At 60.2% G+C, this 56,285-nt stretch carries 57 protein-coding genes and 1 tRNA gene (2 of these 58 only partly in view); 28 read left to right on the top strand and 30 right to left on the bottom strand.

The features are described 5' to 3' along the window. The 10 genes from ACU688_RS20645 to ACU688_RS20690 form a co-directional block, all read right to left on the bottom strand. Positions 1–33, bottom strand: the 5' end (the start) of a protein-coding gene (locus tag ACU688_RS20645; protein WP_448186194.1) for a GlxA family transcriptional regulator. It extends 981 nt beyond the left edge of the window; 33 of the gene's 1,014 nt are visible here — the first part of the coding sequence; its start codon is at positions 31–33; the stop codon falls past the left edge of the window. 1 nt (position 34) lies between these two features. Next, the gene (locus ACU688_RS20650; RefSeq protein ID WP_448186195.1) at positions 35–880 is read right to left on the bottom strand and encodes an ABC transporter permease; all 846 of its coding nucleotides are present in this window, start codon (positions 878–880) and stop codon (positions 35–37) included. After that, positions 877–1,725 carry an ABC transporter permease gene (locus ACU688_RS20655; protein ID WP_448186196.1) on the bottom strand — a complete coding sequence of 283 codons (849 nt, stop codon included), beginning with the start codon at positions 1,723–1,725 and terminating at the stop codon, positions 877–879. The genes ACU688_RS20650 and ACU688_RS20655 overlap by 4 nt, the downstream gene beginning before the upstream one ends. Then, positions 1,722–2,834, bottom strand: a complete 1,113-nt coding sequence (locus tag ACU688_RS20660; protein ID WP_448186197.1) for a quaternary amine ABC transporter ATP-binding protein — start codon at positions 2,832–2,834, stop codon at positions 1,722–1,724. The genes ACU688_RS20655 and ACU688_RS20660 overlap by 4 nt, the downstream gene beginning before the upstream one ends. A gap of 89 nt (positions 2,835–2,923) precedes the next feature. Beyond that, positions 2,924–3,772, bottom strand: coding sequence for a glycine betaine ABC transporter substrate-binding protein (locus ACU688_RS20665; protein ID WP_448186198.1), 849 nt, complete (start codon positions 3,770–3,772; stop codon positions 2,924–2,926). 532 nt (positions 3,773–4,304) lie between these two features. Further along, positions 4,305–4,380: transfer RNA gene (locus ACU688_RS20670), tRNA-Gly, on the bottom strand. A gap of 60 nt (positions 4,381–4,440) precedes the next feature. Then, on the bottom strand, positions 4,441–5,001 hold the full coding sequence (pgsA, locus tag ACU688_RS20675) for a CDP-diacylglycerol--glycerol-3-phosphate 3-phosphatidyltransferase (RefSeq protein WP_003232771.1): 561 nt from the start codon (positions 4,999–5,001) through the stop codon (positions 4,441–4,443). Positions 5,002–5,033: 32 nt separating this feature from the next. Beyond that, a complete protein-coding gene (uvrC, locus tag ACU688_RS20680; protein ID WP_026136870.1) occupies positions 5,034–6,857 on the bottom strand; it encodes an excinuclease ABC subunit UvrC in 1,824 nt (607 codons plus the stop codon). 1 nt (position 6,858) lies between these two features. Next, the gene (gene gacA, locus ACU688_RS20685; protein WP_026136871.1) at positions 6,859–7,500 is read right to left on the bottom strand and encodes a response regulator transcription factor GacA; all 642 of its coding nucleotides are present in this window, start codon (positions 7,498–7,500) and stop codon (positions 6,859–6,861) included. 151 nt (positions 7,501–7,651) lie between these two features. Next, positions 7,652–8,017, bottom strand: coding sequence for a helix-turn-helix domain-containing protein (locus ACU688_RS20690; RefSeq protein ID WP_448186199.1), 366 nt, complete (start codon positions 8,015–8,017; stop codon positions 7,652–7,654). Between the two features lie 82 nt (positions 8,018–8,099). Between ACU688_RS20690 and ACU688_RS20695 the strand changes: the two genes are divergently transcribed. Then, positions 8,100–8,339 (top strand): DNA-binding protein, encoded by a 240-nt coding sequence (locus tag ACU688_RS20695; protein WP_017737468.1) that lies wholly within the window; start codon positions 8,100–8,102, stop codon positions 8,337–8,339. A 34-nt stretch (positions 8,340–8,373) separates the two neighbouring features. Here the strand turns inward: ACU688_RS20695 and ACU688_RS20700 are convergent, their stop codons facing one another. Then, positions 8,374–8,805 (bottom strand): GNAT family N-acetyltransferase, encoded by a 432-nt coding sequence (locus ACU688_RS20700; RefSeq protein WP_448186200.1) that lies wholly within the window; start codon positions 8,803–8,805, stop codon positions 8,374–8,376. Further along, entirely contained in the window at positions 8,806–9,555 is a 750-nt protein-coding gene (locus tag ACU688_RS20705) for a carbon-nitrogen hydrolase family protein (protein ID WP_448186201.1), read from the bottom strand. It lies immediately after the preceding gene. Between the two features lie 610 nt (positions 9,556–10,165). Here ACU688_RS20705 and ACU688_RS20710 point away from each other — a divergent pair. Together ACU688_RS20710 and dkgB are read left to right on the top strand one after the other, a co-directional pair. Next, positions 10,166–11,233, top strand: a complete 1,068-nt coding sequence (locus ACU688_RS20710; RefSeq protein ID WP_448186202.1) for a 3-deoxy-7-phosphoheptulonate synthase — start codon at positions 10,166–10,168, stop codon at positions 11,231–11,233. 168 nt (positions 11,234–11,401) lie between these two features. Next, positions 11,402–12,220: a 2,5-didehydrogluconate reductase DkgB gene (dkgB, locus tag ACU688_RS20715; protein WP_448186203.1), complete on the top strand. Its 819-nt coding sequence runs from the start codon at positions 11,402–11,404 to the stop codon at positions 12,218–12,220. Here the strand turns inward: dkgB and ACU688_RS20720 are convergent. The 6 genes from ACU688_RS20720 to ACU688_RS20745 form a co-directional block, all read right to left on the bottom strand. Beyond that, positions 12,217–12,639 carry an ANTAR domain-containing protein gene (locus ACU688_RS20720; RefSeq protein WP_448186204.1) on the bottom strand — a complete coding sequence of 141 codons (423 nt, stop codon included), beginning with the start codon at positions 12,637–12,639 and terminating at the stop codon, positions 12,217–12,219. The genes dkgB and ACU688_RS20720 overlap by 4 nt on opposite strands. Positions 12,640–12,763: 124 nt before the next feature. Beyond that, positions 12,764–16,381: a transporter substrate-binding domain-containing protein gene (locus ACU688_RS20725; protein ID WP_448186205.1), complete on the bottom strand. Its 3,618-nt coding sequence runs from the start codon at positions 16,379–16,381 to the stop codon at positions 12,764–12,766. Position 16,382: 1 nt separating this feature from the next. Continuing rightward, a complete protein-coding gene (locus ACU688_RS20730) occupies positions 16,383–17,009 on the bottom strand; it encodes a response regulator (protein ID WP_448186206.1) in 627 nt (208 codons plus the stop codon). A 298-nt stretch (positions 17,010–17,307) separates the two neighbouring features. Then, entirely contained in the window at positions 17,308–18,024 is a 717-nt protein-coding gene (locus tag ACU688_RS20735; protein ID WP_124525159.1) for an MgtC/SapB family protein, read from the bottom strand. Between the two features lie 415 nt (positions 18,025–18,439). Then, entirely contained in the window at positions 18,440–19,030 is a 591-nt protein-coding gene (locus ACU688_RS20740; RefSeq protein ID WP_448186207.1) for a GNAT family N-acetyltransferase, read from the bottom strand. A 12-nt stretch (positions 19,031–19,042) separates the two neighbouring features. Next, positions 19,043–19,387, bottom strand: a complete 345-nt coding sequence (locus ACU688_RS20745) for an FKBP-type peptidyl-prolyl cis-trans isomerase (protein ID WP_017737479.1) — start codon at positions 19,385–19,387, stop codon at positions 19,043–19,045. A gap of 257 nt (positions 19,388–19,644) precedes the next feature. On the opposite strand from ACU688_RS20745, the gene ACU688_RS20750 reads away from it, so the two are divergent. From ACU688_RS20750 to ACU688_RS20765, 4 genes are all read left to right on the top strand, one after another. After that, positions 19,645–20,532 carry a nitrilase family protein gene (locus ACU688_RS20750; protein WP_448186208.1) on the top strand — a complete coding sequence of 296 codons (888 nt, stop codon included), beginning with the start codon at positions 19,645–19,647 and terminating at the stop codon, positions 20,530–20,532. A 14-nt stretch (positions 20,533–20,546) separates the two neighbouring features. Further along, positions 20,547–21,719, top strand: a complete 1,173-nt coding sequence (locus ACU688_RS20755; protein ID WP_448186209.1) for a hypothetical protein — start codon at positions 20,547–20,549, stop codon at positions 21,717–21,719. Positions 21,720–21,850: 131 nt separating this feature from the next. Then, positions 21,851–23,341: a PAS domain S-box protein gene (locus ACU688_RS20760; protein WP_448186210.1), complete on the top strand. Its 1,491-nt coding sequence runs from the start codon at positions 21,851–21,853 to the stop codon at positions 23,339–23,341. A 110-nt stretch (positions 23,342–23,451) separates the two neighbouring features. Next, positions 23,452–23,724 carry a DUF1652 domain-containing protein gene (locus ACU688_RS20765; protein WP_448186211.1) on the top strand — a complete coding sequence of 91 codons (273 nt, stop codon included), beginning with the start codon at positions 23,452–23,454 and terminating at the stop codon, positions 23,722–23,724. Here ACU688_RS20765 and ACU688_RS20770 read toward each other — a convergent pair. From ACU688_RS20770 to ACU688_RS20780, 3 genes are all read right to left on the bottom strand, one after another. Then, on the bottom strand, positions 23,687–24,880 hold the full coding sequence (locus tag ACU688_RS20770; RefSeq protein ID WP_448186212.1) for an MFS transporter: 1,194 nt from the start codon (positions 24,878–24,880) through the stop codon (positions 23,687–23,689). The two genes, ACU688_RS20765 and ACU688_RS20770, sit on opposite strands and share 38 nt — an antisense overlap. Positions 24,881–24,956: 76 nt before the next feature. Continuing rightward, complete coding sequence (locus tag ACU688_RS20775) at positions 24,957–25,265, bottom strand: RcnB family protein (protein WP_448186213.1); 309 nt, start codon at positions 25,263–25,265, stop codon at positions 24,957–24,959. Between the two features lie 234 nt (positions 25,266–25,499). Continuing rightward, positions 25,500–25,958, bottom strand: coding sequence for an REP-associated tyrosine transposase (locus ACU688_RS20780; RefSeq protein ID WP_448186214.1), 459 nt, complete (start codon positions 25,956–25,958; stop codon positions 25,500–25,502). A gap of 312 nt (positions 25,959–26,270) precedes the next feature. On the opposite strand from ACU688_RS20780, the gene ACU688_RS20785 reads away from it, so the two are divergent. From ACU688_RS20785 to ACU688_RS20820, 8 genes are all read left to right on the top strand, one after another. Then, positions 26,271–26,828: a helix-turn-helix domain-containing protein gene (locus ACU688_RS20785; RefSeq protein ID WP_010211306.1), complete on the top strand. Its 558-nt coding sequence runs from the start codon at positions 26,271–26,273 to the stop codon at positions 26,826–26,828. Positions 26,829–26,839: 11 nt separating this feature from the next. Next, positions 26,840–28,186, top strand: coding sequence for a glutamine synthetase family protein (locus ACU688_RS20790; RefSeq protein ID WP_448186215.1), 1,347 nt, complete (start codon positions 26,840–26,842; stop codon positions 28,184–28,186). Positions 28,187–28,207: 21 nt separating this feature from the next. After that, complete coding sequence (locus ACU688_RS20795) at positions 28,208–29,305, top strand: DNA alkylation repair protein (protein ID WP_448186216.1); 1,098 nt, start codon at positions 28,208–28,210, stop codon at positions 29,303–29,305. Positions 29,306–29,477: 172 nt separating this feature from the next. Then, positions 29,478–29,777, top strand: a complete 300-nt coding sequence (hxsD, locus tag ACU688_RS20800; protein WP_448186217.1) for a His-Xaa-Ser system protein HxsD — start codon at positions 29,478–29,480, stop codon at positions 29,775–29,777. A gap of 1 nt (position 29,778) precedes the next feature. After that, the gene (gene hxsB / locus ACU688_RS20805) at positions 29,779–31,269 is read left to right on the top strand and encodes a His-Xaa-Ser system radical SAM maturase HxsB (protein ID WP_448186218.1); all 1,491 of its coding nucleotides are present in this window, start codon (positions 29,779–29,781) and stop codon (positions 31,267–31,269) included. Position 31,270: 1 nt separating this feature from the next. Beyond that, positions 31,271–32,497, top strand: coding sequence for a His-Xaa-Ser system radical SAM maturase HxsC (gene hxsC / locus ACU688_RS20810; RefSeq protein WP_448186219.1), 1,227 nt, complete (start codon positions 31,271–31,273; stop codon positions 32,495–32,497). After that, positions 32,494–33,078, top strand: coding sequence for a His-Xaa-Ser repeat protein HxsA (gene hxsA, locus ACU688_RS20815; protein ID WP_448186220.1), 585 nt, complete (start codon positions 32,494–32,496; stop codon positions 33,076–33,078). Before hxsC ends, hxsA begins: the two co-directional genes overlap by 4 nt. A 167-nt stretch (positions 33,079–33,245) precedes the next feature. After that, entirely contained in the window at positions 33,246–35,111 is a 1,866-nt protein-coding gene (locus ACU688_RS20820; protein WP_448186221.1) for a DUF3857 domain-containing transglutaminase family protein, read from the top strand. 56 nt (positions 35,112–35,167) lie between these two features. Here the strand turns inward: ACU688_RS20820 and ACU688_RS20825 are convergent, their stop codons facing one another. Continuing rightward, positions 35,168–36,076 (bottom strand): LysR family transcriptional regulator, encoded by a 909-nt coding sequence (locus tag ACU688_RS20825; RefSeq protein ID WP_448186222.1) that lies wholly within the window; start codon positions 36,074–36,076, stop codon positions 35,168–35,170. Between the two features lie 143 nt (positions 36,077–36,219). Between ACU688_RS20825 and ACU688_RS20830 the strand changes: the two genes are divergently transcribed. From ACU688_RS20830 to ACU688_RS20855, 6 genes are all read left to right on the top strand, one after another. After that, positions 36,220–37,866 carry a GMC family oxidoreductase gene (locus ACU688_RS20830; RefSeq protein WP_448186223.1) on the top strand — a complete coding sequence of 549 codons (1,647 nt, stop codon included), beginning with the start codon at positions 36,220–36,222 and terminating at the stop codon, positions 37,864–37,866. A gap of 65 nt (positions 37,867–37,931) precedes the next feature. Further along, a complete protein-coding gene (locus ACU688_RS20835) occupies positions 37,932–39,554 on the top strand; it encodes an MFS transporter (RefSeq protein ID WP_124525176.1) in 1,623 nt (540 codons plus the stop codon). Between the two features lie 223 nt (positions 39,555–39,777). Next, complete coding sequence (locus tag ACU688_RS20840) at positions 39,778–41,718, top strand: DNA topoisomerase III (RefSeq protein ID WP_448186224.1); 1,941 nt, start codon at positions 39,778–39,780, stop codon at positions 41,716–41,718. A gap of 133 nt (positions 41,719–41,851) precedes the next feature. Beyond that, positions 41,852–42,292, top strand: a complete 441-nt coding sequence (locus tag ACU688_RS20845; protein WP_448186225.1) for a CBS domain-containing protein — start codon at positions 41,852–41,854, stop codon at positions 42,290–42,292. An 8-nt stretch (positions 42,293–42,300) separates the two neighbouring features. Continuing rightward, the gene (locus ACU688_RS20850; protein ID WP_448186226.1) at positions 42,301–43,146 is read left to right on the top strand and encodes an NAD-dependent protein deacetylase; all 846 of its coding nucleotides are present in this window, start codon (positions 42,301–42,303) and stop codon (positions 43,144–43,146) included. Positions 43,147–43,764: 618 nt separating this feature from the next. Then, the gene (locus ACU688_RS20855; protein ID WP_017736562.1) at positions 43,765–44,094 is read left to right on the top strand and encodes a hypothetical protein; all 330 of its coding nucleotides are present in this window, start codon (positions 43,765–43,767) and stop codon (positions 44,092–44,094) included. A 63-nt stretch (positions 44,095–44,157) separates the two neighbouring features. On the opposite strand, the gene ACU688_RS20860 is transcribed toward ACU688_RS20855, so the two are convergent. Beyond that, on the bottom strand, positions 44,158–45,060 hold the full coding sequence (locus ACU688_RS20860; protein ID WP_448186227.1) for a LysR family transcriptional regulator: 903 nt from the start codon (positions 45,058–45,060) through the stop codon (positions 44,158–44,160). Between the two features lie 133 nt (positions 45,061–45,193). Between ACU688_RS20860 and ACU688_RS20865 the strand changes: the two genes are divergently transcribed. Genes ACU688_RS20865 through ACU688_RS20875 form a run of 3 tightly spaced genes read left to right on the top strand, consistent with a single transcriptional unit; the run spans position 45,194 to position 47,779 of the window. Continuing rightward, positions 45,194–45,892, top strand: coding sequence for a CoA transferase subunit A (locus ACU688_RS20865; protein ID WP_003190329.1), 699 nt, complete (start codon positions 45,194–45,196; stop codon positions 45,890–45,892). A gap of 34 nt (positions 45,893–45,926) precedes the next feature. Beyond that, positions 45,927–46,586, top strand: a complete 660-nt coding sequence (locus ACU688_RS20870; protein ID WP_448186228.1) for a CoA transferase subunit B — start codon at positions 45,927–45,929, stop codon at positions 46,584–46,586. Between the two features lie 11 nt (positions 46,587–46,597). Further along, positions 46,598–47,779 carry an acetyl-CoA C-acetyltransferase gene (locus ACU688_RS20875; protein WP_448186229.1) on the top strand — a complete coding sequence of 394 codons (1,182 nt, stop codon included), beginning with the start codon at positions 46,598–46,600 and terminating at the stop codon, positions 47,777–47,779. Between the two features lie 154 nt (positions 47,780–47,933). Here ACU688_RS20875 and ACU688_RS20880 read toward each other — a convergent pair whose 3' ends face one another. Beyond that, positions 47,934–48,350, bottom strand: coding sequence for a PaaI family thioesterase (locus tag ACU688_RS20880; RefSeq protein ID WP_448186230.1), 417 nt, complete (start codon positions 48,348–48,350; stop codon positions 47,934–47,936). Between the two features lie 158 nt (positions 48,351–48,508). Between ACU688_RS20880 and ACU688_RS20885 the strand changes: the two genes are divergently transcribed. Continuing rightward, entirely contained in the window at positions 48,509–49,360 is an 852-nt protein-coding gene (locus tag ACU688_RS20885) for a DUF4349 domain-containing protein (RefSeq protein ID WP_448186231.1), read from the top strand. A gap of 51 nt (positions 49,361–49,411) precedes the next feature. Here the strand turns inward: ACU688_RS20885 and ACU688_RS20890 are convergent, their stop codons facing one another. Next, positions 49,412–50,497, bottom strand: a complete 1,086-nt coding sequence (locus tag ACU688_RS20890; RefSeq protein WP_448186232.1) for a DUF1615 domain-containing protein — start codon at positions 50,495–50,497, stop codon at positions 49,412–49,414. Positions 50,498–50,637: 140 nt separating this feature from the next. Between ACU688_RS20890 and ACU688_RS20895 the strand changes: the two genes are divergently transcribed. Then, positions 50,638–51,252, top strand: coding sequence for a LysE family translocator (locus ACU688_RS20895; RefSeq protein ID WP_448186233.1), 615 nt, complete (start codon positions 50,638–50,640; stop codon positions 51,250–51,252). Between the two features lie 141 nt (positions 51,253–51,393). Here ACU688_RS20895 and hemB read toward each other — a convergent pair whose 3' ends face one another. From hemB to ACU688_RS20910, 3 genes are all read right to left on the bottom strand, one after another. Further along, positions 51,394–52,368: a porphobilinogen synthase gene (hemB, locus tag ACU688_RS20900; protein WP_112194491.1), complete on the bottom strand. Its 975-nt coding sequence runs from the start codon at positions 52,366–52,368 to the stop codon at positions 51,394–51,396. Between the two features lie 116 nt (positions 52,369–52,484). Beyond that, the gene (locus ACU688_RS20905; protein WP_448186234.1) at positions 52,485–53,327 is read right to left on the bottom strand and encodes a PhzF family phenazine biosynthesis protein; all 843 of its coding nucleotides are present in this window, start codon (positions 53,325–53,327) and stop codon (positions 52,485–52,487) included. A gap of 3 nt (positions 53,328–53,330) precedes the next feature. Then, positions 53,331–54,029: a glutathione S-transferase N-terminal domain-containing protein gene (locus ACU688_RS20910; RefSeq protein WP_448186235.1), complete on the bottom strand. Its 699-nt coding sequence runs from the start codon at positions 54,027–54,029 to the stop codon at positions 53,331–53,333. A 251-nt stretch (positions 54,030–54,280) separates the two neighbouring features. On the opposite strand from ACU688_RS20910, the gene ACU688_RS20915 reads away from it, so the two are divergent. After that, the gene (locus tag ACU688_RS20915; protein WP_448186236.1) at positions 54,281–54,982 is read left to right on the top strand and encodes a histidine phosphatase family protein; all 702 of its coding nucleotides are present in this window, start codon (positions 54,281–54,283) and stop codon (positions 54,980–54,982) included. Between the two features lie 105 nt (positions 54,983–55,087). On the opposite strand, the gene ACU688_RS20920 is transcribed toward ACU688_RS20915, so the two are convergent. Together ACU688_RS20920 and ACU688_RS20925 are read right to left on the bottom strand one after the other, a co-directional pair. Continuing rightward, entirely contained in the window at positions 55,088–55,837 is a 750-nt protein-coding gene (locus ACU688_RS20920; protein ID WP_017736550.1) for a TerC family protein, read from the bottom strand. A gap of 28 nt (positions 55,838–55,865) precedes the next feature. Then, a complete protein-coding gene (locus ACU688_RS20925) occupies positions 55,866–56,111 on the bottom strand; it encodes a hypothetical protein (protein ID WP_124525191.1) in 246 nt (81 codons plus the stop codon). A 134-nt stretch (positions 56,112–56,245) separates the two neighbouring features. Here ACU688_RS20925 and nhaR point away from each other — a divergent pair, with 134 nt between their 5' ends. Further along, positions 56,246–56,285, top strand: partial view of a transcriptional activator NhaR gene (gene nhaR, locus ACU688_RS20930; RefSeq protein WP_448186237.1) — the start only. Its footprint extends 863 nt past the window's final position; the window shows 40 of its 903 coding nt (coding positions 1–40); its start codon is at positions 56,246–56,248; its stop codon lies off the right edge, out of view.

Raw genomic sequence — 56,285 nt, forward strand, 5'->3', positions numbered from 1 at the left:
CATCACATCGCTGAATTGGCGTCGCGCTACCACTTCACGTCCGCCGTGCCTGGCGCTGCAAGGCGCCGCGTGACAAGCGATCAAGCAACAGCGCCACCGCGACAATCGCCAGCCCGGCACGCAGGCCCAGGCCCATTTCCATGCGGGTCAGGCCGCGCGTCACTTCCGCGCCCAGGCCGCCCGCGCCGACCAAGCCGGCCAGCACCACCATCGCCAGCGACAGCAGGATGCATTGGTTCAGCCCCACCAGCAGCGTCGGCGCCGCCGTGGGCAGTTCGATCTTGAACAGGATGTGCCGCGGTGAAGCGCCCATGGCCTGGCCCAACTCCAGCAAGTCTTTGGGCAGTTGCTTGAACGCCAGGGTGGTCAGGCGCAGCATCGGCGGAATGCCATAGACGATGGTGGCGATGATCGCCGGTACGCGACCCAGGCTGAACAGCATCACCGCCGGGATCAGGTACACCCACGGCGGCACGGTTTGCATGATGTTGAGGATCGGCAGCAGCGCCGCATCCACACGCTTGACCCGCGCAGCCAGGATGCCCAGCGGGAACGCCACGCTGACTGAAATCAGCACCGCCACCGAGACCAGCGCGATGGTCTGCATCGACGCCACCCACAGGCCGGCAAACAGACAGAACGCCAACATCAAGCCGGCGAACACGGCCACGCGCCAGTTGGCCAGCACCCACGCCAGCAGCACCACGATGGCAATCAGCACATAGGCGTGGGGCGCGAGCAGCGCGGTCTCGATAGCGCCGAGGGTGGCTTCGATGACCTTGCTGATCAGCACAAACACACCGTGCAGGTTGGCATTCAGCCAATCAATCGCCGGCGCCAGGAAAGCACCGGGGGAGAAACGCAAGTCTGTCAGGTTCATTGGCTGGCTCCGGTGCGCGATTCAGCAGCGCTTTGGGCGAGGCGGTCGAGGATCATCGTGAGGATGACAATGGCCAGCGCGGCGTTGATCGACTTGGCGATGTCCAGGGTGCGCACCGCGCCGTAGATGGCTTCACCCAACCCGCCGGAACCGACGATCCCGGCGATGACGACCATGCCGAACGCCATCATCAAGCTTTGGTTCACCCCCGCCATGATGCTCGGCATGGCGAACGGCAAGCGGATCTTGAAGAACATCTGCAGGCCGGTGACGCCGCTGGCGTCGCCCAGTTCGACGAACTCCTTGGGCGTCATGCGGATGCCCAGCGAGGTCAGGCGCAAGGCCGGTGGCACGGCAACAATAAAGGTCGCCAGCAACGCCGTCGCCGGGCCGTAGCCGAGCAAGGCGATCGCTGGCAGCAGGTAGATGTACGGCGGCAGGGTCTGCACCAGGTCCAGGCACGGGTCGACCACGCGGTCGAACGCCGGCGCCAGCCCGGCCAACACGCCCAACGGCACCGCCACCAGCAGGGCCAGCAACGTCGCCGTGAGCACCAGCGCGAGGGTGCTGACGGTCTCGGGCCACAGGCCGATAAAGCTGCACAGCAACAAGGCCAGCGCCGCCAACACGGCAAACCGCAACCCGACCATGCGCCAGCCCAACAGGCCGATCACCAGGGCGATCACATAGAACGGCGGCGCGGCGATGCACCACAGCACGCCCTTGAACACGCCGTTCAGCGCGGTGTTGACGGTTTCAAAGAAGAATTCGCCGTTGTCCTGCAACCACATCAGGCCCGCGTCCACGGCAGCGTCGAACTGGACCGAAAAATCCGGGGTCGTCATGGCGTGGTCTCCAGCACCGGCGCCACGGCGTGGGCCTCATTGGGGATGCCTTGCACGCCGCGCAGCAGATCCTTGGCCGTGATAATGCCGACCACCACGCCGTGCTCGACCACCGCCAGCGGTTCCAGGTCGGCGCCGATGGTCAGGCCGATCAAGGCGTCGATATCGGTGTCGGGCGAGGTCTGCGGCAACCGCGAAAAATCGCACAGCGGGAACGCCTGGCGATACGCCGCGATGGGCGTCATCACCGAGTGGGCCTTGACCAGATGCAAACGCGAGATGCCCGCGACGAATTCGGCGACATAGTCGTCGGCCGGATTCAGCACGATCTCTTCAGCGGTGCCGACCTGGATAATCACCCCGTCCTTCATGATGGCGATGCGATCGCCGATGCGGATCGCTTCTTCCAGGTCGTGGGTGATAAACACGGCGGACTTGCCCAGCTCTTTGGTGAGCTGGCGGAATTCGTCTTGCAACTGGCGACGGATCAACGGGTCGAGCGCGCTGAACGGCTCGTCCATCAGGATAATCTCCGGGTCGGCGGTGAGCGCCCGCGCCAGGCCGACACGCTGTTGCATGCCGCCCGAGAGTTCGCTGGGATAGCGCGCGGCCCAGTCGGTCAGCCCGACCTTGGCCAGCGCACGTTCCGCCACCTTATAACGCTCGGCCTTGCCGACGCCCTGCACTTCCAGGCCGAACGCGGTGTTTTCCAGCACGGTGCGGTTGGGCAGCAGCGCCACGCTCTGGAACACCATGCCGATATTCTTGGCGCGCACGTCGCGCAGTTGCGCGGGCGACAACGCCGACAAGTCCTGGCCCTTGACCAGCACCTTGCCGGCGCTGGGGGTGATCAATTTGTTGAGCAAGCGGATCAGAGTCGATTTGCCACTGCCGGACAACCCCATGATGCAAAAAATCTCACCGCGGCGAACCTGCAGGCTCACATCCGACACCCCGACCACGCAGCTGAAATCCTGCAAGACCTGGGTTTTGCCAAGGCCCTTGTGGACGACCGCGTCCATCGCCGCCTTGGCATTCTGACCAAAGATTTTCCAGACCGACTGGCAATCCACAAGCACTTCGTTGGTGTCTATTTTGACCGTTGTCATTGCTAAGCCTATTGAACCAGTCGGGCTGGTTTTTCTAATGGATCAGAACGCGTTGTCCGTACCTGGCAGTGGCAAAAATGCTTCGAGGGTTATTGTTTGATATTGGCCCAGCGCTTCATCAGGTCGGCGTGGTTGTCGGCCCAGGCGGCGACGGCCTGGTCCATGGTCTGGCCATCCTTGACGGCGCCGTTGATGGCGGTGATATCGGCCAGGGGCACGTAGACGCTGGCGATCACTTCACGGGCGTGTGGGTACTCGCCGGTGAAGCCTTTGTGGCCGATCCAGTAATAGGCTTGCGGCGGGGCGAAGGAGCCTTTTGGATCCTTGAGGAACTTGAGGTCAAACTTCTGCGCCATCCACGACGGTTCCCAGATGGTCACGGCGACCCACTCTTTGCGGTCAACGGCGGACTTGAGTGCGGCGGTCATCGCGGCGGTACTGCCTTCGAGCAGTTGCAGCTTGAAGCCGTAGTCCTTCACCGCTTTGTTGGCATCGCTCATCAAGCCCGAACCTGGCTCGATGCCGATGATCTTGCCGCTGAACTTGTCGGCGTTGTCGTTGAGTTGTTCCAGCGAGTCGATATCGACGTACTTCGGCACGGCGATGGCCTGGTATAGGCCGTAGGATACCGGCGAGAGTTTTTCCAGGCGATTCTTGTTCTTGTTCCAGTAATCCTGAGTGGCGTAGTCGGTCTGCGACGCCAGGACTTGCACGTCGCCCTTGGTCAACGCGGCATACGCGATACCGACCTCGGAGAACTCGACCACCTTGACGGTGTAGCCGGCGTTTTCCAGGACCTTCTTGGTGACGCCGGTAATGGGCGTTAAATCTTCCCAGGACATGGTGCCGACGGTGATGGTTTTTTCTTCGGCCTGCACCGGAAGCGTCACCAGCCCCACTAACGCAACCGCACAAACGGTTTTCCAAAATGTCTTCATGGCATGCCTCGATCTACGTTGTAGTTATAGTTTCAAACCTCCTGGGATGGAGGTTGGTGTGAGGGGACAACGGGTAAATTCGGCACCGCAAACGCGGCTGGGTGAAGCCAGACTGGCATGGGCAAAAGGGTCGGTCAATAGGATGTATTTTCTCTGTATACATATAGAATTCATATAAAACACAATTGATATTATATTTTTTCTTTTTAATTCAAGTGCTTAACCATGGGCGTTAAAAAACCGACAGGTCGCTCTCAGGAAAGTATCGGGTCGCTTTTGGGATGCTGTCAGGCCGGTAAAAGTGGCTGAAGGCGAAGATACTTACCGGCGCGCAATAGCTGTGGTGGTTGCGAGGTTGAGGCGGCAGGCGCAGAAACGCGGGGTACTGGAAGGTGTTCCAGCGTACGGAAGGGAGGCGGCTGGGGTGAATGCTGCGCAGTAGCACTACAGGTTCAAACTCAAGCTATTTGGCGAGAAGCTCAAATCGCAGGCAAAAAAAAGCCACTCTATTGAGTGGCTTTTTCTTTGTGTTTGGAGCGGGAAACGAGACTCGAACTCGCGACCCCGACCTTGGCAAGGTCGTGCTCTACCAACTGAGCTATTCCCGCTTGGTGATGCGCATTCTATACAAATCTCGTAACCGGTCAACCCTTTGATTCAAAAAAGTTTTATTTCTTTTCAACGGTGGTGCGCAGATGAGGCCAGGCAGCGCGCAGGTACTGGAGCATGGACCACAGCGTCAGGCCAGCCGCGATCAGCAGCAAGGCGTAGCCCGTCAGGACCCAGAACGAGAAGTCCGACGGGTTGGCCAGCAGGATCACCAGGGCGAGCATCTGCGCAGCGGTTTTCCATTTGCCCATGTTGGACACGGCGACGTGGGCGCGGGCGCCGATTTCGGCCATCCATTCGCGCAGCGCCGAGACGACGATCTCGCGGCCGATGATCACGGCGGCTGGCAGGGTCAGCCACAGGTTGCCGTGCTCCTGCACCAGCAGGACCAGGGCCACGGCCACCATCAGTTTGTCGGCCACTGGGTCCAGGAACGCGCCAAAGGGCGTGCTCTGTTCCAGGCGGCGGGCCAGGTAGCCATCGAGCCAGTCGGTGGCGGCGGCAAAGGCGAACACCGAGCTGGAAGCGGCATAGCTCCATTCGTACGGCAAATAGAACAACAGAATGAAAATCGGAATAAGCAGGACGCGTAGAACGGTGATCAGATTAGGGATATTCATCGGCACAACTGGCTACGAGGTGGAAAGGCATTCTATTCGCTGTGCAGATTTGCATAAATCAGCTCAGCGAGCTTTTTACTGATACCGGGTGCTTTGGCTATTTCGTCAATGCTGGCACGGGAGAGCTCTTGCAAGCCACCAAAATGTTTAAGCAAGTCGCGACGTCGCGTCGGGCCAACCCCCGCCACCCCTTCCAGGGTTGAGGTTCGCCGGGTTTTGCCGCGACGGGCGCGGTGGCCGGTAATTGCAAAACGGTGGGCTTCGTCGCGGATCTGTTGAATCAGGTGCAGTGCGGGTGAGTCGCCCTTCAAGGTGAACTCATGGGCGGCATCATTCAAGTACAACGTTTCGAAGCCAGCCTTGCGCGTGGCGCCCTTGGCGACGCCGAGGAGGATCAGGTCGGGCACCGCCAGTTCGTTGAGCACGTCACGGGCCATGGACAGCTGCCCTTTGCCGCCGTCCACCAGCAGGATGTCCGGCAACTTGCCCTCGCCGTCCTTCAGCTTGCTGAAACGCCGCGTCAGGGCTTGGTGCATGGCGGCGTAGTCATCGCCGGCGGTGACGCCTTCGATGTTGTAGCGCCGGTAGTCGGACTTGATCGGCCCTTCCGGCCCGAACACCACGCAGGAGGCGACGGTGGCCTCGCCGCTGGAGTGGCTGATGTCGTAGCACTCCAGGCGCTGCGGTGGCTCGTCCAGGTTAAGGACTTCGGCCAGGGCGTCGAAGCGTGCGGCGACGTGCTGTCGATTGGCCAGGCGTGCGCTCAGGGCTTGCTCGGCGTTGGTCACCGCCAATGTTTGCCAGCGGGCACGGGTGCCGCGCACGCGGTGGCTGATGTCCAGCTCGCGGCCACGCAGTTCGTGGATAGCCGCGATGAGCGTGGGGAAGTCTTCGTGCACCACGTTGACGATCAGCTCGGACGGCAGGTCGCGCTCAGGGCTGCTGACGTAGTACTGGCCGAGGAACGCAGCCATGACTTCGGCGACGTCCTCATCGATACCCGTCTGCGGGAAGAAGTTCTTGCTGCCCAGCACCCGACCGCCACGCACGCTGATCAGGTGCACACAGGCGCCGCCCGGGTTGACGAAGGCGGCGATCACATCGACGTCGCCGGTGCCGCCTTCCATGCTCTGCTGGTCCTGCACGCGGCGCAGCAGGGAGATCTGGTCGCGCAGTTCGGCGGCGCGCTCGAAATCCAGGGTGCTGGCGGCCTGTTCCATGGCGGCGGAGAGTTCATCGGTGAGCGCGTTGCTGCGTCCTTCGAGGAACATCACCGAATGGCGCACATCTTCGGCGTACTCGGCGGGCTCAACCAGGCCCACGCAAGGCGCCTTGCACCGCTTGATCTGGTATTGCAGGCACGGCCGGGTGCGGTTCTTGTAGAAGCTGTCTTCGCACTGGCGCACAAAAAAGGTCTTTTGCAGCAGGCTCAGGCTTTCGCGAATCGCGCCGGCACTGGGATACGGGCCGAAGTACTTGCCCTTCTGCTTCTTCGCGCCACGGTGAATGCTCAGGCGTGGGAAGTTGCCATCGGATAAAAACACGTAGGGGTAGGATTTATCGTCACGCAGCAGGATGTTGTAGGGCGGCCGCCACTCCTTGATCAGCGTCTGCTCAAGCAACAGCGCTTCGGTCTCGTTGGCGGTGATGGTGGTTTCGACCTGGGCGATACGCGCGACCAATGCCGCCGTCTTGGGCGCAAGGCCGCTCTTGCGAAAATAGCTCGCCAGGCGGTTCTTCAGGTTCTTGGCTTTACCGACATAAAGCAGGCGAGCCTCGCTGTCGAACATGCGGTACACGCCAGGGCGGCCACTGCAGGTTGAGAGAAAGGCACTCGGATCAAACGGCGTGGTCATGTCAGGCGCTGGCGTCCACCATGCCGTGGCGCACCGCGAGCAGGGTCAGTTCAACATCACTGCTGATAGTGAGTTTTTCGAAGATGCGGTAGCGGTAGGTGTTGACGGTCTTGGGCGACAGGCACAGCTTGTCCGAGATCGTCTGTACCTTCTGGCAGCCGACGATCATCAAGGCAATCTGGATTTCCCGCTCCGACAGCGCATCAAACGGGGAATCACTGACGGGCTGGAAGGACTTGATCGCCAACTGCTGGGCAATCTGCGGGCTGATGTAGCGCTGGCCGGCAAACACCAGGCGAATCGCTTGCACCATCTCGGCCAGGCCTGCGCCTTTGGTCAGGTAACCCGCCGCCCCGGCCTGTAGCAGGCGTGTCGGGAACGGATCTTCCTCGCACACTGTCACCACCACGACCTTGATGTCCGGGTGGCTGCGCAACAACTTGGTCGTTGCGCCAAGACCGCCGATCCCCGGCATCTTGACGTCCATCAACACCACATCGGGTTTCAACTCCCGCGCCTTGATCAGGGACTCTTCCCCGGACTCAGCCTGGCCGACTACTTGCAGGCCATCGATGTCAGCCAGCATTCGTGTAATGCCTGTACGAACGAGATCATGGTCATCGACTACTAGCACCCTAATCAAGCAGACACCTCGCGATATGGTCTTATAGGTTGCTGAACACCTTAGCAAAAAACCAAGGCGCAGACCTAGCTGCAAGCGTCATATATATAGTGTTTGAAGGCACCGCACTCGCCCGCCGAATGGCGGGCAGCCCAGTTTGCGGGGCAAAAGGTCAGGAATCCTGGGGTTGCGGCTTGGCTTTGCCATTCAAATGAAATGAATGCTCGGCCAGGGTTGAAGTCAAGCGGCGGATAGCATCCTGATCTTCCTTGAACATCGCCCGGTAATCGCCCAGTACTTTCTCTTCGACCTGGCTCAAGTGTTCCAATTGAATCGGCGTGGCATTCCCGGTCAACACGTACAGGATATCCACACCTCTTTCGGCGACACGAGACAAGTAGTCCGCTTTAGGCGCACGCCCTCCACTTTCATATTTACCCTGTGCGTTGGCTTCAACCCCTCCTATCTCACCAAAAAGTTTTTGCGACAGGCCAAGTCGCTCTCTTTCTTGCCTCAAACGCGAACCGATTCCACTCATTTGGATGTATGATCCTATTTGGCACACCCCAAGAGGTGACACACTCATCTCTTTGTTAAACGAACTTGAACGGTTTTGAACTATGCCCGGAATCCGTACTGCTGCACAAGCCAAGGCCTGGCTGGAACATCAAGGAAAGTCAGTTCAAGCGTTCGCCCGTGAACATGGCGTTGATCCGGCAACCACCTATCAAGTGCTCGCTGGACGCAAAAAGGGACGGCGTGGTGAGGCCCATAAGGTAGCGGTCCTTCTGGGCATGAAAGAAGGGATCATCCTTTCTGAGGCTGATGGCCAAAACAACGATCAGGAAGTCGTCTCCTGAAGCCAGTATGCGCTTATTAGGATTTGGCGCAGGTTTAGCTTAAGGGGCAAACGCGCTCCATGCGCCAGAAGCAATCTTCCTCCCCGACGATGTTCAGCCCCATGCGCTGATAAAGGCGTTTCGCCGGATTGGTCTTGAATACGGTCAAGCGCAACAAACCCTGAGCGCATGCCTTGAGCGCCATCTGCTCCAGCACCCAACTGCCTGCGCCCTGTTTGCGACAGCTTTCGAGCAGATGCAGTTCGCGGATATACAACGCGTGCCTATCACGACTCAGGCTGATAAAGCCCAGGACGCAGTCGTCACGGCAAATCAGCCAGTTTTCCCGACCGGCCCACGCGGTATCAAAACCATCGTTGGACCACAGCAGGCCGTACTGCGTGTAATAGCCGCGCATGGCCTCGTGGGTCAGTGTGCGTGCGAATGTCAGGTCGCGATCCGTCGCCGCGCGCAGGTGGAATGCCATTTACAAAGCCACCACTTGGCCAGACCACTGCCCGCTTTCGCGGCGGGCTATCACCAATGCATCACCCGCACCCGGCACCGCAGCCAGCAAACTGCCATCATCGGCCCAGATCGCACTGCGACCCGCGCACACGTAGCCGCCGGATGGGCCACCATGATTGGCCATCAACACCAGCAGGCCATGCTCGGCGGCGTAACCCTGCAGCAGGTTGCTGTCTGTTGCGTAGCCGCCTTCGCTGATCAACACACCAGCGGCGTACACATTGGCCTGCGCCTGCGCGGCAGCACGCGGATGACTCGCGTGGGAAAAGTCTGCACACACCGCCAGCGCAATCCGCTCGCCACCCCACTCAAGTACAGCGCCACCCTGCCCTGGGACAAATGCAACGTCTTCACCCGGATGCAGGTGCTGCTTGGTGTACACCGCCAGGGAGCCGTTTGCCCCCAACACCAGTGCGCCGATCGACACACCGGCCTCAGGCGCCAAGCGGATCGGCATCCCCACCACCGCCGTCAACCGGAGCGCCTGCGCCATCTCGCGCAGCGGCGCCAGTACCGCGTCATCCGGGGCGATTGCCAAGCCGGCAGCCAACGACGGCTCGTAGCCTGTCAACGACAACTCTGGAAACACCAACACCTGCACACCGTGCTCTGCTGCCACGTGCATAAAGGCCAGGTGCCGCTGGAGATTGGCAGGTAGGTCGCCCGCAATGGCGATCAATTGAGCAGCAGCAAGGGCAAAGGCAGTCATGGTCGCGTCCAGGCAATCATTATCAAAGTGTTGCAAGCATATCTCGGCCAATAGCGCTAAGTACCCCCACGCCATAGAAATTACTGATTGAATCCTCCTGCATGCCTCTAGTAAGCTCCCCCCATCATTTGGAGACACAACATGTTGCAACTCACCCACACTCAGGTTTGCCCTGCTGCCAGCGCCCCGCGCTCGGTGCCGGCTACCCGTGTATGCGGTTCGAGCGCAGCTGTAAGCTTTTATTTTGGGTATTGGTTTAGCCACTGGCGCGCCTGATACCTGAAATCGGCGGCCACTACTCAAGGGGTCGCCTGCCAGAGAAATCTAACCCCCGGTCGGCTCCCCGACCGGGGGTTTTGTTTTTTCAGACTCTCAAAAAATTTCGTAAGAACACTCAAGGAATCACGACATGAACTACGCCACCTATTACCGCTACGACACTTCCACTGCATGGCGATTTAGCAAGCTCCGTTCGGGACAGCCTGCCGCCTCCGATCGGTCACCTCTTGGTGGCAAGCCAACACACGTAGCCGATACGGCCAATTGTCGAACACCCCAGTAGGGCCAAGCGCGCGGGAAGAACCCGCCGCTTGCCCAGGAAGCCTTGAATATGAACTCCGCCACCGCCGCTCTGCCTGTTACCAATCTGTCCAGCGCCAATGAAGCCCTGACCCAGCGCCTGCCCAGCTCCCTTGAGCTCAAGCACCAACTGCCACTCAGCCCGTTCCTCAACGAGCAGATCCACGCCCATCGCCACGCCGTTCGCGCCATCCTCAATGGCGAAGATAAGCGTTTGCTGGTGATTGTCGGCCCGTGTTCGATCCACGACCCGGAATCGGCCATGGAATACGCACGCAACCTGAAGAAACTGGCCCTGGAAGTCAGTGACCAGATGCTGCTGGTGATCCGCGCCTACGTCGAAAAACCCCGCACCACCATCGGTTGGAAAGGCTTGGCCTACGACCCGCATCTGGACGGCAGCGATGACATGGCCGCCGGCCTCACCCTGTCCCGTCAATTGATGCGCGAAATGCTGCGCCTGGGCCTGCCGGTCGCCACCGAACTGCTGCAACCCATGGCCGCCGGCTACTTCGATGACCTGCTCAGTTGGGTAGCGATTGGCGCGCGCACCACCGAGTCGCAAATCCACCGCGAGATGGCCAGCGGCCTGGGCATGCCCGTGGGCTTCAAGAACGGCACCGACGGCGGCGTCGCGATTGCCTGTGACGCGATGCGCTCGGCCTCCCACCCGCACCGGCACTTCGGTGTCGACAGCCAAGGCCATCCGGCGATCATCCAGACCCCGGGCAACCCCGACACCCATCTGGTGCTGCGCGGCGGCCACCGTGGGCCGAACTACGATGCGCAGAACGTGGCGCAGGTGAAACACGACCTGGCCAAATCCAAGGTGGCGGCGCGGATCATGGTCGATTGCAGCCATGCCAACAGTGGCAAAGACCCCTTGCGTCAGCCGGTGGTGTTCAACGAGGTGCTGGAGCAGCGCCTGCAAGGCGACACCTCGCTGATCGGCATGATGCTGGAAAGTCACTTGTTCGAAGGTTGCCAGCCGCTGAGCGCGTCGATGAAATACGGCGTATCGGTCACCGATGGTTGCCTGGGCTGGGACGCCACCGAGCAGCTGTTGCGCAGCGCCGCAGAGCGGTTGCGGGCAAAATGACGCGCTGAGTCCAACCGGTGGGGGCGGCGGTGCGACGTGCGCCTTCCCCCAGACCGGCTATGACGATTCGTGATCTGCGGTAAAGAGTCCTTTTCGGACTGGACGGTTTTTCCGAAGGAACGACAGGCGGATACTCAGCGCCATTGTTCACCCCTTCTGGAGTTACTGATGTCTATCCCCACGCAAACCGTTCCGGCCTTCGGCCTCGGCACCTTCCGCTTGCAAGGCAAGGTGGTGATCGATTCCGTGAACACGGGCCTGGAACTGGGCTACCGCGTCATCGACACCGCGCAGATCTATGAGAACGAAGCTGATGTTGGCCAGGCGATCGCCGACAGCGGCATCCCGCGCGACGATCTGTTCATCACCAGCAAGATCTGGATCGCCCATTTCGCCGAAGGCCAGTTGATCCCCAGCCTGCGCGAAAGCCTACGCAAATTGCAGAGCGATTATCTCGACCTGACCTTGATCCACTGGCCATCGCCGGAAGACCAAGTGCCCGTCGCCGAATTCATGGGCCAGTTGCTGGAAGCCAAGCGCCTGGGCCTGACACGCCAGATCGGCGTTTCCAACTTCACCATCGACCTGATGAAACAGGCGATTGCCGCAGTGGGCGCAGAAAACATCGCCACCCACCAGATCGAACTGCACCCCTACCTGCAAAACCGCAAGGTCGTGGACTTCGCCAGCGCCCACGGCATCCACATCACCTCCTACATGACCCTGGCCTACGGCGAAGTGCTGAAAGATCCAGTGATCCAGCAGATCGCCGAGCGCCACCATGCCACGGCGGCCCAAGTCACGTTGGCCTGGGCGATGCAACTGGGCTACGCGGTGATCCCGTCGTCCACCCAACGCGCCAACCTGGAGAGCAACCTCAAGGCGCTGCAGCTGACCTTGAGCGCCGCGGATATGGCGCAGATTGCCAGCCTGGAGCGTGGCCATCGCCTGACCAGCCCCAAGGGCATCGCGCCACAGTGGGACTAAACCCCGGCGACTGGCGTTCGGGCCAGCTCCCGTAGCCAGGGTAATACCCGCAGGCCACTGGTGGCCGCGGGTGGGTCGATGATGTCCATGAAGTGTTCGAGGTTGACGTTATCCGGCACGCCCGGCAGCCGTACCAGCACCGCCGGCGTGACACCGGCGGGGTTGCCCAGGTCCAGGTGATCGTAGACAAGCACATGGCGCACCTGGGGCGGTGGCCCGCTGACATGGGCCGCCAGCCCCGCGTTGATGATCAGTACATCGAACGGCTCAGCCGGGATCGCGGTAAGAATCTGCACCTCGTCGAAGGTTTGCACTGGCACGATCCGGTGATATCCCAGCTGATTGAGCATTTTCTCGATGTACAGCCGCTGCAGATGCTGCTCATCGGCAATCAGGATAGTCAGTGCTTTGTTTGGCATGGCAAACCCCTGGGTAGGCAGTGCTCGACAGTGAGCGCAGGCCATTTTCCAGACATAGGCCGCCGGCAAAATCAGGCATGTTCCCTCTTTGCGTAGGCGCTTTCCTAAACCAGCCGAACGGTGATCAAGGTTGATTGCAATAAACGCTCAATGCCTGATGCAAATCACCGACTGCTTCACTGACATCGCCAACCGCTGAACCCAGCGCCTGCCGGCCTTGTTTCTCGCACACCGCCTCCAGCACTTCACAACAGGTGATCACCCCTTGTGCCTTGACCATTCGTGCGCCCCCCTTGGCGCGGTGTGCAAGGTCGTGCAGCTTGGCAAAATCAAAGGCGCGTTGCAGTGCCGGCAACAAGGCGAGGTCGGCCTCCAGGCTTTCAATCAGCGGAATCAACAGCTCTTTGAGGGCGTCATGGTCATCCCCCGTCAATGCCATCAGCGTACTCAGGTCAAACGTCGCAGCCGTGTCCGCCCGGACAACGCGCGCGGCGCGCGAAGCGAGTACCGAGCGCAAGTCATCCAGGCCCGTAGGCTTGAACAGACACCCGTCCATGCCTGCGAGCCGACAGCGCTCGGCCTCCTCCGGCTGGGCATTGGCGGTGAAGCCGAGTAACAGGCAGGGCTCCAGGCCTCGCTCCCGCTCCTGGGCGCGGACGTCGCGCGCCAACTGGTAACCGTTCTTCAAGGGCATGTTGCAATCGGTGATGACCACGTCAAAGTGCCCCGCTTGCCAGCGTTGCACCCCTTCAATACCGTCGTCGGCGGTGGTGATGTGGTGCCCCAGAAAGCTCAGTTGCCGAGCCAGCAACAGTCGGTTGGCGCGATAGTCGTCCACCACCAGGATGTTCAACGCCAGGGGCGGTGGAGCATCCTCCACCACCGTTGACGCCTGGGCCGGCAACTGCGCCGACAGCGCCAGCAGCAAGCGCACATCGACCCGCGTGCCCTGCCCCATCACACTGCTCAAGTGCAACTGGCCACCAAACATTTCGCACAAGCTGCGACTGATCACCAGCCCCAGGCCAGAGCCACTGCGTGCCGACTGCTCGGTATTGCTACCTTGGATAAACGGGTTGAATAGCCGTTGCTGATCTTCAGCACTGATACCGATACCGGTGTCTTGCACCCATAACCGCAGCGTCAGTTGGCCTCCGGCCACCGTGCCCTGGGCACCGAGTTGCACCTGCCCGCTGGCCGTAAACTTGATGGCATTGCTTAACAGGTTTGACACCACTTGCTTGAAGCGCAGCGGATCGATCAGCACCGTGCGATCGATCACCGGATCAAACTCAACCTGCAGCGCCAGGCCCTTGGCCCGCGCCAGCCCTTCAAAGACGCGCACGACCGATGCCAACAATGCCTGGAGATTCGCCGGTTCCAGGGCCAAGGACAAATGGCCGGATTCGATGCGGGCGATATCAAGAATATCGCCAATCAGTTCCAACATACTGCGCGAAGCCACTGACGCTACCTCCAGCGCATCGCGGTCGGCCCGGCCCTGTTCGGCGTTTTTCAGGGCCAGTTCGATCATGCCGATCACCGCGTTCATCGGCGTGCGGATCTCATGGCTCATCGTCGCCAGGAAAGTGGTCTTCGCGCGGTTAGCGGCGTCGGCGTCGTCCTTGGCCTCCTGCAACTGCCCCAACAGGCGCTGACGTTCACTCACATCCACCCAGCCGGCAATCATGCCCACCACGCTGTCATTGCCATCACGATACGGCAGCATCCACTGGTAAATGGTCAGCACTTCACCGTTGGGCAGCCTGAGGATGCGGTCATGAACCTGCGGCTCGCCCTGCGCCATCAACCGCATGTAGTCGTCATGAAAAGACTGGGCTTGAGGTGGGTTGCCGGTGTCGGTTTCCATCACGGTCTTGCCGATCACATCCTCCAGCTTGAAACCGAACACATCGAGGTAGGCGTTATTGCAGGCCATCAACCGGCCCTGGCGGTCACGCACATAAATCGGGTGGGGCGTGCCGTCGATCAGCACACTCATAAAACGCATCTGGTCGCTCAATGCACGCTCAGCCTGGACCCGCGTGCGAATCAGGCGGCGCAGGTAAATGGCCCAGCACAGCGTCACCAGCAGCAATACCGCGGCCACACCAAACCCTTGAACGATTGCATTGCGATGACGCAACCAGTAACTGTCGCCAATGATCACCTCGCCGCGCCAGTGGTTGGTCAGTTCGTCCATTTCTTCCGGGGTGATGCTCAACAGTGCCTTGTCGAGAATGGAATACAGCTCCAGTTGGCTGCGGTTGACACCAAAGGTAATCCGCGCGGGTTCTGTCCCCACTGTGCTGGTGATACGCAGTCGATCACGGTAGTCACGCGCGACCATGTAGCGTGCGCTGATCAACGAAACAATGGTTGCATCTGCGTTGCCGTTGGCGACCCGCTCCAGGGCCTGTTCAGGGTTCTCCACATCGACAAAACCGATACCCGGATAGTCCCGGGCAATTTGCGCGCCGAGGCTGTTGCCGCCGATAAACGACACGCGCTTGCCAGACAAGTCCTCGAGGGTGACCACGTGTTCATCCTCGGCGCGCACCACCAGCACGTAAGGGTTGGACAGATAAGGTCGGGTAAAGCGCAGCTTCTCGGCGCGCTCGACGCTAGGGGTGATCACCGCCAGCATGTCCACTTGGCCGGTGCTGACCTGGTCAATTTGCCGCGGCAGCGAGCTGCCCTGTACGACTTCAAACTTCAAGCCAGTGCGCAAGCTGATCCGCGACAGCACCTCGGCACTCAACCCTTCGAATTGCCCACGCTCATTGAAGAACGACAGCGGGACAAACTTGTCGAGCACCGCCACCTTCACCCGTGGATGTTTCTCCAGCCAACGCTGTTCATTGTCACTCAAGCGCAACCGATCCGCTTCCAGGAACCCACTGCCGCCGGCACTCCAGCGGCGCAGGATTTCCATCTGCTGGCTGGCCGGGATAGCGGCCAGCGCGGCGTTGATAATAGTCCGCAGACGCTCGTTGTCCTTGGTGAAAGCAAATCCGAACGGGTTGACCTCCAAGGCAGAGAAATCCGCCATGCGTACGTTATTGAGGTGATTCTTGTTGATCAGGTAGCGGGTGCTGATGGCATCACCCAGGTAGACATCTGCCTGGCCGAATGCCACGGAGCCGATGGCTTGGTGGGTCGAACCATACAACAGCAGTTGCGCCTTGGGATAAAAGGCCTGGACAGCATCGGGTTGCATGTAGTGGTAGAGCATCGCCACGCGCTTTCCCGCCAGGTCGGCGGACAATGACTGGCTGTCACCGGCACGTGTCACCAGGACGGGTTGATCATTGGCGTAGGACCGCGACAGCACCAACTGTGGGTCGGCCGCCTCATAACCATTGGCCGAGCCCAAGAAATCCAGCGCGCCCGACTTGAGCGCCTCGATCACCTCGTCACGGGTGTCGTAACGTCGAACTTCAATCGTGATATTCAGCGCCTTCGCAACCAATGCTGCAACATCAGCGGAGATGCCTTCAAGTTCATCATTGTCGTTGCTCAGGTCAAACGGCGCGTAGTCAGGTGCCGACACTCCCATCACCAACGTGCGCCGCTCACGCAGCCAGCGCCAATCCGCCTCGGAAAGCTGCACATCCGGTTTTTCAAGGGTGGAATGGCCGAGCAGCCGCAGAGTGTGTGGTTCATCCAGGGCCATCGCCACCGAGGACAGAAGCCCTATCAGCAGGATGGCCGTGAGTTTCACCAGCCGGGGGGTGTTCATTTCAGATCAGATGGTTGCGCTGGGCGAATTTGGACAAATGCACCACGGACGACATGCGCAACTTCTCCTTGAGGCGCGTCTTGTACGTACTGATCGTCTTGTGACTGAGCAACATGTCATCGGCAATTTCCTTGTTGCTCAGGCCCAAGGCCAGCTTCTGCAACACCGTCAGCTCACGATCCGACAACGCCTCCACCAGCTCACGCTCACTCGTTTGCAAATCATCTCGGCGCACCGAGCTGGTCGGCAGGCTGGGAAAGCAGCTGTAGTTGGACATCACTGCCTTGATCGCCTTTTGCAGCTCATCCAACTCACCGGTCTTGGCCACATACCCCATGGCCCCGGCACGCATGCAGCGAGTGGCAAAAAAAACCGCCAGATACGACGTGAGCACCAGGATCTTGCATGGCAAGCCCAGCGCCTTCATTCGACTGATCACCTCCAAGCCTCCAAGCTTGGGCATCGCCAGGTCGAGGATCACCAAATCGGGGCGTTCCTCCCGTGCAATCTGCATGGCATCAGCGCCGTTGCCCGCCTCATAGATTTTATCGAAGCCTTCCTGCTTCAAGAGATAGCGGACCGTGGCGCGAATAAACGGGTGATCATCCACAATTAAAGCTTTGCTCATAAAAAACCACCTGAGAGGACGAAGTAACCTGACACATCACACGGGACCCAGGCACCTGTGAGAAATGACAGTTCCGACGAGCGGCGCTGCACTCCATCAAGGCGCATGCCAGGCAAAACCTGGTCCCTCCAATTCCACAACACCCCCGAGAACGCGAGGCCGTGCCATTGCTGCCGGGCAGCGACAAGCGCGCAACCTTAACAACGGCGTGATGTTTGAACTGAAGGGATAGTCCTGATCACATGTAGGACTTATCCTCACAAAAGCATAGTCAACGCTATGCACGACAGCCGGAGTACTAGTCGGTGGTGCTTGGACTCCAGAACGCCTGCACCACCAGGGTCGACGTGGAAATACGCGCCACCAGCGCGTCCAGCTCATCACCATCAACGGACGTCACCGCCAAGGTGGCCTCAATCTCCACCTCGTCGCTGCCAAACGGGCGCACGTCTACGTCACTGGCCGGGTAGTTGCACCGCGCCAACTCCGCCTCCAGCAAGGCCAGTACCGCCTTTTGCTGGGTACGCCGCGCGATGACATAAAGAATGTTGGTGACCTCCGCCGACACCACATCCAGCGGCTGGCGGTTGATGTTATTGACGATCGGCCGCAGCAGCGTGTTGGCCGCCAGCACAAACAACGTGCCCAGCAACGCTTCGAGAATCAGGTCGGCACCGGCACAGGCCCCTACTGCGGCCGACGCCCAGAGCGTGGCGGCGGTGTTGAGGCCACGCACATTGCCCTCCTCACGCATGATCACGCCGGCACCCAGGAAGCCGATGCCCGACACCACGTAGGCAACCACCCGCACCGCACCTTCCGCGCCGCCCAGGCGGTTGGCCATGTCGACAAAAATCGCTGCGCCCACCGCCACCAGCACATTGGTGCGCAAGCCCGCCGTGCGCTGCCGGTACTGGCGCTCGAATCCGATCAGGCCACCGAGGATAAACGCGGCGGATAGGCTAACTAGGGTATCGACCAGGGAATTAAGGTTGATGTTGTTGATTGCTTGCATGAAAAAACTCCATGAATGCGGCGGCAAATGGGAAATGCCGCCGCACGGCTTTGCAGAAACGGGAGTTTCGGGCATCAGGTCACACACCAGGGTTACCCAGGTGTGGGTCAGCGTCGATGAGAGGGAATCAGGCAGGCGCCAGGACTGGCTGCTGCCGGGATGCCGCTTCTCGCTTGCAGGGCGAGACAACGGCATTGGAAGAATGCGCGTTACCTTGCCAAGGCTGTGCCGGTTACCAGGACCGGCCGACTACTGTCGCTCGAACAAGTACCCACTGAGGGTCTCCGCTATTGATGAAAACGGGCGAAGCTTACGCCCCGACTGCGGGAGAGTAAACCGTAGGAAAGTGTCCGTATTGTGAACAGGAAGTTTCTTCAGAATGGGTTCAGGAAGCACTTTCCTGACCCCTGTCGGGTCAGGGGCGATCCCTGACCACCCGTGCCAGGTAATCCTCGACTTGCCCGCCCGCCAGCGGCTTGACCTGAATCGACACCCTGTTCACCTGCCGCCCCATCGTGATCCCCTCGCGAGTACGCACTTGCACGTACCCAAGCCTGGGCCAGAAGCGTTCGGCCTTGGTATTGCCGACGACCACCGTCAACCGCAGCCATTGAGCCCCTTGTTCGGCCGCCCAGCGTTCAAGATCCGCGTGCAGCCGCTGCGCCAACCCAGAACCATGCAAGCGCGCATCCACCAGCAGCAAGCCGATATGCCACACACCGTCCGCCAGCAGATCCGCCGCGATGTTCACCACGGCAACCAATTGGTCTTCGGCATCGCGATAACCCAGCCAGTACATCCGACGGCAACTCCACCCCGCCGGCAATGCCCCCTGCAATTCTTCACGCGCTTCGGTCGGCGTGGCAGGCTCGCCGTTGACCGCGATGAAATACGCCGGCGCCTGCTCAAAAAACCGCTGCAACTCGGCTTCATCGCCATCGCCCAACTCAACCACCCGAATGCCGTCAGCGGTGCAACCTGGCAACACCTGTAAATCAACGTCCATGTTCACCCCGCCTCATTCATCCCGCGTCAGTACTTCCAGCAATTCAATCTCAAAACGCAGATTGCTGCCTGGCTTGATATGCGCGCCCATCGAACGCTCGCCGTAGGCCAGGTGCGCCGGCACAAACAGCGTGCGTATGCCGCCCACCTGCATACCCATCAGGCCTTGGTCCCAGCCTTTGATGACACGCCCGGTGCCGATCACACACTGGAAAGGTTTGCCGCGTTCCCAAGATGAGTCGAACACCGTGCCGTCTTCCAGCGTGCCGGTGTATTGAGTGGTGATCAGCGCGCCCTTGACCACGGTTTTGCCGTCGCCCAGGCGGATGTCGGTGATCTGGAGTTCGTCGTTGCTCATGAGGGTCTCGTTGGATGGGTGAAGGGTGGGGTTTTCCCAGAACTGGGTGGGTTTGGCAAGCGTAGGGAATGTCGGCGTTGTGGCGCTCCCCTTTGGCTCGTATGCAACCTGCAAGAAGAGAATCACCTCTAAATAAAGCGCAAACCAAGAAATGCACCACAACACTACAAGAACCGTCTGACTCCCATTTAAACACTCTGTCGCCTCTTATCAACATTCAACTCCTTTGGATGCATAACAATAAGAGGTCACCGTCCATGAGCGAACCTACAAGCCCAGCCCGCGTAGCTGTCATCCAGTTTGACCCTCAAGTCGGCATAGCCAATCGAGCAGATAATTTGCGCCAGTGCCTCGCCTTGGCAACCGAAGCGGCTAATGGCGGCGCCAATCTGATCGTACTGCCAGAACTCTCCAACTGCGGCTACTTCTTCAGTAGCCGCCAGGACGCCTACGATCACGCAGAGCCGGTTCCAAATGGTGCGAGCGTGAGCGCTTGGATTGATTTCACGCGTAAGCATCAGGTGTATCTGGTGGCTGGCCTGAACGAAATCGATGGCATGCAGCTATTCAACACTGCCGTGCTTTTGGGACCCGATGGGTTCATCGGCAAGTACCGCAAAGCGCATTTGTGGAACTTGGAAAAGCTCTGGTTCACTCCCGGCGATACCGGGTTTCCAGTATTTGAAACACCCATCGGTCGCATAGGCTTATTGATCTGCTGGGACATCTGGTTCCCGGAGGTGCCGCGAATTCTCAGCCAGCAAGGCGCCGATATCATCTGCAGCCTGAACAACTGGGTATGGACACCACCGCCACTGTTCGACGAGGCAGGCAAATGCATGGCGTCCTACCTCACGATGACCGCAGCTCATGTGAACAATGTATTTATCGCAGCCGCCAGCCGTATCGGCGAAGAGAGGGACGCACGCTATCTCGGGTGTTCGCTGATTGCAGGGACAAATGGCTGGCCCATCGGCACCGTCGCCTCCGCCAATCGGCAGGAAATCCTGTTTGCGGATATCGACATCACCAGTGCTCGAAGTGCGCCTATATGGAACAGCTTGAATGACCTGCAACGCGATCGACGCATTGATCTCTACGATCAAATGCTCGGGTATTCCCAGCATCGCGCTCTGCCGCGCTAGGTTGAGGAGTGACCATGGAAACGCTCCTTCCACCCTGCAAAAACAGCCGCTCAAAGACGGACGTCATAGTCCTGACTGCGGGTTTTATCAGTGCGTTACTCGTGATCTTGGTTGCATTCAATCACCGGGATTCCTGGCCAGGTTACGGTGAGATGGTCGAAAGCCTGCCTCATCCAGTTGCCTGGCTAAGATGGATACTCGGGGATATCAGTGAAGTTGCCTTCTACAAACATGAACTCGCATCACTCGGCCTGCTAAGCGGCGCATACCTGGCTTGGTGGGCAAATGAGCGCGGGAAAGCCTGGCAAGGGTTTGCCATTTCCTACGGGACCGGCTTGTGGCCTTGGCTTATCACCAGCTCACTCATAGGCCTCCTGCTAAGCAATTTACTGTGGGGCTGGAGCGTCACCGCCGAGACGTGGCAACCGACCTTTGCGGCATTTGTTTCCTTGCCTGCGGCAATGGTGCTGATGTTTGGTGGCGGCTGGAAAGTCACGCTCAATGGCGCCGTGTTAGGAGCCTTGCTCGTAACGCCGATGTGTTTGTTGATCGTGAACTTCGTGTGTACTCCATTGGGTTTGCCAGCGGTGATCGGCAATGTGTTGGGCATGGCTGCGGGCAGCGTCATAGCATTTGCGCTGTGCCGTCGCGTTCCCTCAATGGTGCGCTCGGACTACATCACACTAGCCAAACCCTCGCCGGCGAAACCATCCAAGTACGGTGTGTTGTGGAGCTTGCGCCGGGTTCTCGCAGACTTTTCTGAAGCACCATTTTTCGGCAATGAGTTAGCCAGCATTGGACTGCTGGCAGGCGTGCTGCTCGCATGCACCCTAAACCCCATGAGCCCGGTTTATGGATCTGGGCTGCTACTGCAAATGGTCAGCGCGCAAGCCCTGACCTCGGCGCTGGGTGTCATCATCTGGCGGCATCAGTGGATCAAGCGGGGATGGTATCCGACCTATGTCCCATTGGTTTCGGTTGTGCCAGCAGCAGTGTTGACCCATGGCGGCAACTGGATGGTAATAGGCTCAAGTGCACTACTTGGAGCGCTCATCGCACCGCCGTTAGCCTGCGCCATTTCTGCGAGGTTGCCAGCACACTTTCACCCCTATATCGGCAATGTTTTGTCCATGGCTCTAAGCACGTTACTGGTGGTGCCGACAGTAGGCTGGCTCATCTCAGCCTGAGGCCCCTATTTTGCCTGATCCGAATGCACCTATTCCGTTGGTGCATTCACCCCACCCATGCGTAGCAATTGCGCTGCACTATCCTGAACCCCAAGTGTCGTACTCCCATGCGCCCAACCGCCGGAGCCCCCATGACCCAAGATGTCCTCGCCAAAGAAACCAACCGCCGCCAGTTGCAGCAGATCATCTCCGGCCTGTCCGACGGGATCATCCTCGCCGAAGTCGACCAGACCATCCTCTGGGCCAATGAAGCCGCACTCACCATGCACGGTGTTGATCACGTCGAGGCACTGGGCGCCAACACCCAGGAATACGCCGGACGCTTTGCCCTGCGGTATCGCAACAACCACCCCGTGCTGCTGGAAAACTACCCCCTGGCCCGTGCGGCAGCCGGCGATGAATTCAGCGACGTGGTGGTGGAAGTCACGCCCACTGGCGATGCGGACAGGACCTGGGTGCACCGCTTGCGCAGCCTGGTGATCAGCGACTCGCACGGTGCACCGGAGTTGCTGGTGCTGATCCTCAGCGACGCCACCGAGTGGGCGAGCGCCGAGCAGCGCTTCGAGAAGACCTTTAATGCCAACCCGGCACCCGCCGTGATCTGCCGCCTCAGCGACCTGCGCTATATCAAGGTCAACCAGGGTTTCCTGGAGATGACCGGCTACAACCGCGACCAGGTCATCGGCAAATCCGTCTACGAGCTGGACGTGCTGGAACAGGCCGAGCGCAAGGACCTGGCCATCCAGCGCCTGGGCGAAGGTGCCACCATCCCGCAAATGCAGGCCGAGCTGAAACTGCCGGAAGGCGGCAGCAAACTGGTGATCGTCGCCGGCCAGCCGTTGGACATGAACGAGGAAGACTGCATGCTGTTTTCCTTCACCGACCTGGAGCCGCGCCGCAAGGCGGAAATCGCCCTGCGCCAGAGTGAAGAGCGCTTCGCCAAGTCGTTCCGCCTTACGCCTGTACCCACTCTGGTGTGCAGCGCCGACAATCGCCAGGTGGTGGACGTCAACGAAGCCTTTATGAGCATCACTGGCTATATCAGCGAAGAGCTGATCGGCAAAACCATCGAAGACATCGACTTTATCGACAGCCCCCAAGCAGGAGCGCAGTTGTTTGCCACCCTGGAAAAGTCCGGCAATCTCGACAGTCAGGACCTCAAGGTGCGTAAGAAAGGTAACGAGGTGATCGACTGCGTGGTGTCGGCCGACACCGTAATCATCGAGGATGTGCCCTGCTACCTACTGGTACTGATGAACATCACCGAACGCAAACGCTCGGAACTGGAACTGGTGGCGGCCATCGAGGAAGTGATGCAGGACGCCTCCTGGTTCAGCCAGACGCTGATCGAGAAACTGGCCAACGCCAAAAGCGTCAACAGCCCCAACCTGCCGAACGTGGCCTTCACCGACCTGACCGCCCGTGAGCGGGATGTGCTGGGCTTGATCTGCGAAGGCCTGGCCGACAAGGAGATCGCCTCGCGCCTGAAACTGGCGCCCAACACCGTGCGCAACCACGTGGCCACGGTGTACTCCAAGCTCGGTGTGCACAGCCGCAGCGCGGCCATCGTCTGGGCCCGTGAACGCGGGTTGTTTGCCGGCGAACTGCGGCTTAAAAAGTAGGCGTTTAAAAGTGCAAATGCACTAGTGCGCCTAGTGCGAATTCGCCTTATGGCGCGCACGGGCAATCAATAACCTTCAGGTGTCGAAGTTCATGCCCTGAAGGAACCCGCATGTTTACCCTCTCTCAACTGCGAAATTGCATCGAAGAAGGCCTGTCGCCGCTGACGTGTGAATTCACCCTGTGCCGGGATGCATCCCTGACCCTCAAGGTCTACGACCTGGATACCGGCCGGGTGGACCTGGTGGTGACCGGGATCAGCACCAACCGGCTGCAGACCCCGCAAGAAGTGGAAAAGATGGTGGAGGAGTTGCGCTACGAACTGCAATGCAACACCGTCGGCAAGCTCACGCTGGAGGACTGGCCTTCAGCGACGCCCCAATAAAATAGAACACCCCGCCGCCCACGATAAACGCCCCCAGCATGTAGAACATGTAGTGGGCCGGCAGGCTGGCCAGCACCAGCCCACACAACACCGGCCCCAGGGCCGCACCGAGGTTGGACAGGTTTTGCGCGCCGTAGTACATGCCGCGCAGATGGTCCGGGGCGATGCGGTCGATAAACATGTATTCGGCCGGGAACACGATGATCTCCCCCACCGTAAACACCGCCATCGCCAGCACCCACCACAGCACGCTGGTGGACAGCGCAAAACCGATCAACCCCAACATGAACATGCTCAAGCCGAAAATCAGCCACTGGCTCAGGTGGCGGTGGGAAATGCGTCGGCCAATCACATACTGCAACGCAATCACCAGCACGGCGTTGGTGGTAAGGACCGCGCTGATGACGGTGTAGGTGTATTCCGCAGTGGTGGTAGTCACCAGATATTGCGACAGGTAGGCCGTGAACTGGCCGAACACCACCGCACTGAGCAGCCCGCCCAGGGTGAAGCACACCAGACGGTGATCCTTCAACAGCACGCGGCCAACGGCCACAAACGACACCGGCTTCTGCGTCGCATCAACGGTGGTCAGCGTGCGGTCGCCCCAACGCCAGTACAGCAGGAAAAAAACCACTCCCAACAGCGCCGACAGGATAAACGGCAAGCTGATATCGAACTTGGCCACCACCGCCCCGAACGCCGGCCCGACGGCATAGCCAATGTTGGTCAAGGTGTACTTGATCGAGAACACCTCGCTGCGCGCCTCTTCCGGCAACAGGCTGGCAAAACCGGCTTTCACCGCAATGTCGATGACTGCGTAAGCGAGGTTGATCAGGATCAGGCAGCTATAGAACGCCCAGATATTCTGCGCGAGTACCGTACCGATAAAGCCCAGCACAAACAGCACACTCAGGCCGAGCAGCAATCGGTAGCTGTTGATGCGGTCGACAAGAAAACCGCCGTACACGCTGAGCAATGAACCGACGATCAATGAACTGCCAATCACCAGGCCGACCTGGGTGATGTCCAGGCCGAAGTGGCTGGTCAGGTAAATCACAAGGTAGGGAAAGGTAATCGCCTTGGCCAGCGTCAGCATCAACGTGGCGGACAGCAACAGGTTCACGGTACGAGGGTAGTTTCTTATTGTGGCAAGCATCCTGCTCTCTTTTTTCAAGGTAACGCGGCCTCTACAGCCGGCTACCTTAACCCAGGAGCAGGGACAAAATGCAAGGTCATTTCTTCACGGGTGTGATCTCAAGAATCGTGCCGTTGGTGGTCTTGAGCAGCACGAATTTATCGCCCACCCGCGCCCATTGACTGTCCTGCTCCGGCTGCTTGAGGCCGCGTTTTTTCCAATCACTGACGGCCGATTCCTTGCGCATCAGAATGTCTGGAGCACGGTCGCCTTCTTTCAAGTCACGGGTATTGATGTTGGAAGGCTGCACGGTTTCCTGGGGCGTATCACCGGCCTGCACGACAAAGCTGGCGGTGGATAGGCTGGTGGCGAGCAACAGGCAGGCAACGAGGGATTTGGCTTTCATGGGTGCTCCTTCAATGAATAGTGCGTACCCAGGTTCCGACCGCTGCTGCGCGGGATCATTCAACCCGGATTTTCCAGCCTGCACCCAACCCGTGGCGAGGGAGCTTGCTCCCGCTGGGCTGCGCAGCGGCCCCAAAAGACCTCACCGAGAATTACCTGAAAAACCGCGGCGCTTGGATTGGGGCCGCTTCGCGGCCCAGCGGGAGCAAGCTCCCTCGCCACAGGGGGTTAGCCCTCATAACCAGGATGCGTCCCACAGTGGATAGTCGCCAATATGCTCGACCAATCCCGCACGCAAGGGGTTACCGATGATGTATCGCGCGATTTGAATCAGGTCTTCTTCAGCACGCGCCGCGCGGTCATGGTATCCGCTTTGCCAAAAAGCACCCCACGTACCACTGGCCCGATTGATCGTTAAAGTACTTCTGGATTTCACTCGCCGCATAACCTGGGGTAACGCCGCATCGCCTAACTCAAACAACCAGTGAAAATGGTCCGGCATGATGACCCACGCGAGCGAGCTGACGAGGCCGAGGTCATGGGCCTGTTTGAATTCTGCAACCAGCAATCGTCCCAGGTAAAAATCTTTAAATACTGGCCGCCGTTGATAAACCACTGCGGTCACCAGATAAGCACGACCTGATTCTGAATAACGGCCACGACGTAACAGATGAGAGTTGGGTTTCTGAAGCAATTCACTGCTCCCGTGAGTTGATGAGTGATCAATTCACGCTAGCAACCACCACCAATCCCCCCGCCCAATTCAATTTCTCCGTGTTTCAATCTCTCATTGTGGCGAGGGAGCTTGCTCCCGCTGGGCTGCGCAGCAGCCCCAAAAAACCTCACTGTGCACCACCTGAACAAACGCGGTGCTTGGATTGGGGCCGCTTCGCGGCCCAGCGGGAGCAAGCTCCCTCGCCACAAAGTGCTCACCGTCACCGAATCCCCCATTGCCCGTATGAAATAATTCCTGTAATTTTTCATGAAATTTCCCGACATAAATTTCATGACCCCACAAGAAGAACTCGCCACCCTCGCCGCCCTGATCCACGACCTGCGCAAGCACAAGAAGCTCACCCTCGCCCAGCTCGCCCAGAAAATCGAGCGCTCGGTGGGTTTCCTGTCCCAGGTCGAACGCGGCCTGTCTCGCCCGACCGTGGCGGACTTAACCGCCATCAGCCACGCCCTCGACGTGCCCACCACGTATTTCTACAGCCAGCCCAAACCCAAGGCCGTGGACTGGATCACCCGCCCCAACGAACGGCGCACGGTGTATTACGCCAACGGCATCACCGACATCCTCGTGTCGCCAAGCATGAACGGCGCCTTCTCAATGCTCGACAGCCTGCTCGCCCCCGGCGCCAACAGCGGTGAACAGACCATGAGCGACCGCGCCGAGCAGGCCGGTTTTGTGCTGGAAGGCGAATTGACGCTCTGGGTGGAAGGTGAAGCCGATTCAGTCACCCTGGGCCCCGGCGACAGCTTTCACCTGGCCAGCTTCGCCCACTGTCGCTACGCCAACCTGACCGACCTGCCCGCCCGCGTGCTGTGGGTTTACAACTAGGAGCTGCACCCGTGAAAAGCCATTCCTCCATCTTGCTGGCCGAAGTACGGACCTTTCGCCAGAACCATCCCGATGTACGTTACGTCGACCTGATCGCCCTGGACATTCCCGGGCATTTCTACGGCAAGCGTTATCCCATCGAGATGCTGGAAAAGGTCGCCGCCGGCAGCCCGTTGAAGCTGCCGCAGAACGCCGTGCTGTTGGGGGTTCAGGGCGGGTTGTTCAAGATCGGCGACTATTGCTTCAACGACGGCGACCCGGACGCCAACCGCCGCCTGGTACCCGGCACGCTCAAGCCGGTGAACTGGGAATCGCAGCCGCTGGGGCAGATGCTGATCACCTCGGACGGCACCGAAGCGCCCATCGAGTTCGAACCCCGCGAAGTGCTGGCCAAGGTGCTGGAACGCCTGCACCACAAAGGCATTCACCCGGTGGTGGCGTTTGAGCTGGAGTTCTACCTCTTCGACAAGAAACTCGCCGACGGCCTGCCGCAGTTCGCCCGCGACCCACTGAGTGACGACGCCGACGACCAGCCCAACCTGCATATCGAACGACTGTCGCGCTTCAGCGACGTGCTCGATGACATGGCGCAGACGGCCAAGGACCAAGGCATCGACATCACGGTGATCACCGCCGAAATCGGCCCCGGGCAATTCGAAATCAACTTCGGTCACTTGGACGACGGCCTGCGCGCCGCCGATTGGGCTGCCCTGTTCTGCCGCAGCACCCGTGGCGTCGCGCTGAAACACGGCTACCGCGCCAGCTTCATGGCCAAGCCCTACCTGCAATACCCCGGCAGCGGCATGCATGTGCATGTCAGCCTGTATGACGCTGCCGGCAACAACCTGCTGGCGGCGCACCAGCAGCAACCGCTGCGCCATGCCGTGGCCGGTTGCCTGGAATTGCTGCCCCACTGCATGCCGATCTACTCGCCCAACCACAACGCCTTCCGCCGCCTGGGTGGCACGGTCAACGCCGCGACCCGCGCCAGCTGGGGCTTTGAAGACCGCGATGCGTGCGTGCGCATCCCCGACTCCGACCCGCGCAACCTACGCATAGAACACCGCCTGGCCAGTGCCGACGCCAACCCGTACCTGGTGCTGGCGGCGATCCTCGTTGGTTTGGAACACGGCCTTGAGGCCAAGCGCGAGCCCATCGCCCCACTGAACGAGGACCGCAGCAGCGGCACCGATTTCCCCGTGGAAATGCTTGATGCGGTGCGCGCCATGCAACACCAACCCGTATTGCGCGATAAGCTAGGCGCCGAATTTGTCGACGTGTATTGCGAGAACAAACGCCAGGATCATTTGGCGTTCCAGCAAGAAATTCACGCCAGGGAATACCGCTGGTTTCTCTAAATAACCCCCACGGACTCACCGATGACCGACCAAAGCGCCCCGGCCCTGAAAGAAATCTTCAACGTCGAACGCCTGCAACACATCGCCAGCGAAATGAGCGCGGTGTACCCGGCGTTCGACGCCAAGGGCTTTCTCAAGCACGCCAAGGCCGGGCTGGCCGAGTTGTCGGTGCTGCAGCGCATGGCGCGAGTCAGCGAGAGCCTGTACGCGGTGATCCCCTTGGATTACGCGCAAACCCTTGAGCTGCTTTACGCCTTGGCACCGCGCCTGAACAGCAGCTTTGTCAGCCTGTTCCTGCCGCACTACGTGGCGAGCTACGGGCTGGATGACTTCGAACGCTCCATGGCCGCGCTCAAGTATTTCACCACCTTTGGTTCCGCCGAATTCGCTATCCGCCCCTTCCTGCTGCGCGACTTGCCACGCACCCTGGCGGTGCTGCAAACCTGGTCGCTGGACGCCAACGACCACGTACGCCGCCTGGCCAGCGAAGGCTCGCGACCGCGCCTGCCGTGGTCCTTTCGCCTGGCTGAAGTGCAGGCCAATCCCCAACTGTGCTCATCGATCCTCGACAACCTCAAGGCCGACCCCAGCCTGTACGTGCGCAAGTCGGTGGCCAACCACCTCAACGACATCACCAAGGACCACCCGGACTGGGTACTCACGCTGATCGAAGGCTGGTCACTGGACAACCCCCACACCGCCTGGATCGCCCGCCACGCCCTGCGCAGCCTGATCAAGCAAGGCAACACCCGTGCGCTGACGCTCATGGGCGCCGGGGCCAAGGCCGAGGTGAAGATTCATCAGCTGAGCGTGACACCGGCGGTGATTAGCCTGGGGGAACGGATCAGTTTGTCGTTCAACCTGGAATCCACCGCCGACACCGCGCAGAAACTGGTGGTGGACTACGCCATCGACTACGTAAAAAGCGCGGGGCACAGTGCGAAAAAGGTGTTCAAGCTCAAGGCGTTTACCTTGGGCGCGGGTGAACAGCAGAGCATTCGGCGGGAGCAACATATTCGTGAGATGACTACTCGAAAGCACTATCCCGGACGGCATCTAGTGCACGTGTTGGTGAATGGGGAAAGACTCGGCAGTGCCGAATTCGAATTACGCGCCTGAACATATCGCCTAGAGAAATGCCTCTAAAACAGGCATTCCAGATGACACCAGCGGAAAACATCCAAACGACGAACAGAAAACGTTCAAGTTTGTATCACCAATAATGGCATTTAGCCTTTAACCTGAGGCATTATCCCAACCATACATGAGGTTATTGGAAGGGAGTCCTGTTATGGCCTGGTCGTTGGCACTCAATTTGGATGAGCAGGTCTACCCGCTTAGGGTCGTGCAGCGCGTGGTCTATAGCCTCGCAAAGGACTTCGTCTTTTTGGTTCGTCACGAGCACGCACAATGGGTGCTTGAAGTCACGCCAAATGATTCCTCCAATCTGCTGGGCTACGCTGCTGACACGGCCAGAGCCATGATCCTGCGCCATCTGAATGATTTCGCACTCCGCGACCAAATCGCACTGGAAACCATCGGTTTGAGGGAGCTTCTGGCCAGTGTCGCCTTGAAAGAGTGCGTCCACTGATATGTCTGTCGCTCTGATTGCCAAACAAACCGATTACCGATTGCTCCCGTTTCGCTTCATGCGAATGCCGGAAGTCGGCGACTCACAAGTACTGATCACTGCAGACACGGGAGAGTACCTGTTTGTAAATGACACTGACCTGTCTGGGATCGTACATAAACGGCTCGATCGTCAGTCAGCCTTGTATAAAGATCTACTCGCGCGCCATTTCATTTACGAGCCGGAAATACATACGCCATTTCCAGAAATGGCCGCGCAGATTCGCAGCCGCAAGAACTTCCTCTTCGGAGGCCCGGCACTGCATCTGTTTGTGGTCACTTTGCGATGCAATCACACCTGCCAGTACTGCCAAGTATCCCGCGCCCCGCTAGGTGGCCATGCACACGATATGTCTGCCGAAGATGCCATGCACGCAGTCGATCGATTATTTGAGTCTCCCTCGCCGGTGCTCACCGTAGAGCTTCAGGGCGGCGAGCCCCTGCTGGCATTTGATCGAGTCAAACAGATCATCGAGGCCGTGACTGCTCGCAATGAAACTGAGCGCCGCAGTATTCAGTTCATTATCAGCAGCACGTTGCATCACCTCACAGACCCGATTCTGGCGTTTGCCAAGCAGTACGCGGTGCAATTTTCAACGTCCCTGGACGGCCCGGCTTTTTTGCACAACGCCAACCGCCCCACCCCAGAAAAAAATGCCTATGAGCGCACACTTGAGGGTATCCATCGCGTGCGCGATGTCCTCGGCCATGACGCCGTGTCAGCACTCACCACACTGACCTCAAGAAGCCTGGAGCACCCGAAGGCAATCATCGACGAGTACGTCAAGCAAGGGTTCAAGAGCATCTCCCTGAGACCACTGAGCCCCTACGGTTTTGCCAAGAAGTCCAGCCAGCGCTTGGATTATTCGATTGATCAATACTTGAGATTTTATACCGAGGCGCTGGGTTACCTGATTCAACTCAACAGCGAAGGAACCTACCTGAGCGAGGGCTATGCCTCTTTATTGCTCGGCAACATTCTCACGCCGTTCTCAAGTGGCTATGTCGATTTGCGCTCACCATTGGGCGCCGCAGTGGGAGCATTGGTCTACAACTACGACGGTGACGTATATCCCTCTGATGAGGCACGGATGCTGCTGGAGATGGGCGAGAGCGGGCTGAAGTTGGGAAATGTCCGGCAGCCGTTGAGTGAGCTCTTGCACTCGCCGGTAGTGAAACAACTCTTGGATGCCGGAATCGCCGAGGCATTGCCGGGCTGTTCCGATTGCGCATTGGTGCCCTATTGCGGCGCAGACCCTATCGAACATTACGCTCGCCAGGGGGACCCGATAGGGCATCGTTCCTTCAGTACGTTCTGCCAAAAAAATACGGCACTGCTCACCCACCTTTTCAGTTTATTGCGTAATGGAGATCACTCGACCCAGCGAGTACTGATGTCGTGGCTGGCACGCCGCTCACTCAGTGATCTGCCGCAGCCAGGATACGGAGGCTGAGATGCTCAGACTGGATACGCAATTTGAGATTCAACACCTCGATACAGCACGCCTGCTCAAAGTCATCAGCGTTAACGAGTTGATCGAAAAAGGAACAAACGGCTGCGCCGGCGACGCCAGCTTCAATGACCTGCTGCTATGGCTGACACTCGACGAAGTGCTGGCGCAACCCACACTGCTGACACTGCCCGTCGCTGGCATCTTGCTCGTCGATGGCGCACTTGCGATCGATTACACAGGGATCATTCTCACTGCCCCCAAAGATAAGGAAGTGGTCCAACCAGGGGATGTGATTGCGCTGTCACCAGCTTCGAATGTCGTCAGGGTGCTTTATAGGCGCAATGCCAACAGCAACCTGCTGTTCATTACCGACAGATGCAACAGCCTGTGCCTGATGTGCTCTCAACCCCCCAAGGAAATCGACGACTACTGGCATGTCGAAGAAAACCTGCGGCTGATTGATTTGATGGATAAAGGCGATGAACAAATAGGTATCAGCGGCGGCGAACCGACGTTGTACGCCGACGGCCTCCTTGCACTGATCAAAAAATCCAGTGAGGTCTTGCCGGAGAAATCGCTGCACATTTTGAGTAATGGGCGCCTGTTGGGACAGCCAGGCTGGCTGGCTTGTCTCAACGAAATCGAACACCCACGCCTCACTTGGGGTATCCCGTTGTATGCCGACAATGCGGCAGATCACGATCATGTCGTGCAAGCGCCCGGGGCGTTCAGCGAAACCATGAAGGGGCTGTACAACCTTGCTCGTGCCGGTCAAAACATCGAAGTTAGGGTTGTGCTCAGTCGCTTGACGTCACCACGGCTGCCTGAGCTGGCGCATTTCATTTTCCGCAACCTTCCGTTTGTGCAGCACATTGCGATGATGGGAATCGAAAATACCGGGCTTGCAAAGAAAAATTACGACGCCTTATGGATCGATCCTTTGGATTATCAGGACACACTCGCAAGCGCCTGCCATTTCCTCGACATCCGTGGGCTGAACGTATCGGTCTACAACTTGCCGCTATGCGTACTGGAGCCATCGTTGAAGCGGTTCTACCGGCAAAGCATTTCCGATTGGAAGAATCTGTTTATCGACACCTGCCAATCCTGCACAGCCAAACACTACTGTGCCGGTTTCTTCAAATCTCACTCCCTTCGCTGGCAGAGTCGAGGCATTCGCCCGCTCAATCTGGACGAAGGTATCCACTACGCAAGGAGCGCTTCATGACACTGATGGACCGTTGGAAAATGCTGATCAGCCAAGGCGTCGCGCTGGTTCCCGTCGCATTGAGTCCCCTGGCCTATGCCAATCAAGTCGCATTGACCCAGCCGGAATGGACGACGACAGATAAATCACCTGTCTTCAACAACACGCTCAACTCCCCCGACGCCGTCAACATCTATGCGGCTCATCGCTCCCACAGCTCCCACCGTTCACATAGCTCTCATAGCTCGCACTACAGTGGCTCGGGTGGTTACAGCGCCCCACGCAGCTACACGCCGCCGGTTTCGGCCTACAGCGCCCCCTCTACGACTACCAATCGCTTCAGCGGGTCAAGCAGCCGACCTGCGTCTACAACACCTTCGGCCGCACCAGCGCGGACATCGGCTACAGCTGATCGAAACCAGTTGGTCATGCGCGTTCAAATGGCATTGCTGGTCAAGCAGTACTACAGCGGCAGCATCGACGGTGTTTTAGGCAATGGTACTCGCGGGGCATTGATGGCTTTCCAAGCCGACTCAAACCTGCAGAATCATGGGCGCATGGACACTCCAACGCTGAATGCACTGGGGATTGCGATTCCCTAATTGATTTCGAACCACCAGGCGCATAAAACAACAAAAGGCTCTATCTCGGGCCTTTCAGCCACACAGATTGTCGAACAATCCTGGTCTTCTCCGTTGCGATCCATTATCATCCGGCGCCTTCTCGCTACCTGTCAGGTAGCTGTTTCAATGTGTCACCCGAGGCGCCCATGTACCGTTTTTCGTTTCACCGTTCCTTGCTTGCCATCAGTCTGGGGCTTGCCGCTCCTACCGTTTTCGCCGCGCTGCAACCCTTGGCCGAAGCCCCGCTGGCCAGCGACACCGAGTTGCATTGCCACTTCAATCGTGACGCCAGCACCGACTGCACCACCACTTACCACTACACCATCCTCAAGCCCAACGGCCGTGAGATGCTCTCGCGCATCGACTTCGATTACGCCGAAGGCGACACCTTTGAAGTGATCAGCGCGCAATCCACCCAGCCCGGCGCCAAGCCGGTTGCCCTGGCGGCCACGCAGATCGACACGCGCACCGCGCCCAACCCGGACCAGGGTTTCAGCCGCGACAAGCAGACGTCCCTGGCCTTCCCCAACCTGCGGGTCGGCACGCAGATCCGCTACACCGTGCGCGAATATCGCCCGGCCAAACCGCTGATGACGCAGTTCCACTACGCCCTCAAGTTCGGCCCCAGCGCGGCCCGTCGCGACCGCTTCAAGGCGCGTTTTACCGCCGAGCGGCCGATCCAGTGGCGCAGTGAGCTGTTCGAGGGCTTCAAGGTCACGCCGTCGGCCAACGGCAAGACCCTGGACGTGGTGCAAAAAGCCCCGACTTATCTGAACTACATCAACGAATCGTCCAACGCCGCGCTACTGCGCATCCCACGGATCGAAGTGGGCAGCGCCGTGGAGCAACAGGCGTATTTTGGTGATTTCGCCCAGCGCTACAACCAGATCCTCGGCGCCAGCCTGCCGCCACAAAGCGCAGCCGCCGTCGTCGCCGCACAAGGCTTGGCGCCCGCCGAACGGGTCGGCGCGTTGATGCAGCACCTCAACGATCACTATCGCTATCTCGGCGATTGGCGTGCCACGGAGCGCGGTTATGTACCGTTCAACCTGGCGGAAATCGAGCAGCACGGCTATGGCGACTGCAAGGACCTGGCGATTCTGCTGACCGCCATGCTCAAGGCCAGCGGCATCCCCGCCGAAACCGCCTGGGTCAGCCGTGGCGATGTGGTGGAGTCGCTGTTGATCCCCGGCACCAACGCGCCCAATCACGCCATCGTGCGCGCCGAAGTGAACGGCCAGGTCTGGTGGCTGGACCCGACCAACCCGGTGTTTGCCCCGGGCCAAACCATGCCCGACATCCAGGACCGCTGGGTGCTGGTCAACGACGCACAGGGCCAGGTGCGCAAAGAACATATCCCGCTGGAACGTCCCGAAACCAGCCTGCGCCTGGACAAACAGGTGCACTACGACAAGCAAGGCAACGCTGCGATCCAGGCCACCCTCGCCTTCAGCCGCCTGCCGCTGATGCAACTGAGCGTCGCCGATCGCCAGCAAGGCAGCACCGCCACCGACCAGAACATCTGCGCCAACTTCGGCCATGAAATCAGCGACTGCCACGTCACCCGCGCGGCCACCGGTTTTGTCGTACACGACGGGTATAGCGTCAACGCAACCATGAACGACCAGCGCGCGCTGGAAAAACTGGCGGATGGCTACGTCTACACCGATGAGTCGCTCAAAGGCCGCTGGGATGCCTTCGTCTACTACCGCCGCCAAGGGCAGCAGGCCGACCTCGACCAGGGCAACCCGGAAACCAATGACTACACCATCACCCTCAGCGGTGGGCAGATGGAAAAAGCCATCCCCGGCTGCCAGGTGCGCTCGCCATGGTACGACCTGGACCTGGACCTGGAAGGCCAGCGCGAAGACGGCGCGTTGCGCTATCACTATCGCCTGACCCAGAAGATGCGCTGGCTGACCCATGATGAAATCGTCAGCGCGGCGTTTGGGACGATGGTCGACGAGGCACGGGCGTGTGCGGAGCAGGTGCATCAGGTGGTCAAACTCTGAGGACCATCTGACACAACCCTATCTCTGTGGGAGCTGGCTTGCCTGCTCCCACAGTTTTAATCCGGTTTCGTCAGATCGGATTCGCCAAGCAACAACCCCTGCTCCCGCGCGCATAACTCCACCACGTAATCCCACAACACCCGCAACCGCACCGATTTGTGCAACTCCCGCCGCGAGCTGATCCAGTAGCTGCGCATGATCCCCTCCCCTGGCAGCAACGCCACCAACTCCGGGTCTGCCGAGGCCATGAAGCACGGCAACACGGCAATCCCCAAGCCCGAACGCGCCGCCTGGTGCTGGGCGATCACGCTGGTGCTGTGGAACACCACCTTGGGGTTGCGGCAGAAGCTGCTGAGGAATTTCAGTTCCTGGCTGAACAGCAGGTCGTCCACATAATCGATCCACGCGTGCGCCGCCAGGTCCTCGCGCTTTTCAATCGGCGGGTTGCGCTCCAGGTAGGCGCGGCTGGCGTACAGCGCAAGGCGATAGTCGGTGAGCTTGCGTGTGACCAATTGGTCGACGCTGGGCCGCTCCAGGTGGATGCTGATCTCGGCTTCGCGGTTGAGGATGCTGACGAAGCGCGGCACCGCCACCAGTTCCACCTCCAATCCTGGGTAGCGATCAAATAGCCCACCCATGCGGCTCGCGAGAAACATCACCCCCAGGCCTTCGGCGACGCCCAGGCGAATCTTGCCCAACGGCGCGGCCGAATGGGTGAGTTCGTCTTCGGCCAGCAGCGCGACGTTTTCCATGGCTTCGGCGTGTTTGAGCAGGGCTTCGCCAGCGGGGGTCAGCTCGTAGCCCTGGGCGTGCTGCACGAACAGCGCGGTGCCGAGGCTTTTCTCAATGGCCTCGATATGCCGGGCGACGGTGGCGTGGGTGGTTTTCAGGCGTTGCGCGGCGGTGAGCAGGCGGCCGCTGCGCTGTAACTCGAGAAAGTAGCGCAGGTCATTCCAGTCGAACATGTCGCCTCCCTCTCCATGGTCCCGGGCCGCGTTATTTAAACGTGCTGTTTAAAAACGCACAGCAGCTGGGTAAAAACTAACATTTTTAAGACGAAAACTAACAACTAGGATGGAGGCAATAAGAAAAACAAGCGAGACCCCAGATGCCCACTGCAACTGCTGAATACGATTACATCGTCGTAGGCGCCGGCCCCGCAGGCTGCCTGCTGGCCAATCGACTGTCCGCCAACCCCGCCCACCGCGTGCTGCTGCTCGAAGCCGGTGGCCGCGACAATTACCCCTGGATCCACATCCCCGTCGGCTACCTGTACTGCATAGGCAACCCGCGCACCGACTGGTGCTTCAAGACCGAAGCGCAAGAAGGCCTGCAAGGCCGTGCGCTGAGTTATCCAAGGGGCAAGGTGCTGGGTGGCTGCTCGTCCATCAACGGCATGATCTACATGCGCGGCCAGGCCCAGGACTACGACGGCTGGGCGGCGGCCGGCAACCCGGGCTGGGCGTGGAACGACGTGCTGCCAGTGTTCAAGAAGAGCGAAAACCATTTTGCCGGTGGCTCCGAATTCCACAGCGATGGCGGCGAGTGGCGGGTAGAGCAACAGCGCCTGCACTGGCCGATCCTCGACGCGTTCCGCGATGCAGCCGCGCAAAGCGGGATCGCCAACATCAACGACTTCAACACCGGTGATAACGAAGGCTGCGGCTACTTCCAGGTCAACCAGAAGGCCGGCGTGCGCTGGAACGCAGCCAAGGCGTTTCTCAAGCCGATCCGCCAGCGCCCCAACCTCACCGTGCTGACTGAAGTGGAAGTCGATCGCGTGCTCCTGGAAAACGGCCGCGCCGCTCAAGTCGTCGGCCGTCAGCTGGGCCAGTCGTTAAGCTGGAAGGCACGCAAGGAAATCGTGCTGTGCGCCGGTTCAGTCGGCTCGCCAGGCATTTTGCAACGCTCGGGGATGGGTCCTTCCAGCGTGCTCAAACCGCTGGGCATCGAAGTGGTGCGTGAACTGCCCGGTGTCGGCGGCAACTTGCAGGACCACCTGCAACTGCGCCTGATCTACAAACTGGAAAACGCCCGCACTCTGAACCAGATCGCCGGTTCTGTCTGGGGCAAGCTGGGCATGGGCCTGCAGTACCTGTACGACCGCAGCGGCCCGCTGTCGATGGCCCCCAGCCAGCTCGGCGCGTTTGCCCGCTCGGGCCCGGAACAGACCTCGGCCAACCTCGAATACCATGTGCAGCCGCTGTCCCTGGAGCGCTTTGGCGAGCCGCTGCACGCGTTCCCGGCATTTACCGCGTCGGTCTGCGACCTGCGCCCGCAAAGCCGTGGCCGCGTGGATATCCGCTCGGCCAACCCGGCAGATGCGCCGCTGATCCGCCCCAATTACCTCAGCCATCCAGAAGACCTGCGGGTGGCCGCCGATGCCATCCGCCTGACGCGCCGCATCGTCGCAGCACCGGCCCTGCGCGCATTCAAGCCAGTGGAATACCTGCCCGGCGCCTCCCTGCAAACCGAAGATGAACTGCACGAAGCCGCGGCGCGGATCGGCACGACGATCTTCCATCCGGTGGGCACCTGCCGCATGGGCAGCGATGCCGATGCGGTGGTCGACGCCCAATTGCGCGTACATGGCGTGCCCGGCCTGCGCATCGCCGATGCCTCGGTCATGCCGCGCATCACCTCCGGCAACACCTGCTCACCCACGCTGATGATCGCGGAAAAAGCCGCGCAGCTTATTCTTTCGCCGAACACAAGGAGCCTCACCCCGCAGAGAGAAACGGTTCATGCAATCTGAATAGCGGCGCCGCACCTGGCGCCGACAGTGGAACAACAATAAATAATCACTGTGAGGGCTACCCGATGTCAGAACATGCTCAACCCCTGGGCTCGGTCATAGACGCGAGCACCAACAACGACTCAAGGAAAGTCATCTTCGCCTCGTCCCTCGGGACGGTGTTCGAGTGGTATGACTTTTTCCTCTACGGCGCGCTGGCGGCGGTGATCAGCAAGCAGTTCTTTGCCGGGGTCAACGACACCACGGCGTTTATCTTTGCCTTGATGGCCTTTGCGGCCGGCTTTGTAGTGCGGCCCTTCGGTGCGCTGGTGTTCGGCCGCCTGGGCGACATGATCGGGCGCAAGTACACCTTTCTGGTGACCATCATCCTCATGGGCGTGGCAACCTTCTGCGTGGGGCTGTTGCCGACCTACGCCAGCATCGGCATTGCCGCGCCAATCATCCTTATCGTGCTGCGCATGCTCCAGGGCCTGGCGCTGGGCGGCGAATACGGCGGTGCGGCGACCTACGTGGCCGAGCATGCGCCGGCGGGCAAGCGTGGTTTTCATACCAGTTGGATTCAATCCACCGCGACCATCGGCCTGCTGCTGTCGTTGCTGGTGGTGCTGGCCTGCCGCTACTTCACCGGCGACCAGTTCGAAGTGTGGGGCTGGCGCATTCCGTTCCTGTTCTCCATCGTGTTGCTGGGCATCTCCACCTGGATCCGCATGAGCCTGCACGAGTCGCCGGCCTTCTTGAAAATGAAAGAGGAAGGCAAGGCGAGCAAGGCGCCGATCAGTGAGTCGTTCGGCAACTGGGACAACCTCAAGGTGGTGCTGATCGCGCTGTTCAGCATCAACGGCGGGCAAGCGGTGACCTTTTACGCGGCGCAGTTCTATGTGCTGTTCTTCCTCACCCAGTTCCTCAAGATGGACCCGGCCCTGGCGAACATGTTGCTGATCATCAGCGTGGTGATTGGCGCGCCGTTCTTTATCTTCTTTGGCTGGCTGTCGGACAAGGTCGGGCGCAAACCTGTGCTGATGCTCGGCCTGCTGCTGGCCACCGTGTTGTACTTCCCGATCTTCAAAAGCCTGGCGCACTACACCAACCCGGCGATGGACCAGGCCAGCCAACAGGCGCCGATCACCGTGCTGGCCGACCCGGCCACCTGCACCTTCCAGTTCGACCCGGTGGGCAAGGCGAAATTTGACAGCCCGTGCGACAAGGTCAAGACCTTCCTGGTCAAGCAGGGCCTGCCCTACAGCAGCGCCGCCGCCCCGGCCGGCAGCCCGGTGCAAGTGAGCGTGGGCGAAGTGCGTATCGACGGTTTTGACGAAGCGGCCCTGCGCGGTGCCGTGACCCTGGCCGGCTACCCGAGTTCGGCGGATGTGGCCCAGGTCAACAAAACCATGGTGGTGGTGCTGATCGTCGCACTGATCCTGATCGCAGCCATGTGCTACGGCCCGCTGGCGGCGTTGATGGTAGAACTGTTCCCGACGCGTATCCGCTATACCTCGATGTCCCTGCCCTACCACATCGGCAACGGCTGGTTTGGCGGGTTCCTGCCAACGGTGTCGTTTGCGCTGGTGGTGTACACCGGGGATATTTTCTACGGCCTGTGGTACCCGGTGGTCGTAACGGGGGTGAGCCTGGTGGTGGGGATGATCTGCCTGAAGGAAACCCGCCACGTGGATATCGATAACAACTGATCTTCCAACCCCGAAGATCCCCCTGTGGGAGCGGGCTTGCCCGCGATTGCGGTATGTCAGTCGATAGATTCGGCACAGACAGGACGCCATCGCGGGCAAGCCCGCTCCCACACTTGCTTCGTGGCGCCCACACAAATTGCTGTACATCCATACAGATAATGGTTGATCAATGCCCGCTGACTGAGCATCCTGCACAGCATCAACCCGATCTGATGTGATAACCATGCGGCTGTACCTCTGTGAAAAACCCTCCCAGGCCAAGGACATCGCGGCCGTGCTTGGCGCCAGCCGCCGGGGCGACGGCTGCTGGCTGGGCAATGGGGTCACAGTCACCTGGTGCATCGGCCACCTGCTGGAAACCGCCCCGCCCGACGCCTATGACGCCAAGTACAAACGCTGGGTGCTGGCCGACCTGCCCATCGTCCCGGAAAAATGGAAGATGCGGGTCAAGCCCAAGACCGCCAGCCAGTTCAAGGCGGTCAAGCGCCTGCTGGGGGAAGCCCAGGAACTGGTGATCGCCACCGACGCCGACCGCGAAGGCGAGATGATCGCCCGTGAGTTGGTGGAGCACTGTCGCTATCGCGGGCCGATCCAGCGCTTGTGGCTGTCGGCGCTGGACGATGCGTCCATTCGCAAGGCCCTGGCCGCACTCAAGCCCGGCGCCGAAACCTTCAGCCTGTACCACTCGGCCCTCGGTCGTTCACGCGCCGACTGGCTGATCGGCATGAACATGAGCCGCTTGTTTACCTTGCTCGGTCGCCAGTCCGGGTATCAAGGCGTGCTGCCCGTGGGCCGCGTACAAACCCCGACCTTGCGCCTGGTGGTGGACCGCGACCGCAGCATCGCCGATTTCGTCCCGGTGGCGTACTGGGCCATCGACGTCGACTTGCAGCACCAGCACATGACCTTCACCGCCCAATGGCGCGCGACCGAGGATGCCTGTGATGACCAGGGCCGCTGCCTCAACCCGCAACTGGCGCGGGACGCGGCCGATGCGATGCGCCACGCGGCCAGCGCACGGTTGGTCAAGCTGCGTACCGAACGCATGCGCGAAGTCGCGCCCCTGCCCTTCGACCTCGGCACCCTGCAGGAAATCTGCTCCAAGAAGCTCGGCCTCGGTGCCCAGGAAACCCTCGACATCGCCCAATCACTGTACGAAACCCACAAGGCCATCACCTACCCACGCAGTGACTGCGGCTACTTGCCGGTCAGCCAGCACAGCGATGCGCCGAAGATTCTCGCCGCGCTGGGCCGGGCCGATGCGGCCGTGAACGAACTGATGCCCCATCTCGACCCGCAACGCCGCTCGCGGGCGTGGAACGACGCCAAAGTCAGCGCCCACCACGGCATCATCCCCACCGGCGCCGGCAAAGACGCGGGGCAACTCACCGGCAAGCACCGCGCGGTGTACACGCTGATTCGCGCACGCTACCTGGCGCAGTTCCTGCCCAACCATGAATACGATCGCACCCAGGCCGATTTCGACTGCGCCGGCCAAGCGTTGCGGGCGGTGGGCAAGGTGGTGATCGATCCCGGTTGGAAACGCGCCCTGCCCGAAGCCCTGGCGCCGGCCAAAGGCCGTGAAGCGCCTGCACCGCAAGCCTTGCCCACGCTGGTACAAGGCCAGGAGTATGCGGTGGCCAAGGTCAACCTCAAGGACCTGTGGACCCAACCGCCCAAGCCCTTTACCGAGGGCGACCTGATCAAGGCGATGAAGAACGTCGCCAAGCTGGTGGAAGACCCGTTGCTCAAGCAAAAGCTCAAGGACACCACGGGCATTGGCACCGAAGCCACCCGCGCCGGGATTATCCAGGGCTTGCTGGACCGTGGTTACCTGGTGAAAAACGGCAAGGCCCTGTCGGCGACTCCGGCGGCATTCAGCCTGATCGACGCCGTGCCCCGCGCCATCGCCGACCCGGGCACCACCGCGATCTGGGAGCAAGCCCTGGACATGGTGCAAAGCGGCGAGATGAGCCTGGAAGAGTTCGTCGCCAAGCAGGCGGCCTGGATGAGCAAGCAGGTGGCGCGCTGCAATGGCCTGCGCATGACCATCACCGGCCCGCCAGGCCAAGGCGCTGCGCCATGGAAAAAGAAGCGCAAAAGCGCGCCACGCAAGGCGGCCGCCAGCCCCCGGCGCGGCAAAAAACCGGCAAATGCCGGGTAAAAGCGGAAAAAAGTCCGGCGAATGACGTTTTTCGACGGGTTTGACGCCGCTTTGGACCTTGCCCTCCCGTGGGCCGTCTAGGATTCTGTAGGGGACCCGCTGACTTCCTAACAACAACACCGGAGTGGCCGCCATGAAAACCGTTGCACAAGTGCTCAAAGCCAAGGACCAGAAAAACCAGGAAGTCCACACCATCCAGTGGGATCACACCGTGTTTGAAGCGCTAGTCGTTATGTCGGCGAAAAACGTCGGGGCCCTGCCGGTCCTCAGAGATGGCGTAGTGGTAGGCATCATCAGCGAACGTGACTACGCCCGCAAAATCATGCTCAAGGGGCTGTCGTCGGTCACCACGAAGGTCCACGAAGTGATGAGTTCTCCGGTGATCACCGTCGACACCCATAAAAAAGTCGACGAGTGCATGAACATCATGACCGACAGTCACTTGCGCCACCTGCCCGTGGTAGAAGATGGAAAACTGCTGGGGCTGCTGTCCATCGGTGACCTGGTGAAAGAAGCCATCGCCGACCAGGCAGACCTGATCAAGCAACTGGAGCAATACATCCGCGGCGAATAGGGGAACCCATGCTCGACAGCCTGGAACATCAGGGCGACCACCTCGACACCCTGCACCGGGCCATGGCCGAACGGCGCTTTCTGGTGTTGACCGGTGCGGGGATCAGCACGTCCTCGGGGATTCCCGATTATCGCGACAGCGAAGGCGTGCGCCGCGGCAAGGCGCCGATGATGTACCAGGAGTTCCTCGCCACCGCCCAAGCCCGCCGCCGTTACTGGGCGCGGGCGATGCTTGGCTGGCCGAGGGTGCGCATCGCCCAACCGAACGCCGCCCATCGGGCCCTCTCGACCCTGCAACAACGCCTGCGCATCAGCGGGCTGATCACCCAAAACGTCGACACCCTGCATGACCAGGCCGGCAGCCATGACGTGATCGAGTTGCACGGCAGCCTGCACTGGGTGCTGTGCCTGGACTGCCAACAGCGCAGTCAGCGCGATCTAATCCAACAGCGAATGGAACACGAGAATCCCTACCTGGCCGGCGTCGATGCCGTGCAAGCACCCGATGGCGACACGCTGCTGGATCCGGCCTTTGAAGAACGCTTCCAGATCCCCCACTGCCCCCATTGCAACGGTCAACGCTTGAAACCGGATGTGGTGTTCTTCGGCGAGAACGTCGCCCAGGCGACGGCCGCCAAGGCCATGGAGGCGGTGGCACAGGCCGAGGGGTTGCTGGTGGTCGGTTCATCGTTGATGGCTTATTCAGCCTTTCGCCTGTGCAAGGCGATGGTGGAACAAGGCAAGCCGGTGATTGCGATCAACCTGGGCAAGACGCGGGGGGATGAGTTGTTGCAGGTGAAGATCGAAGCATCGTGCGAACGGTTGTTGCCGTTGCTGGTTGAGCGACTGAGCTAGCAACACCTCCCCTCTAAAATATGAGCAAGGTTTGTGTGGGAGCTGGCTTGCCTGCGATAGCGGTGTTTCAGTTACAGATGTATCAACTGACTGACCGCTATCGCGGGCAAGCCCGCTCCCACAGGGTTTTGTGTCGAATGGACCCTCCTGGACCCAAGACCCGCAACGCCAAAAAATGACGCCCAAGTCACAATTCCACGCATCCCCCCGCCCCCACGGCGATTTATGTAGTGACCAAAAATAATCACTACATAACCGTTGACGTAACCTTTTTGTCCTTGCATTATCGAGACGTCTCCCGGATCGGGAGCGTTGGTAACAAGCGTTTTGAAAGAGCTCGTCTGACCGCCGAGCTGTTTTTTCCGGATGTGCACTGCCCACAAGGCAGATTGATGAAGCTGACCGGCCCGCAAGGATCGGTACAAGGAGCTCAAACGCTGCTTGTCTTCGTTATGAAACCATTGCGTAGCAGTTCATCAGCAAGACTACATGCATCAGGTTCAAGACCCTGCCCGTATTCGGCAGACCGTCACTGACGCCCGGTTTTCGCAACCGGAGACAACTAAGCAGTATTAACGAATCAATTGATAGATCGCCAACTGGTCAAGGGGCTTACACATGAATCTGAACAACCAACCAACTATCGACGAATTGGCTGAGATGTTCGCAGCGCAGAAAGACACTCTCGACGACCATATCCTGTGGATTGGCAAATCGGGCGAAGTGCAACTTGACTGCCTGGCGCCCAATACCCAAGAAGCCGAATTTGACCGCAATAACCGTGAACTGGCGGCGCGCCTGAAGGTATACCGCCGCGGCCAGGGTTATGTCGGCAAGAAGGCTGCGGCTGATCGCAACTTTATCGAGCAAGTATTCGACACACTTAACAATGCCTGGGCGGCCGTCAAGGACAGCTCGCAAGTTAAAGTGATTGATCGCTACTACTAAAAACTAACTCGCGCACTACTGTGGGAGCTGGCTTGCCAGCTCCCACATTTGTTTGTGGTGTATTCAAAAAGTTGGAAACCGCCCCTTCGCCGCCTCCTCCCGAAAAATATCAAACAGCACTTGTGCCGCCGCCGACAACTCATGTCCCGGTTTGGACAGTACACCTATCGGCCGCTCGATCACTGGATCGCTCAAGGTGATGCAATGGCCACCCGCCTCTTCCATCTGCCGCGCACATAACGCGGGCACGGCGCTAACCCCCAAACCGCTCGCCACCATCTTGCCCACCGTCGCCAGTTGATGGCTTTCCAGTGCCACCGGCAACTTCATCTGTAAGGCACCCAGGTGCTCCTCCAGCATCACCCGCACAGTCGAAGGCCGTTGCAAGGTGATAAAGGGATGTTCCAGCAGGGTTTTCCAATCGACTTCGCTGCGTTGCGCCAGTGGCGAATCGCCCGGCACCACGGCAATAAAACGGTCCAGATACAGCGGCGTAAATGCCAGCGAGGAACCTTCAGAGGGCTCGAACGCCACGCCCAGCTCCACCTGGCGGTCGCGCACCATCTCCAGCACCTGCTCGTTGATCAAGTCATGCACGGTCACATTCACCTGGGGGTAACGTGCGCGGAATATCTTCAGGATCGGCGGCAGCAGGTTGCCGGCAAACGAGGGCATTGCCGCCACCGTCACGCGCCCGCGCTGCAAGGTGAAGCGCTGGCGCAGTTCGTCTTCGGCGTTGTCCCAATCGGCAATCAACCGGCGCGCCAGGGGCAACAGGGTTTCACCTTCGGGCGTGAGCGCGACGTTGCGGGTATTGCGACTGAACAGGCGCCCGCCCAGCCCTTCTTCCAGGCCCTTGATGGTCAGGCTCAACGCCGATTGGGAGAGATGCAGGCGCTCGCAGGCGGCGGCAAAACTCAGGCTCTGGGCCACGGCGAGAAAGGCGCGCATCTGTTTAACTGTCATGAGGCTGCTCCGGACGACTGCTCGACTATGCTGTTTTTTAAATCAATCAACCTTAAAAAACAACTTAACAAATCAATCCAGCAGCGCAACACTCGGTTCATTGGCTGGCCCACAAACAATAAAAGAGGTGCATATGGCAGGTTTCGATAAACGCGTGGCGTCCTATGAAGAAGCGCTGGCGGGCCTGGAGGACGGCATGACTGTGCTCTCCGGTGGTTTTGGCCTGTGTGGCATTCCAGAAAACCTCATCGCCGAGATCAAGCGCAAAGGCACCCGCGACCTGACCGTGGTTTCCAACAACTGCGGCGTCGATGGTTTTGGCCTGGGCGTGCTGCTGGAACAAAAGCAGATCAGCAAGGTAATCGCGTCCTACGTCGGCGAAAACGCGCTGTTCGAGAAGCAGCTGCTCAGCGGCGAGATCGAAGTGGTGCTGACCCCCCAAGGCACCCTCGCGGAAAAAATGCGCGCAGGCGGCGCCGGTATCCCGGCCTTCTTCACCGCCACCGGCGTTGGCACGCCCGTTGCCGAGGGCAAGGAAACCCGCGAATTCAAAGGCCGCCCGTACCTGATGGAAGAGTCCATTACCGGCGACTTCGCCATCGTCAAAGGCTGGAAGGCCGACCACTTCGGCAACGTCATCTACCGCCACACCGCCCAGAACTTCAACCCGCTGGCCGCCACTGCCGGCAAGATCACCGTGGTCGAAGTCGAAGAAATCGTCGAACCGGGCGAGCTGGACCCGGCGCAGATCCACACCCCTGGCATCTATGTCGACCGGATCATCTGCGGCACGTTCGAGAAGCGCATCGAACAGCGCACCGTGCGCAAATAATCCGCCTCCAGCCCGAACAATAAGGACTCAGAAAATGGCTCTTACCCGCGAACAAATGGCTCAACGTGTCGCCCGCGAAATGCAGGACGGTTTCTACGTCAACCTCGGTATCGGCATCCCGACCCTGGTGGCCAACTACATCCCCGAAGGCATGGAAGTGATGCTGCAATCGGAAAACGGCCTGCTGGGCATGGGACCGTTTCCGACCGAAGACGCCATCGATGCCGACATGATCAACGCCGGCAAACAGACCGTCACCGCGCGCATTGGTGCGTCGATCTTCTCCTCCGCCGAGTCCTTCGCGATGATTCGCGGCGGCCACGTCGATCTCACCGTGCTCGGCGCCTTTGAGGTGGACGTACAGGGTAACATCGCCTCGTGGATGATCCCCGGCAAACTGGTCAAGGGCATGGGCGGCGCCATGGACCTGGTGGCCGGTGCGGAAAACATCATCGTGATCATGACCCACGCGTCCAAGGACGGTGAGTCGAAGTTGCTCAGCCAGTGCAGCCTGCCGTTGACCGGCGCGAACTGCATCAAGCGGGTACTGACGGACCTGGCGTACCTGGAAATCGAAAATGGCGCTTTTGTCCTCAAGGAACGCGCACCTGGCGTCAGCGTTGAAGAGATTGTGAGCAAGACCGCCGGTAAACTGATCGTCCCGGACCACGTTCCAGAAATGCACTTCCAGTGAGGACAGATTCCATGCAAGACGTCGTGATTGTTGCTGCCACCCGCACCGCCGTGGGCAGCTTCCAGGGTTCGCTGGCGAATATTCCGGCACCGGAACTGGGCGCCGCCGTGATCCGTCGCCTGCTGGAGCAGACCGGCCTCGACCCGGCCCTGGTCGATGAAGTGATCCTCGGCCAGGTACTCACCGCAGGCTCCGGCCAGAACCCGGCGCGCCAGGCTTCGATCCTCGCCGGCCTGCCCCACGCAGTGCCGAGCCTGACCTTGAACAAAGTCTGCGGCTCCGGCCTCAAGGCCCTGCACCTGGGCGCCCAGGCCATCCGCTGCGGCGATGCCGAGGTGATCATCGCCGGCGGCATGGAGAACATGAGCCTGGCCCCGTACGTATTGCCCGCCGCGCGCACCGGTTTGCGCATGGGCCACGCCAAGATGATCGACAGCATGATCACCGATGGCCTGTGGGATGCGTTCAACGACTACCACATGGGCATCACCGCCGAGAACCTGGTGGACAAGTACGGCATCAGCCGTGAAGCCCAGGATGCGTTCGCCGCTGCCTCCCAGCAAAAAGCCGCTGCCGCCATCGAGGCCGGGCGTTTCACCGATGAAATCACCCCGATCCTGATCCCGCAGCGCAAAGGCGACCCGGTGGCCTTCGCCGTGGATGAGCAACCCCGCGCCGGCACCACCGCCGAATCCCTGGGCAAGCTCAAGCCGGCGTTCAAGAAAGACGGCAGCGTCACCGCCGGCAACGCCTCCAGCCTCAATGACGGCGCCGCTGCGGTGCTGCTGATGAGCGCCGACAAGGCCAAGGCCCTCGGCCTGCCGGTGCTGGCGCGCATCGCCAGCTACGCCAACGCTGGCGTCGACCCGGCGATCATGGGCATCGGCCCGGTCTCGGCCACCCGCCGTTGCCTGGCCAAAGCCGGTTGGAGCCTGGGCGACCTGGACTTGATCGAAGCCAACGAAGCCTTCGCCGCGCAAGCGCTGGCGGTGGGCCAAGAGCTGGAATGGGATGCGGACAAGGTCAACGTCAACGGCGGCGCCATTGCCATCGGCCACCCGATTGGCGCCTCAGGCTGCCGCGTGCTGGTGACCCTGCTGCATGAAATGATCAAGCGTGATGCCAAGAAAGGCCTGGCCACGCTGTGCATCGGTGGCGGCCAAGGTGTGGCCCTGGCCCTCGAACGTAGCTGATTGGCAAGAGCACTATTGAAAAGGCCCGGTTCCACGAAAACCGGGCCTTTTCTTTAGTGTGGGAGCTGGCTTGCCTGCGATAGCTGTGTACCAGGCTACAAATCTGTAGCTGATGTACCGCTATCGCAGGCAAGCCAGCTCCCACATTTGATCTCTATCGGTCATCAAAGCGGGGCACCGCAAACACCGCATTCGCCCGCACCACCACCTTCTCCCCCACTTGCACGCTCACCGTGGCAAACGCCATCTGCCGACCGCGCTTGTGATGTTCCAACTTCACCACCATCCACTCCCCCACCTGCACCGCGCCCAGGTAGTCCAAGGTCATGCTCGCTGTAATCAGCGGCAGCGGCGGCTCGCTGGAAAATGCCATCGCGTACCCCATGCCGACATCCGCCAAGGTCGCCAACACCCCGCCATGCACCGTGCCGCGCCCGTTCGCATGACGATTGTCGGCACGCAGGCCGATCTCCAGTTGCAGGCCTTCACCCCGGCAATACGCCGGGCCCAACAAGTCGAGCAGCGGGCTGCTGCGCGGCAGTGAAACAAAACCTTCGGGGACAGCGATCATGGCGGGTTCTTCCTTGGAGTCAGGCCTGAGGTGTACTCCAGCCCCTCTGCGGCAGCCATCACCATCAGTCACGCAAATCCTGCACGATGCTTTGCGTTAATCCGCCAGACCCGCTTTAATCGCCGTCCAAAATTCCCCGCACCTCCCAAGGAACCGCAATGCGCCATCTGGACGGCAAAGCCACACCCTTCATTTTGATCTTGCTGGCAGGCCTGACCCTCGCCGGTTGCTCGCCCAAGGATCACTCCCGCGCACGGGCGATCAACGGCGAACAAAGCCAGGCCGGCGCGCAATTGGCCTATGAGCACGAACTGACCCTGGCCTTGCCCGGCGCGCTGCTCGCACCGCGCATGCAGGCCACGCGCGAGGCCTGTGAAACGGCACGCTTCGGCGCCTGCAATATTCTCGGCATCACCGAAGACGGCAACGGCGGCGAGATCATCCTGCGCATCGCGCCCACCGGTGTGGAGCCGATGGTCGCCATGGCCACGGAAGGCGGCACGCTCGGCCAACGCATCACCACCGCCGAAGACCTGGCCGACGCCGTCGCCGATGTGCTCCGCCGCCAGGATCGCCTGCAAGCCCAGCAACAGCGCCTGGATGAATTGGCCAAGCGCAAGGACATCACCGTCAGCGACTTGATCGCCTTGAGCAAAGAGCAAGCCACCATCGAAAACGAATTGCAGGAATTGGCGCAAGTCTCCGCCAACCAGCAACGCCGTCTCGACACCAACCGCGTGACCCTGAACTTCCGCTCCTCCGACGGCGCAAACCAGCCCTCACGTTTCAGCCGCATGTTCAGCAACCTCGGCGACAACCTGGTGAACGGCACCGCCGACGCCCTGGAACGCTCCAGCTACGTGCTGCCGTTTGTGATCCTCGCGTTCCCGGTGGTGTGGTTGTGGGTGTGGCTGTGGCGCCGGTTTATCGTGGCGAGGGAGCTTGCTCCCGCTGGGCTGCGAAGCGGCCCCAAAAAAGCAGAACGCGGTGGATCAGACGCTAATCAGTGACGGCCTTGGGGCTGCTGCGCAGCCCAGCGGGAGCAAGCTCCCTCGCCACGGTCAGCGCTTCATGCAGCGTTGATAGCGCTCATCCACGCGCTTGGCAAACCACGCAGTGGTGAGGTTGCGGGTGATCTTCGGGCTCTTGAGCACGATGCCCGGCAGGATTGCCCGTGGCATCGGCTTGCCAGCCGCTGTGTCAGCCAGCGCAAACACACGTTTGTAGAGGGTGGTGTCTTCAAAGTCCAACTGCTCGCCCTGCTCCAACTGGCTGCGGATGCTGGGGTTGCGCATGTCCAGCTTCCCGCCCAGTGAGCGCACCGCCAGCTCGGTGGTACCGGGCAGCAACGAGCCGTAGCGAATCAAATCCCCATCCAGCGCCAGCTCGGTGCCAGAGGCGCGGCTGACCGCCGCCTGGAAGGCCGCGTTACGGCTGGCGTACCAGCCTGCGTTGAAATCGGCGAAGCGATACAGCGGTTGATCGTAGTTCACCGGGTAACCGAGCAAGTGGGCAATGCCAAAGTACATGCCGCCACGGCGGGTGAAGACTTCGCGTCGGATCGTGCCATCCACCGTGTAGGGATAACCCCGTGCCTGTTTTTGCGCGAAGTCGATGCTGACTTGCATGGGGCCGGCGGTGTGTACGGGGTTGAAACCGCCGAACAAGGTGTTGCCCAGGGGCACCATGCTGATGAAATCATCGAAGATACCGCTCAAGTCCTTCTCAGTGCGCGCGGCATTCAGGCGCTCGGCGTAGGTTTTGCCGGTGGGCGAACGCAGTTGCAAGGTGGTGCGCACCACCACTGCTGGCACATACACCTTGGCGGCGCGGCGCAGCATTTCGTCCCTGGCGATCTTGCCCATGTTCGGCACGGGCGGGTCTACCTGATAAGTAGACTCCTGCTCGGTCACCGCCAGTACCGCGCAGATATTCTCGGTGCTTGGGTAGATCTTCTGGGTGTCGAAGGCGGTGTAGATGTCCTGGGCCCAGCCATTGCGATCCGCCACGGTCGCCGGCAGCAGGCGCACGATCTGCGCCTTCACCTCGGCGGCGTTACGCTCCGGCTGTTGCGGGCCGCGCGCGGTGGAACAACCGGCCAATACCAGTAACGGAGTGATGCACAGGATCAAGCGGCGTAGGGACATGGGCGCTTCCTTGAATAACGACGGACCGGGCATATCGACCCGCAAGTGTAACCAGGGTTCGCTGACCGGGTGCGCTCGCCAACCTGCGTCTATCGTGACAGGATCTGACCTCGACCATTCCTACACGGAGTTTGAATGCCATGCTGAGCCTGAATTTTCTTGTCACTTGCCTGATAGTGGTGCTGATTCCCGGCACCGGGGTGATTTTTACCGTGTCCACCGGCCTCACCGCCGGCAAGCGCGCCAGCCTGTTCGCCGCGCTGGGCTGCACCGCTGGGATCATCCCCCATCTGCTGGCCTCGATTCTCGGCCTGTCCGCCCTGCTGCACACCAGTGCGTTGGCGTTCGACCTGCTCAAGTACGCCGGTGTCGCCTACTTGCTGTATGTGGCCTACGCCACCTGGCGCGATCGCTCGGCCTTTGCCGTCAGTGACACGCCCGTGGTCGCCAGTGCCCGCAGCCTGATGCTGCGCGGCCTGTTGATGAACATTCTCAACCCCAAGCTGACCATTTTTTTCCTGGCCTTCCTGCCGCAGTTCGTCGCGCCCGGCAGCACCGCGCCTACCGTGCAGATGCTGGTACTGAGCGGCGTTTTCATGGCGATGACGTTTGCAGTGTTCGTGATGTATGGCCTGCTGGCCAATGCGTTTCGGCGTGCGGTGATCGAGTCACCACGGGTGCAGAACTGGCTGCGGCGCAGTTTTGCGGCAGCCTTTGCGGGGCTGGGGTTGAATCTGGCGTTTGCGCAGCGCTGATCTTGGTGGGGTCTGGCTTATGTGGGAGCTGGCTTGCCTGCGATAGCATCACCTCGGTGTCACTGAAAGACCGAGGTGCCTGCATCGCAGGCAAGCCAGCTCCCACACAAGCCAGGTCCCACAGTCGGTTCTGCGGTGTGCTTAGATCCCAGCCAGGGCCAGGTCCATCGCAAAGTAGGTGAAGATCAAATCCGCGCCGGCGCGTTTGATCGAACCCAGGGTTTCACGCACCACGCGGTCCTCATCAATCGCCCCCGCCTGGGCACCGAACTTGATCATCGCGTACTCACCGCTCACCTGGTATGCCGCCACCGGCAAGCGCGAGGCTTCACGGATGTCGCGGATGATGTCGAGGTAGGCCCCGGCCGGCTTGACCATCAGCGCATCCGCGCCTTCCTGCTCATCCAGCAGCGATTCGCGCACGGCTTCGCGGCGGTTCATCGGGTTCATCTGGTAGCTTTTGCGGTCGCCCTTGAGCGCGCTGCCGCCGGCTTCGCGGAATGGGCCGTACAGCGCCGAGGCGAATTTGGTGGAGTACGCCATGATCGGGATGTGGGTGAAACCGGCATCATCCAAGGCGCGGCGAATTGCCTGGACCTGGCCGTCCATCGCCGCCGACGGTGCGATCACATCGGCACCGGCGCGGGCGGCGGCCACGGCTTGCTTGCCGAGGTTGACCAGGGTCGCGTCGTTATCGACGTGGGCGCCGTGCATCACGCCGCAGTGGCCGTGGTCGGTGTATTCGCAGAAGCAGGTGTCGGACATCACGATCATCTCCGGCACGGCGTCCTTGATGATCGAGGACATGCGCGAAACCAGGCCACGTTCCTTCCAGGTGTCGCTGCCATTGGCGTCCAGATGGTGGGACACGCCAAAGGTCATCACCGACTTGATACCGGCGCGGGCGTAACGCTCGATCTCGGCGGCCAGTTTCTTCTCCGGGATACGCTGCACGCCCGGCATGCTGGTAATCGGCACGAAGTCGTCGATTTCTTCTTCGACAAAGATCGGCAGTACCAGATCGTTGAGGGTGAACTCGGTTTCCTGGAACAAGCCACGCAACTCCGGGGAGCGGCGCAGGCGGCGTGGGCGGGCTTGGGGGAACTGGCTGGTCATGGCGGTCCTGAAATAGGGCTAAAAACTTTGGGGCGAAAGCTTATGCCCACCGGCATAGGCAACACAAACGCCGAGGGCCCAACAGTGTATTGCGAGGCCCGTAACAATTCATTGATCTAGAGCTGTAGATGCCCTTCAATGCACACCGCGACCGCACCGCCCACCCAGATATCATCGCCCTGGCGCTCGACACGAATGCGCCCCGCACGCCCCATCGCCGTGCCCTGGCTGACCACATAGCGCTCAGGCGCCAAGCCTTCGCCCAACAGCCATTGGGCGATACCGGCATTCAAGCTGCCGGTGGCCGGGTCTTCCGGGGCGCCATCTCCGGCGATAAAGCCGCGTACTTCAAACTGCGTATCCACCGCGTCGCGCGCGGGGTCGCAAGGGGCGATCACGCCTACGGCCAAGCCGAGCAATTGCGCATAGTCCGGCTGTAGGCCCAGAACCTGATCACGATCGGCCAACATCAGCGCCAGCCACCCTGCGCCGTTGTCGACCCATTGGCTGTGCACAACGTCTTCGGCGCTCAAGCCCAACCCCTGGCACACACGCTCCAGCACGGGCGCCTCCACTGAACCTGCGCGCAATAATGGCGGTGCAATAAACGCCAGTTCATCGCCCTGGCGGCGCACGCGCACCAGGCCGATTTCGCACTCCTGGATGATGTCCTCGCCCTTGGGTACACCGCCCGCTTGCAGCCACGCATGGCATGAGCCCAACGTCGGGTGCCCGGCGAACGGCAGTTCTTGCACAGTGGTGAAAATTCGCACCCGGTAGTCCGCACGGGGATCACGAGGTGTCAGCAAAAACGTGGTTTCACTGAGGTTGGTCCAGTTGGCGAAATCAGCCATCTGCTGGTCCGTCAGGCTGTCAGCGCCCAACACCACCGCCAAGGGGTTGCCCTTGAGCGCGACGCTGCTGAAGACATCCAGTTGTTTGAAATCGAAAGTCGGCATGGGTCAGCTCGGAATATTCAGGCCACGGATCACCGCCGGCCGGGCGACAAAGCCATCCAGCGCGCGCAGCACATTAGGGAAGTCGGCGATGCCCACCAGGTCACCCGACTCGTAGAAGCCGATCAGGTTGCGAATCCATGGAAAGGTGGCGATGTCGGCAATGCTGTAGTCGTCGCCCATGATCCAGGTGCGGCCCAGCAGGCGTTTTTCCAGCACGCCCAGCAAGCGCCGGGATTCGGCGGCGTAGCGGTCGCGGGGGCGCTTGTCCTCGTAGTCCTTGCCGGCGAACTTATTGAAGAAACCCAACTGGCCAAACATCGGGCCGATACCGCCCATCTGGAACATCAGCCATTGCAGGGTTTCGTAGCGCGTGGCCGGGTCTTCGGACAGCAACTGGCTGGTTTTCTCGGCGAGGTAGATCAGGATCGCGCCAGACTCGAACAGCGCCAACGGCACACCGCCCGGGCCATCGGGGTCGATGATCGCGGGGATCTTGTTGTTGGGGTTCAGGGACAAGAACTCGGGGGACAACTGGTCCTGGGTGTCGAAACTGACCTTGTGCGCCTCATAGGGCAGGCCCAGCTCTTCAAGCATGATCGAGACTTTTACCCCGTTGGGCGTGGGCAGCGAGTACAGTTGCAAGCGCTCGGGATGGTGCGCGGGCCATTTGCTATTAATCGGGAAGGCAGCGAGTGGGTTCATCGGGAAATCCCCTGAGCAGAAAGGCCACATGATAGTCATGTGCCCGGCGTCCTGCATGGGTCATCAATGCGCAACATCCGCGGCTTATTATCCCGCGTGGGCGAACCAATACGCCCATGGGCACTCTTAAGTGCGCTTTAACGGTGAATGGAGGCACCTTGCTATAACGACAGGAAAACCGCAGGACGCCCTTGGCGTCACTGGGGCCGGGCATGTCGGCCCTCACCCGATGCACTGAAGACTCTAGACCAATGACAATCAAGCCTCCGTGCCTTGCGCAACGCCTGAAACGCTATTCATACATCATGTTGCCGCTGTTGCTGGTGGGCGGCGCCATCGGCCTGACCTTGGAGTCGCGCACCAGCCGTGCCGAACAGGCCGACGGCGTGCAAACCCTGGTGTTCCTGCGCCACGGCGAAAAACCCGCCGGCGGCCTGGGCCAACTCAATTGCCAGGGCCTGAACCGGGCGATGAACCTTGCCACGGTACTGCCGGAAAAATTCGGCAAGGCCAACTTTGTATTCGCCGCCAACCCGACGCGTAATGTCGAGGAAGGCGAGTTCGATAATTCCTACAGCTACATTCGCCCACTGATGACCATCAGCCCCAGCGCCATCAAGCTCGGCCTGCCGGTGAACATCAAGTTCTCGGCGAACGACACCAGCGCCCTCGCCGACGAGTTGGTCGAGGACAAGTACCACAACTCCATCATCTACACCGCGTGGTCCCACGGTTACCTGCCGGAGTTGATCAACAAGGTGGCGAGTGAAGCGTCGGGTGAAAAACACACTATCACCGACGACTGGTCCGGCAGCGACTACGACACCCTGTACGTGCTGACGCTGACCTGGCACAACGGCAAGGCGTCGCTGCTGAGCCGCAACTACAAGCAAGGCTTGAATAACGGCGAGCAAACCTGCCCGGAGCCGACGCAGGTCAGCGCCGAATCGTAAGATCGTGGGACGCGGAGCGCCCGGGGCGGCATTCCCACGCAGAGCGTGGGAACGATCAGGCCGGCTGCGCTCTTGGGAGCGCAGCCGGCCTTTGTGTTTCTGCGATTACTGCCGGGCGGCGAGCAAACGCTTATGGCGGTTGCGTCGGGCAATGTTCAAGCACTCGATCGCCGCCGAGAACGCCATGGCCGCATACACGTAGCCTTTCGGTACATGGGCGCCGAAGCCTTCGGCGATCAACGTCATGCCGATCATGATCAGGAAGCCCAGGGCCAGCATCACCACAGTCGGGTTGTCGTTGATGAACTTGGCCAGCGGTTCAGCCGCCACCAGCATCACGATCACCGAGGTCACCACGGCGATGATCATGATCGGCAAGTGCTCGGTCATGCCCACGGCGGTAATGATGCTGTCGATGGAGAACACCAGGTCCAGCAACAGGATCTGCCCGATGGCCGCCGCGAAGCCGATGGCCACTGTGTTGCCGACGCTAGCCTTCTCTTCGGGCTCCGGGTCCATGCTGTGATGGATCTCGGTGGTGGCCTTCCAGACCAGGAACAGGCCGCCGGCGATCAGGATCATGTCCTTCCACGAAAACGCCTGGCCGAACACTTCGAACACCGGCGCCGTCAGTTGCACGATGAACGCGATGGTGCTCAACAGGCCCAGGCGCAACACCAGCGCCATGCTGATACCGATGCGCCGCGCCTTGGCCCGGTGCTGCTCGGGCAGCTTGTTGGTGAGGATCGAGATAAAGATCAGGTTATCGATGCCCAGCACGATCTCCATGACGATCAAGGTCGCCAGGGCAACCCAGGCGGTGGGGCTGGCGGCCAGTTGTAAAAGGTAATCCATAGGTCAGTCCTGACGTTGTGCTGGGGAATTAGGTTTCTTTGGTGTCGGAAGCTTCTTCAGCTTCATCTTCTTGCTTCTCGGGCTTGATCAGCCCTTGTGTCGCTTCACTCAACGCCTGCTCGGCGGCCTTGTGGGTGTCGTCGATCGCTTGCTTGGCCGACTCGGTGGCCTTGCCCAACACCTGCTGCGCGCTTTTTTCGACCTGATCACAACCGCTGACCACTACCAATGAAAGCGCAAGCAACGCTGCCGTGCCCAGGGAATTGAGTTTCATGATGTATTCCTCGTTAGAACCATTGGGTCCAAGTAGTGGCCCCGCGATAGCGAGGCATTCTATGCAGGTGAACAGTTCAGGAAAATTCGTATTTTTCTCGCGTATACTTCGGTTTTTACGAAGTGACAGCGCGCATGCTCAATTACCGACAATTGCATTACTTCTGGGTCGTGG

It is taken from the genome of Pseudomonas acericola (SeqCode) (assembly GCF_053456465.1).

Excerpts from the sequence above, each read along its gene's own strand:
- ACU688_RS20820 (WP_448186221.1), top strand. The coding sequence starts at position 33,246 with ATGTACCGTTTTTCGTTTCACCGTTCCTTGCTTGCCATCAGTCTGGGG.
- ACU688_RS20890 (WP_448186232.1), bottom strand. The coding sequence starts at position 50,497 with ATGTCCCTACGCCGCTTGATCCTGTGCATCACTCCGTTACTGGTATTG.
- hxsD (WP_448186217.1), top strand. The coding sequence starts at position 29,478 with ATGGCCTGGTCGTTGGCACTCAATTTGGATGAGCAGGTCTACCCGCTT.
- ACU688_RS20910 (WP_448186235.1), bottom strand. The coding sequence starts at position 54,029 with ATGAACCCACTCGCTGCCTTCCCGATTAATAGCAAATGGCCCGCGCAC.
- ACU688_RS20860 (WP_448186227.1), bottom strand. The coding sequence starts at position 45,060 with ATGACAGTTAAACAGATGCGCGCCTTTCTCGCCGTGGCCCAGAGCCTG.
- ACU688_RS20665 (WP_448186198.1), bottom strand. The coding sequence starts at position 3,772 with ATGAAGACATTTTGGAAAACCGTTTGTGCGGTTGCGTTAGTGGGGCTG.
- ACU688_RS20785 (WP_010211306.1), top strand. The coding sequence starts at position 26,271 with ATGACCCCACAAGAAGAACTCGCCACCCTCGCCGCCCTGATCCACGAC.
- ACU688_RS20710 (WP_448186202.1), top strand. The coding sequence starts at position 10,166 with ATGAACTCCGCCACCGCCGCTCTGCCTGTTACCAATCTGTCCAGCGCC.
- ACU688_RS20760 (WP_448186210.1), top strand. The coding sequence starts at position 21,851 with ATGACCCAAGATGTCCTCGCCAAAGAAACCAACCGCCGCCAGTTGCAG.
- ACU688_RS20830 (WP_448186223.1), top strand. The coding sequence starts at position 36,220 with ATGCCCACTGCAACTGCTGAATACGATTACATCGTCGTAGGCGCCGGC.
- ACU688_RS20855 (WP_017736562.1), top strand. The coding sequence starts at position 43,765 with ATGAATCTGAACAACCAACCAACTATCGACGAATTGGCTGAGATGTTC.
- ACU688_RS20880 (WP_448186230.1), bottom strand. The coding sequence starts at position 48,350 with ATGATCGCTGTCCCCGAAGGTTTTGTTTCACTGCCGCGCAGCAGCCCG.
- ACU688_RS20915 (WP_448186236.1), top strand. The coding sequence starts at position 54,281 with ATGACAATCAAGCCTCCGTGCCTTGCGCAACGCCTGAAACGCTATTCA.
- ACU688_RS20740 (WP_448186207.1), bottom strand. The coding sequence starts at position 19,030 with ATGGACGTTGATTTACAGGTGTTGCCAGGTTGCACCGCTGACGGCATT.
- ACU688_RS20720 (WP_448186204.1), bottom strand. The coding sequence starts at position 12,639 with ATGCCAAACAAAGCACTGACTATCCTGATTGCCGATGAGCAGCATCTG.
- ACU688_RS20875 (WP_448186229.1), top strand. The coding sequence starts at position 46,598 with ATGCAAGACGTCGTGATTGTTGCTGCCACCCGCACCGCCGTGGGCAGC.
- ACU688_RS20850 (WP_448186226.1), top strand. The coding sequence starts at position 42,301 with ATGCTCGACAGCCTGGAACATCAGGGCGACCACCTCGACACCCTGCAC.
- ACU688_RS20905 (WP_448186234.1), bottom strand. The coding sequence starts at position 53,327 with ATGCCGACTTTCGATTTCAAACAACTGGATGTCTTCAGCAGCGTCGCG.
- ACU688_RS20845 (WP_448186225.1), top strand. The coding sequence starts at position 41,852 with ATGAAAACCGTTGCACAAGTGCTCAAAGCCAAGGACCAGAAAAACCAG.
- pgsA (WP_003232771.1), bottom strand. The coding sequence starts at position 5,001 with ATGAATATCCCTAATCTGATCACCGTTCTACGCGTCCTGCTTATTCCG.
- ACU688_RS20925 (WP_124525191.1), bottom strand. The coding sequence starts at position 56,111 with ATGAAACTCAATTCCCTGGGCACGGCAGCGTTGCTTGCGCTTTCATTG.
- hemB (WP_112194491.1), bottom strand. The coding sequence starts at position 52,368 with ATGACCAGCCAGTTCCCCCAAGCCCGCCCACGCCGCCTGCGCCGCTCC.
- ACU688_RS20650 (WP_448186195.1), bottom strand. The coding sequence starts at position 880 with ATGAACCTGACAGACTTGCGTTTCTCCCCCGGTGCTTTCCTGGCGCCG.
- hxsA (WP_448186220.1), top strand. The coding sequence starts at position 32,494 with ATGACACTGATGGACCGTTGGAAAATGCTGATCAGCCAAGGCGTCGCG.
- ACU688_RS20840 (WP_448186224.1), top strand. The coding sequence starts at position 39,778 with ATGCGGCTGTACCTCTGTGAAAAACCCTCCCAGGCCAAGGACATCGCG.
- ACU688_RS20690 (WP_448186199.1), bottom strand. The coding sequence starts at position 8,017 with ATGAGTGGAATCGGTTCGCGTTTGAGGCAAGAAAGAGAGCGACTTGGC.
- ACU688_RS20695 (WP_017737468.1), top strand. The coding sequence starts at position 8,100 with ATGCCCGGAATCCGTACTGCTGCACAAGCCAAGGCCTGGCTGGAACAT.
- uvrC (WP_026136870.1), bottom strand. The coding sequence starts at position 6,857 with ATGACCACGCCGTTTGATCCGAGTGCCTTTCTCTCAACCTGCAGTGGC.
- ACU688_RS20745 (WP_017737479.1), bottom strand. The coding sequence starts at position 19,387 with ATGAGCAACGACGAACTCCAGATCACCGACATCCGCCTGGGCGACGGC.
- ACU688_RS20725 (WP_448186205.1), bottom strand. The coding sequence starts at position 16,381 with ATGAACACCCCCCGGCTGGTGAAACTCACGGCCATCCTGCTGATAGGG.
- ACU688_RS20765 (WP_448186211.1), top strand. The coding sequence starts at position 23,452 with ATGTTTACCCTCTCTCAACTGCGAAATTGCATCGAAGAAGGCCTGTCG.
- ACU688_RS20835 (WP_124525176.1), top strand. The coding sequence starts at position 37,932 with ATGTCAGAACATGCTCAACCCCTGGGCTCGGTCATAGACGCGAGCACC.
- ACU688_RS20770 (WP_448186212.1), bottom strand. The coding sequence starts at position 24,880 with ATGCTTGCCACAATAAGAAACTACCCTCGTACCGTGAACCTGTTGCTG.
- ACU688_RS20730 (WP_448186206.1), bottom strand. The coding sequence starts at position 17,009 with ATGAGCAAAGCTTTAATTGTGGATGATCACCCGTTTATTCGCGCCACG.
- ACU688_RS20885 (WP_448186231.1), top strand. The coding sequence starts at position 48,509 with ATGCGCCATCTGGACGGCAAAGCCACACCCTTCATTTTGATCTTGCTG.
- dkgB (WP_448186203.1), top strand. The coding sequence starts at position 11,402 with ATGTCTATCCCCACGCAAACCGTTCCGGCCTTCGGCCTCGGCACCTTC.
- ACU688_RS20755 (WP_448186209.1), top strand. The coding sequence starts at position 20,547 with ATGGAAACGCTCCTTCCACCCTGCAAAAACAGCCGCTCAAAGACGGAC.
- ACU688_RS20920 (WP_017736550.1), bottom strand. The coding sequence starts at position 55,837 with ATGGATTACCTTTTACAACTGGCCGCCAGCCCCACCGCCTGGGTTGCC.
- ACU688_RS20795 (WP_448186216.1), top strand. The coding sequence starts at position 28,208 with ATGACCGACCAAAGCGCCCCGGCCCTGAAAGAAATCTTCAACGTCGAA.
- ACU688_RS20735 (WP_124525159.1), bottom strand. The coding sequence starts at position 18,024 with ATGCAAGCAATCAACAACATCAACCTTAATTCCCTGGTCGATACCCTA.
- ACU688_RS20865 (WP_003190329.1), top strand. The coding sequence starts at position 45,194 with ATGGCAGGTTTCGATAAACGCGTGGCGTCCTATGAAGAAGCGCTGGCG.
- ACU688_RS20655 (WP_448186196.1), bottom strand. The coding sequence starts at position 1,725 with ATGACGACCCCGGATTTTTCGGTCCAGTTCGACGCTGCCGTGGACGCG.
- ACU688_RS20825 (WP_448186222.1), bottom strand. The coding sequence starts at position 36,076 with ATGTTCGACTGGAATGACCTGCGCTACTTTCTCGAGTTACAGCGCAGC.
- ACU688_RS20705 (WP_448186201.1), bottom strand. The coding sequence starts at position 9,555 with ATGACTGCCTTTGCCCTTGCTGCTGCTCAATTGATCGCCATTGCGGGC.
- ACU688_RS20750 (WP_448186208.1), top strand. The coding sequence starts at position 19,645 with ATGAGCGAACCTACAAGCCCAGCCCGCGTAGCTGTCATCCAGTTTGAC.
- ACU688_RS20870 (WP_448186228.1), top strand. The coding sequence starts at position 45,927 with ATGGCTCTTACCCGCGAACAAATGGCTCAACGTGTCGCCCGCGAAATG.
- ACU688_RS20895 (WP_448186233.1), top strand. The coding sequence starts at position 50,638 with ATGCTGAGCCTGAATTTTCTTGTCACTTGCCTGATAGTGGTGCTGATT.
- ACU688_RS20700 (WP_448186200.1), bottom strand. The coding sequence starts at position 8,805 with ATGGCATTCCACCTGCGCGCGGCGACGGATCGCGACCTGACATTCGCA.
- ACU688_RS20775 (WP_448186213.1), bottom strand. The coding sequence starts at position 25,265 with ATGAAAGCCAAATCCCTCGTTGCCTGCCTGTTGCTCGCCACCAGCCTA.
- hxsB (WP_448186218.1), top strand. The coding sequence starts at position 29,779 with ATGTCTGTCGCTCTGATTGCCAAACAAACCGATTACCGATTGCTCCCG.
- hxsC (WP_448186219.1), top strand. The coding sequence starts at position 31,271 with ATGCTCAGACTGGATACGCAATTTGAGATTCAACACCTCGATACAGCA.
- ACU688_RS20660 (WP_448186197.1), bottom strand. The coding sequence starts at position 2,834 with ATGACAACGGTCAAAATAGACACCAACGAAGTGCTTGTGGATTGCCAG.